Annotated in this window: 26 protein-coding genes and 1 tRNA gene; 21 read left to right on the top strand and 6 right to left on the bottom strand. The window is 43.4% G+C overall.

From position 1 onward, the window contains the following. Nucleotides 1-301 precede the first annotated feature (301 nt). Nucleotides 302-1,051: a nucleoside phosphorylase gene (locus tag AC5GD6_RS03965; RefSeq protein ID WP_303870745.1), complete on the top strand. Its 750-nt coding sequence runs from the start codon at nt 302-304 to the stop codon at nt 1,049-1,051. A 202-nt stretch (nt 1,052-1,253) separates the two neighbouring features. Here AC5GD6_RS03965 and rlmKL read toward each other — a convergent pair whose 3' ends face one another. Beyond that, a complete protein-coding gene (rlmKL, locus tag AC5GD6_RS03960) occupies nt 1,254-3,749 on the bottom strand; it encodes a bifunctional 23S rRNA (guanine(2069)-N(7))-methyltransferase RlmK/23S rRNA (guanine(2445)-N(2))-methyltransferase RlmL (protein WP_491846281.1) in 2,496 nt (831 codons plus the stop codon). Nucleotides 3,750-4,188: 439 nt separating this feature from the next. On the opposite strand from rlmKL, the gene AC5GD6_RS03955 reads away from it, so the two are divergent. Both AC5GD6_RS03955 and AC5GD6_RS03950 read left to right on the top strand, forming a co-directional pair. After that, nucleotides 4,189-5,913 carry a phospho-sugar mutase gene (locus AC5GD6_RS03955; protein WP_303870749.1) on the top strand — a complete coding sequence of 575 codons (1,725 nt, stop codon included), beginning with the start codon at nt 4,189-4,191 and terminating at the stop codon, nt 5,911-5,913. Between the two features lie 145 nt (nt 5,914-6,058). Continuing rightward, nucleotides 6,059-7,108 (top strand): virulence RhuM family protein, encoded by a 1,050-nt coding sequence (locus tag AC5GD6_RS03950; RefSeq protein WP_491846280.1) that lies wholly within the window; start codon nt 6,059-6,061, stop codon nt 7,106-7,108. A 198-nt stretch (nt 7,109-7,306) separates the two neighbouring features. Here AC5GD6_RS03950 and AC5GD6_RS03945 read toward each other — a convergent pair whose 3' ends face one another. Continuing rightward, nucleotides 7,307-7,750, bottom strand: coding sequence for an arginine repressor (locus AC5GD6_RS03945; protein WP_006303142.1), 444 nt, complete (start codon nt 7,748-7,750; stop codon nt 7,307-7,309). Nucleotides 7,751-8,105: 355 nt separating this feature from the next. On the opposite strand from AC5GD6_RS03945, the gene AC5GD6_RS03940 reads away from it, so the two are divergent. Both AC5GD6_RS03940 and deoC read left to right on the top strand, forming a co-directional pair. Continuing rightward, entirely contained in the window at nt 8,106-9,209 is a 1,104-nt protein-coding gene (locus AC5GD6_RS03940; protein ID WP_491846279.1) for a hypothetical protein, read from the top strand. A 239-nt stretch (nt 9,210-9,448) separates the two neighbouring features. Then, entirely contained in the window at nt 9,449-10,090 is a 642-nt protein-coding gene (deoC, locus tag AC5GD6_RS03935) for a deoxyribose-phosphate aldolase (RefSeq protein ID WP_464360998.1), read from the top strand. Between the two features lie 133 nt (nt 10,091-10,223). On the opposite strand, the gene AC5GD6_RS03930 is transcribed toward deoC, so the two are convergent. Next, on the bottom strand, nt 10,224-12,437 hold the full coding sequence (locus AC5GD6_RS03930; protein ID WP_491846278.1) for a transglycosylase domain-containing protein: 2,214 nt from the start codon (nt 12,435-12,437) through the stop codon (nt 10,224-10,226). A 266-nt stretch (nt 12,438-12,703) separates the two neighbouring features. Here AC5GD6_RS03930 and tyrS point away from each other — a divergent pair, with 266 nt between their 5' ends. The 5 genes from tyrS (at nt 12,704) to lgt (ending at nt 20,143) form a co-directional block, all read left to right on the top strand. Next, complete coding sequence (gene tyrS / locus AC5GD6_RS03925; RefSeq protein ID WP_491846277.1) at nt 12,704-13,936, top strand: tyrosine--tRNA ligase; 1,233 nt, start codon at nt 12,704-12,706, stop codon at nt 13,934-13,936. Between the two features lie 51 nt (nt 13,937-13,987). Continuing rightward, nucleotides 13,988-15,892, top strand: a complete 1,905-nt coding sequence (locus AC5GD6_RS03920; protein ID WP_303870762.1) for a glycosyltransferase family protein — start codon at nt 13,988-13,990, stop codon at nt 15,890-15,892. 80 nt (nt 15,893-15,972) lie between these two features. Then, entirely contained in the window at nt 15,973-18,570 is a 2,598-nt protein-coding gene (locus AC5GD6_RS03915; protein WP_491846276.1) for a U32 family peptidase, read from the top strand. A gap of 509 nt (nt 18,571-19,079) precedes the next feature. Continuing rightward, nucleotides 19,080-19,313 carry a NifU family protein gene (locus tag AC5GD6_RS03910; protein WP_029575192.1) on the top strand — a complete coding sequence of 78 codons (234 nt, stop codon included), beginning with the start codon at nt 19,080-19,082 and terminating at the stop codon, nt 19,311-19,313. A 5-nt stretch (nt 19,314-19,318) separates the two neighbouring features. Beyond that, nucleotides 19,319-20,143 (top strand): prolipoprotein diacylglyceryl transferase, encoded by an 825-nt coding sequence (gene lgt, locus AC5GD6_RS03905; protein WP_303870768.1) that lies wholly within the window; start codon nt 19,319-19,321, stop codon nt 20,141-20,143. 165 nt (nt 20,144-20,308) lie between these two features. Here the strand turns inward: lgt and AC5GD6_RS03900 are convergent, their stop codons facing one another. Beyond that, nucleotides 20,309-21,181: an aldo/keto reductase family protein gene (locus tag AC5GD6_RS03900; RefSeq protein ID WP_303870770.1), complete on the bottom strand. Its 873-nt coding sequence runs from the start codon at nt 21,179-21,181 to the stop codon at nt 20,309-20,311. A 412-nt stretch (nt 21,182-21,593) separates the two neighbouring features. Between AC5GD6_RS03900 and glmS the strand changes: the two genes are divergently transcribed. From glmS to AC5GD6_RS03865, 7 genes are all read left to right on the top strand, one after another. Then, the gene (glmS, locus tag AC5GD6_RS03895) at nt 21,594-23,441 is read left to right on the top strand and encodes a glutamine--fructose-6-phosphate transaminase (isomerizing) (RefSeq protein ID WP_061102679.1); all 1,848 of its coding nucleotides are present in this window, start codon (nt 21,594-21,596) and stop codon (nt 23,439-23,441) included. Nucleotides 23,442-23,554: 113 nt separating this feature from the next. Continuing rightward, nucleotides 23,555-24,109 carry a holo-ACP synthase gene (gene acpS, locus AC5GD6_RS03890; protein WP_061102678.1) on the top strand — a complete coding sequence of 185 codons (555 nt, stop codon included), beginning with the start codon at nt 23,555-23,557 and terminating at the stop codon, nt 24,107-24,109. A gap of 157 nt (nt 24,110-24,266) precedes the next feature. Further along, the gene (locus AC5GD6_RS03885) at nt 24,267-25,862 is read left to right on the top strand and encodes an NAD(P)H-hydrate dehydratase (protein ID WP_491846275.1); all 1,596 of its coding nucleotides are present in this window, start codon (nt 24,267-24,269) and stop codon (nt 25,860-25,862) included. Nucleotides 25,863-26,055: 193 nt separating this feature from the next. Then, a complete protein-coding gene (alr, locus tag AC5GD6_RS03880) occupies nt 26,056-27,213 on the top strand; it encodes an alanine racemase (RefSeq protein WP_416428517.1) in 1,158 nt (385 codons plus the stop codon). A gap of 71 nt (nt 27,214-27,284) precedes the next feature. Further along, complete coding sequence (gene tsaE, locus AC5GD6_RS03875) at nt 27,285-27,815, top strand: tRNA (adenosine(37)-N6)-threonylcarbamoyltransferase complex ATPase subunit type 1 TsaE (protein WP_061102675.1); 531 nt, start codon at nt 27,285-27,287, stop codon at nt 27,813-27,815. 12 nt (nt 27,816-27,827) lie between these two features. Continuing rightward, nucleotides 27,828-30,371: a tRNA (adenosine(37)-N6)-threonylcarbamoyltransferase complex transferase subunit TsaD gene (gene tsaD, locus AC5GD6_RS03870; RefSeq protein WP_491846274.1), complete on the top strand. Its 2,544-nt coding sequence runs from the start codon at nt 27,828-27,830 to the stop codon at nt 30,369-30,371. 1 nt (nt 30,372) lies between these two features. Next, nucleotides 30,373-32,316: an NAD(+) synthase gene (locus AC5GD6_RS03865; RefSeq protein WP_491846273.1), complete on the top strand. Its 1,944-nt coding sequence runs from the start codon at nt 30,373-30,375 to the stop codon at nt 32,314-32,316. A 191-nt stretch (nt 32,317-32,507) separates the two neighbouring features. On the opposite strand, the gene AC5GD6_RS03860 is transcribed toward AC5GD6_RS03865, so the two are convergent. Further along, nucleotides 32,508-33,896, bottom strand: coding sequence for an exonuclease/endonuclease/phosphatase family protein (locus tag AC5GD6_RS03860; RefSeq protein WP_491846272.1), 1,389 nt, complete (start codon nt 33,894-33,896; stop codon nt 32,508-32,510). Nucleotides 33,897-34,188: 292 nt separating this feature from the next. On the opposite strand from AC5GD6_RS03860, the gene AC5GD6_RS03855 reads away from it, so the two are divergent. From AC5GD6_RS03855 to AC5GD6_RS03845, 3 genes are all read left to right on the top strand, one after another. Continuing rightward, complete coding sequence (locus AC5GD6_RS03855) at nt 34,189-35,670, top strand: branched-chain amino acid transport system II carrier protein (protein WP_276777196.1); 1,482 nt, start codon at nt 34,189-34,191, stop codon at nt 35,668-35,670. Nucleotides 35,671-35,823: 153 nt separating this feature from the next. Further along, entirely contained in the window at nt 35,824-37,035 is a 1,212-nt protein-coding gene (locus AC5GD6_RS03850; protein ID WP_491846271.1) for an FprA family A-type flavoprotein, read from the top strand. Between the two features lie 232 nt (nt 37,036-37,267). Continuing rightward, nucleotides 37,268-38,827 (top strand): aminotransferase class I/II-fold pyridoxal phosphate-dependent enzyme, encoded by a 1,560-nt coding sequence (locus AC5GD6_RS03845; RefSeq protein ID WP_491846270.1) that lies wholly within the window; start codon nt 37,268-37,270, stop codon nt 38,825-38,827. 190 nt (nt 38,828-39,017) lie between these two features. Here the strand turns inward: AC5GD6_RS03845 and AC5GD6_RS03840 are convergent, their stop codons facing one another. After that, nucleotides 39,018-39,806: a gamma-glutamyl-gamma-aminobutyrate hydrolase family protein gene (locus AC5GD6_RS03840; RefSeq protein WP_420027825.1), complete on the bottom strand. Its 789-nt coding sequence runs from the start codon at nt 39,804-39,806 to the stop codon at nt 39,018-39,020. A 410-nt stretch (nt 39,807-40,216) separates the two neighbouring features. Between AC5GD6_RS03840 and AC5GD6_RS03835 the strand changes: the two genes are divergently transcribed. Continuing rightward, nucleotides 40,217-40,293 (top strand) — tRNA-Met (locus tag AC5GD6_RS03835). The last annotated feature ends 243 nt before the right edge of the window (nt 40,294-40,536 follow it).

Genomic DNA, 40,536 nt, shown 5'->3' with positions numbered 1-40,536 from the left:
CCTGTTAAAATATCTGCTCACCACGTATAATCAAAACAAGGAACCCAGTAACAAGGTAGGCAGTAAAGTGGCAAACAATAAAAAGTTTGTAGCACACACAAAAGATGTTAGTTTAACTGTGAGAACAGCTGATTATTTTAGATGCAGAAAGAGACAGACTTTTGGGAGTTGTAGATATGAGATACTATCTGAATGAGTTGCTTTTGAAAAATGGTGGAGTATTTGAAAATGAGTTTATCAATTTGAATAGTAAGACCATGCAAAGGTATTGGATAGATACTAGAAATTAAGGCGTTACATTATGATAATAGATAGTTATGATAACAATACAGAGCCTGTTATAAGCCTAAAAGACTTTTACAAAGAAAGAAAATATTTGACAGAAAAATGTTTGATAATATTTTCAAAAATTATAATCGATTATTTACTTGATCACTTTGAATGCCAAAAAATTGGTACTATAGAATCCGTTAGTGGTTCAAGACCCATATATAAAAGCACTTTTGAAGGTCAGGAATTCGCCTTCTACCTTTCTATGATGGGGTCAGCTCTTGCTTCAACAGATTGCGTAGAAGTTAATTGGATTACTGGTGCACATAAATTTATTATGTTTGGATCTTGCGGAAGCCTCGATAAAGAAAAGACCTTTGGCAAGTACATCATACCTACAGAAGCTTATAGAGGTGAAGGAACATCTTATTATTATGCAGGTCCTTCGGATTACCTTGAAATTAAAAACCATGATAAGGTAGAAAAGTTTTTTATCAAAGAAAACGCTCCTTATACTAAAGGAAAGGTATGGACTACAGATGTTATAATACGTGAGACTCGTGGACTCGTCGCAAAGAGAAAAGCTGATGGATGTATAGCCGTAGAGATGGAGCTTGCTGGTGTTCAAGCAGCTTGTTCTTTTTATGGGCTTGAACTTTATAATTTTCTTGAAGCGGGAGATGTCTTAAATGAGAGTTCTTATGAAGTTAAAGGACTTCATAGTGCCAACCATGATCTTGGCAAGTTGTATTTAGCTTTAAAATTTTTAAAAGAAATATAACATTATAAATAAAGAGATTATTAACTTTTACTTAAGTAGCGAATATATGAAGATCATTTATAGCAGCTTACTTTCGACAATCGAGCTATAAAACATCTGAATTGTTGAAGATGGAGAAATTCCAAGTTGTTTCAAAATATCTATCAGATGTTCTATGGCTGTTCTTCTCTCACAACTATTGATTACGACCTTGGTCGCAACTTTAACCGCGAGTTACGATATACGCATGGTGTACATTTTGCGTACGCGCAAAATCAAAAGGAATGGTATCTGCGGTAATATCGCGTATGGCAACGCCTGCTTTGCCAAGCGCTTCTTTGTTGAGTGTAAAGTGCTTAAGATTGCAGCAAAACAGGGCTTTTCCATCTCGCGTTAAGAGACGAGAAAGTGTAATAATTAACTCAACATGATCACGTGCAACATCCCATGTTTTTCCATGCATTTTATTTGAATTTGAAAACGTTGGAACGTCACATAAAATAAGATCCCACCTGTTTTTGCTATGACGCATGTCTTGTATCCACGTAAGTACATCCGCACGAATGTATTCATGCTGATTGCCTTTAAATCCGTTTCGTTCCATGTTACGCTGTGCCCATTGAAGTGTTGGCGCGCTCATGTCAACTGTTGTGGTATAGTTTGCGCCTCCATCGGCAGCATAGCAGGTAGATGTTGCAGTATAGGCAAACAGATTCAAAAAGCGTTTGGAACCTTTCATTGCTTTTGCCATCTCGCGCACGCGGTTTCTTACTTCTCTAAAGTCAAGAAAAATTCCGCAGTCATGGCGTGCGGTAAAATTAACTTCAAAAATCAGGCCGCCTTCTTCGATAAGATGAGATCCTTCGGGCATGCCTGATTTGCGCAAAGGCGATGAGCTTGCATTGCGTACAGCCGACGTGTTTGCATTACGCAAAGCCGTCGTACTTGTATCGCGCGTATGTGCGGTTTTACGAATATTGCTTGTCTGTGGCGTATAATATTGTGATCCACCTTTTGCCTGCATTCTGGTGTGAACGAATACATCTTCGGGTTTGGTTTGAAGAATCAGCGATGCAATATGCAACGTATCATAGAGTCTAAGCTTGGCTTTTACCGGATCGATAACTTTTGGTGCTTTATATTCAGAAATATTAAGCCAACGCTGCGCCGATCCATCTTGCGCTGTGGTCTTTGTGGTGCGCGGTTGATACGTATTAAACACATCTATTGAACAGGCAAAATCGGGGAGATCTGCATCATAGACGCGGTAGCAACTGACATCTTCGCGTTTTGCCCAAGACTCGCGCTGCTTGAGCGTTTTCTTAAGACGCGCAGCAAATTGAGCCGCACCTTTATCAAATATCGTAATGTCTTGCATGCGCCCTTGCGACCAAGCACCGCCAAGCTCACAAGAAAACAACTCACGTGCGGCAGGACGTAGATTACCAAACAGCACGGTTTGCGTACCCAGACGCGTGGTGCATGTTTGTGCAAGGAGAGCATTGCCAGCTTCGTGTGCTAACTCTTCGGGAATACTTACTGTTAAACTGCGTTTAAGCGTCTCAGAAGAATCTTTAGACGGCTCATGCTCCTTACAAGTTGTTTGTGCTGCTTGAATAAGTTTACTTACTCTATCAGCACATATGGCAGTTGAGCTTACATCGGTTTGGCTTGCGTTGAATATAAATGCAGTCGCAGATGTGTTGCTTGCAACGTGAGGCGCGTTTGAATTATTGGCAATGGTTTGACCTTGCGAGAACTTTGCATATCGTTGTATGAATTCGTCAAAATCAACGGTTTCAAAATTTACGCGTGCAGCCGATATATGAGCACGCGAGAGCATATAGCGTATAGTTTGCATACTTTTGCGTTGAGCGGCCATGTCATCGTATAAAACCAGAGTGCAGGTATGATTTTGATAGCGTTGTTCGTCGTTTTTTGATTGGTCGATAACGTTTTCCCATATATCGGGCTGGTGACCTTTCCACTTTAAAAATCCCCAATGTATACGATTACGGCCACATGCAAGATGTAGCGCTTGTTCTACAGCTTCAATGCACAGCGTTCCACTTTGAGGATATGCACATACCAGTGTTGCATGTTCATGTCGAACACAACTGTACCAGCTGCTTTGACTTAACAGAGCGGCTGCATAATCAGGACGCAAAAATGCAAGATGGCGTTGCGTGTTCTTTTGAGCTTCCCAGCCGCGCTTAAAAAGCGGCTCGCCACTTAAATCAATGCCGAGTGTTGCGCGGTTTTTTGCAATGCGTAACGAAATTATTACGTCGGGGTGATGTGTGTCAATTGATGGACGCCAGCCTTGCGTTTTTATACATGCATCGCATAGAGCGTCTTTTACCTTTTGCGCACTAAATATAGAATTGCTGAGGTTTTCATTGGTACCATGAGCGTCAATTGCACAGGTTGTACCACGATCTATATGCTCCCACCAGGGAATTTCTGCTGCTTGTTGGTAAAGTGTTTGTGCGTCTGTTGCGTCGATATGTTTGATCACATACACAATGCGTGACGCTAAGCGCGTATAAAGACATATGGTATATGCATCTTTAAGCGTCGAAAAAAACTGTACACGTCCTTGCAGTGGACGTGTTTTTACTGGAGCAATGCTTCTCAATTCGCGACTTAACAGCTGTTCAAATCCCAAGGGACAGCTTGCAAAGAACTCCATTTGATCTGCAATTGGCTGATTACTCATGGGTTAGATCGCTCCTTTGAACACTTTGTTAGGCTACGTAGATGACGCACAGTTTACTATGACGTGGTGCTTATAAATTTTTGCTTAGTAATATATAACGCTTCTATCTAGCATAGAGGATATTTGCTTGTACGCGCGTCATAACTTGTTGTAATACGCTTTATACATCCTAAAAATATAACGCTGCCAATCTTGTAAAAGACATCTACGGGCATCCGCATGACTAAAAATTTAGCGGTAGACGATAATTTGTAGCTATCTGCGTAGTACACACATAAAGCTTATTCGTTGTAGTACATGCATGTATACCCAGTTCAAACGGTCTATAACCTTCACGTAATATGAAAGCGTTTGTTTTCGTCTTTACATCTGTCGTAATGTTACCTATGATGGTTTTGTGTGTAATTTTTTTCTTTCAACTAAAACCAAGGAGATTTTGATGGATTCACAAACTCAAGAGCGCATTGAGCTGTGGCGTAAACATGTAGAAGACGAAGATTTACGTCAAGAGCTTCAAAGCCTTTTAGAGGCAGATTCCCAAGAAAAACTCAACGATGCGTTTTATCGTTGTCTTGAATTTGGTACTGCTGGTTTGCGCGGAACGCTTGGTGTTGGTACCAATCGTATGAATGTTTATGTAGTAGCTCAGGCAACACAGGGAGTTGCAGATTATCTCAACGCTCATTTTGATAATCCCAGTGTGGCAATTGGTCGCGATTCTCGTTTAAAGGGCGAGGATTTCCAAAACATTGCAGCACGCGTTTTGGCAGCTAACGGTATTCATGTGTATGTTTACCCGCGCATCGAGCCAGTACCTGCGCTTTCGTTTGCTGTTCGTCATCTTCACACGTCGGCTGGTATTGTTATTACCGCTTCTCATAATCCAGCAATTTATAACGGCTATAAAGTGTATAACGATAATGGCGGTCAAATTGCCAATGAATGTGCTGCCGAGATTTCGGCATCTATTGCAAAAACTCCCGTATTTGGCGGAGCAAAACTTATCAGCTTTGATGAAGGCCTTGAGCGTGGACTTATTGAGTGGACGCCCGAAGAAGTGCTTGATTCGTTTATCGAAAACGTTATGAAAACTTCTGTTGAGGGCTTTAAGGCTTCTGATGGTTATAAAGTTGTGTATACACCGCTTAATGGTACTGGTAGAGAATGTGTTACCCGTATCTTAAAGAGGCTTGGCGTAGAAGATGTAACCATTGTTCCCGAGCAGGAATTTCCAGACGGTAATTTCCCAACTTGCACCTATCCTAACCCCGAATTTAGAAAGACTTGGAATTTAGGTTTACAATTAGCCGATAAAGTTAAGCCAAATCTGTTGGTTGCAACCGACCCCGATGCCGATCGTATGGGTACCGCCATTCCTCACAACGGTGATTACGTGCTGCTGTCTGGTAACGAAATGGGCGTTTTGCTTATGGATTGGCGTGCTCGTATGGCGCGCGAGCAAGGCGAGGATGTTGCCTCTAAAGTATGCGTGTCATCTATCGTTTCTTCTGATATGAGCTGCGCGCTTGCAGAAAAATGGGGCTTTGAGCTCAGACGCGTGTTAACCGGTTTTAAATACATAGGCGAGCAGGTAGATCAGTTAACCGATAAAGGCGAACAAGATCGTTTCTTGTTTGGTTTTGAGGAATCATACGGCTATCTTGCAGGAACTCATGCGCGCGATAAAGACGCTATTACTGCCACGATGCTCTGTGTTGAAATGGCAAGCTATTATGCTGAGCTGGGATTAGACTTATACGAAGCTATGGATAAACTTTATCAACGCTATGGCTATTACCTTAACAAAACGGTGAGTGCCGCATTTATGGGCGAAGCTGGAGCTCAAAAGATCGTTGCTCTTATGAATAAGCTTCGTACGGCAGCTCCTTGTGAGTTTGGCGGTCTGCGCGTAGAGTCTATGGTAGATTACCTTACCGATTGTGAAATGCAGCGCATTTCTGGGTTGCAGAAAGAGCCAAGTCAGCTGTTGCCACATGCAAATGTTCTTGAGTTTAACCTGGAAGGCAAAAATAAGCTTATTATTCGTCCTTCTGGTACCGAGCCAAAGATCAAAGCATACATCTTTACCTATGGTTCTACGCGCGAGGATGCGCTACGCCTGCAAGACGAGCTGTCTTCTACGATTGACGAGCTGTTTGCGTAAAATGTTCGTATTGTAAGGCGTGTTTTAATGGTTTAGTTCTTTAGAATCTATCGGCGTAATCGGTAGCGATACTGGTTACGCCGATTCTTATGAACGATTAGCAGTGCAGATAGAGGATAAGCGACGTAGCGAAGGATGAAAAATAATGTCAAAAGTTAAAACTTCTGATAAAACCATAAATACAGACAGTATTTTTATAAATAATCATACATCTCTCGTTATGTATACCACACAGGATGGTCAGACAAAAATACAAGCAACTTTTAACAATGACACCGTATGGTTAAGCATCGATCAAATGGCAGCTCTCTTCCAACGAGATAAGTCAACCATATCGCGTCATATCAAAAATATTTTTACCGAGGGAGAACTTACAGAACATTCAGTTGTTGCAAATTTTGCAACAACTGCCGCTGATGGTAAAACATACCAGGTAGATTACTATAATCTTGATGTAATCATCTCGGTTGGTTACCGAGTAAAGTCTCTGCGTGGGACTCAGTTTAGAATTTGGGCGTTGCAAATTTTGAAAGAATATTTGCAAAAAGGTTTTGCACTTGATGATGAAAGACTTAAAGAACTCGGTGGCGGAAACTATTTTGATGAGCTTTTAGCAAGAATTCGTGATATCCGATCAAGTGAAAAAGTATTTTGGCGAAAAGTATTAGAAATATATGCCACGAGTATTGATTATGACCCTCGCTCGAACAACTCAACGATATTCTTTAAAGAAATTCAAAACAAGATGCATTGGGCTGCCCATAAGCATACTGCTGCAGAAATCATTTATGAACGAGCAGACTCAAATAGGCAAAATATGGGATTAACAAGCTGGACGGGAAAAACAATAAAGAAATCAGATGTAGAGATTGCAAAAAACTATCTGAGCGCAGATGAACTTGACGCACTGAATAAAATTGTCACAGCCTATCTTGATATTGCTGAGGTAAGAGCACTTAATCACGAGCCCATGTATATGAAAGATTGGCTTGAAACTATCAATGACTATCTTAAGATGACCAGACGGGAAATCCTTAAAACGGCAGGACGCATTTCTCATAATGCGGCAATTGAAAAAGCGCATACAGAATTTGAAAAATACCAGCATAAACAGCAAACTCAATTATCAGCCGTAGAAAAGCATTTTCTTAAAAGTATTGATATCCTAGAAGCCGTTGAAAATATAGATGAGTAGCTATAGAAGTGCTGATCAATTATAATGAATACTATTCACTTTTCCAAATAATGAGCTATCGATTACGCACCGTGTATTACGTTTTGTGTATCACGCATTGCACACAAATATTTTGTGTGATTGATCTCTTGTACTTCACCTAATAGGTCTACAAAAATACTCGTAAATGTCTGAAAACGTCTACTTTGCGGATACACTTTATTTCATAAGGGTAGAATTGCGCAGCTTATTGATGAGCGAAACAAAATCTTCGGCTGCTTCCATGTCATCTGCTACCACTAATACGGTGTCATTACCTGCAACAGAGCCTTTAATTTCGGGAAGCGATGCCGCGTCAACTGCAGCAGCAACACCGGGTGCAGTGCCTGGTTGTGAATGGATAACTATCAAGTTACCAGCTTGATCAATATTGGTAACAAATTCCGACACCATGCGTTGTAAATGGAGATCTTCGGCAAGGACGTAAATACCTTCTTGAAGCTTACGCAAGCCCATATCGGCAATATCACGAGAAACCGTTGCTTGTGTGCAATTAAAACCAAGCGCCTGCAGCTGATCTACCAGAGCTTTTTGTGTACGAATCGACTGGCCACGAACAACATCACGTATGGCGTCTTGTCGATTGTTACGCCGCTTGACCATGTAACCCTCCGAACATGTTGAGCATTCCTTTAATTACTCACCATATCCTTTTTCACACATACTTCGGCTCTCTCATGCCGTGGATACTATCAAAAGTGGTATGCATAAACTCTTTTATAGATGAAGTGAGTATTTACCTCCTTAAAAATACGAAACAATGACTAAAATGTCAATAATTGTTACCTTTTGTTAATATTGGAGGGTAAAATGTACTACGATATTTTTTCGATGCGTTTGCGCACGTATTCCTCAAGGTACTATTTGATATTACTTTTAAATACGCTAAACTAAAGCTATATGGTGCTCCAACTATGATTGCTGACTGTCTGAAATAACGTACGAGGAGGCATTGCTTATGGCATTTTTACAAGGTTCTCGCACACGAGGCAACGGTTCTTCTCGTCGTGGGAAAATGCTTGCTCGCGCGGGTTCTACCTCGCATTCTGATCGCGGTAACAAAATGAGTGAGCCGGGCAAGCGTCAGCGTTTTTCTCCGTATAAAAGCCATCGTAATTATCGTACCATTCGAGGTACAGATGCTGGTCTCACTTTACGCCATTTTGATCACTCTCGACGCAAGTATAGACTTTTTGGTGCACTTTCCGATGACACAGTTGCATATCTTCTCATTGGGGTCTCGGGAGTTATTTGTGTTGTGCTTTTGCTGTGCCTTGCCAATTGTGTAAGTGGATGTATACACGGGTGCACACGCCAAGACACAACGTCTTCTCAAACGAACGAGCTTGATGCTCGTGTTGAGGCGCAAACGTCGCAAAATCTTACACGTCAGTTTACAGGCGTTTTGGATTATGCTGATAATATTACATGGATTGCAGCACATGCCCACTCATACCGTGATGAGCGTTTACCCGAGCTTGCACTGCGCGAACAAGAGTCTGCTCCCTTTGTAAGAAGTATACTAGACAGCAGCATAACTGCACCTGCTTCAGACATTTCACCAGAACAAGGTAGTATGCCTACCTGTTACACCTGGGATGGTTTGTGGGGAAGCACCTCGTATGGTCAAGGAACTATAGCTACTGATGGCTCGGGTTTGGTATCGTGGTATATGATTCGTGCCATGCTTTTGGGTGATGGGTCGCAAACGCCTGTAGATTTTGCCGAACAAGCACATGAGTATGCAGATGATACTTGTGGTACACGTGGCGAATTTTTTACGCAGCACGCAAAAGAAGCCGGTTTATCAATCAAAGAATATAGTGTTTCGTTAGACAACTTAAAACTCTCTTGTGATGGAGACAAAAAGCTTGCGCTTGTTTGCTTAAAAGAGGGTGCTACATCTCCATACCAACATTGGGCGGTTGTTGCGCGCGTTAATAAGAATTCCACGGTCTCTTTGTATGATCCTGCTAGCAAAAAAGCTACGGATGCTACGTGGGAGCAAAATCAACTTGTTGATAAAATTTCAAAGCTGTATACCGTAAGTGCCTTGTCGTAGAGGCTGTGAATGTCTCATAGCTAAGTCTCACGTATTGAACGTGCGCAAACATAGGCTTTATGTGTACGCATACGCGCAACTGATATGCTTGTTGATGTGCTTCCGTTGATATATTCCAATAGTTTGCTACCTCACAACAAAACGTTGAGAGCACCTATGCAGTCAGTTGCATGTAGTAATACTGTGCGGATAAATATCTACATGGACATATGTATCAATTTTTATACGAAAGGCATGCTATGAAACTTAACCGCTTTATTGACCACACTTGTTTGGCTCCCAATGCTACAAAGCGCGACATTGAACGATTATGCACCGAAGCGGTAAGTTATTCGTTTAAGACGGTTGCAATTAATGGTTGCTGGGTCTCATATGCAGCACAGCTCTTGCAGGGGAGTAACGTTGGAATTAGTGCATGCATAGGTTTTCCTTTGGGCGCTATGACTTCTCAGGCAAAAGCATATGAAGCTCGCGAAGCAGCACATAATGGTGCAACCGAGATCGATATGGTTATTAATATTGGGTTGCTTAAAGATAAAGCCTACGACGAATGTATAGCAGATATTAAAGCGGTTGTAGACGCTGCCCAGTTACCTGTTAAGGTGATTTTAGAATGCTGTCTTTTAACGTCGGACGAAATTGTACAAGGTTGCATATGTGCACGTAATGCGGGTGCTGCGTTTGTTAAAACGAGCACGGGCTTTTCTACCTATGGCGCACGAGTCGCCGATGTAGCGTTGATGAAGAAAACGGTTGGGGACGCACTTGAAGTGAAAGCTGCTGGCGGTATCCATTCGGCAGATGAGGCGCGCGCCATGATAGAAGCAGGTGCTTCCCGCATTGGTGCATCGGCATCATGTAAGATTTGTTCTAAAGACTAACTATTCAGCGCTTGTTATAACGCCTGTGGTTTCTCTTGTATCAATACTTTACATCGTTAAAGATCATGCCTTTTGAATACGAATACCCCCTTGCATATATAAATATGCAAGGGGGTATGTTGTAGATGCAAAGTTAATGTTCGTTGGGGCTTTGGCCACCATTATGTCCACCTGGATTGCCTCCACCGCCTGGATTAGGATTTTGCGGATTAGGACTTGGACTTGGATTTGGACGAGGCCTTGGTTGGTTGGGATTTTCGTTTCCTGGTTGGTTAGGGTTTTCACCACCTGAATTATGCTCGTGAGTGTTTGCATTTTGATTGTGATTTTCGTGCTGGGTTTGGGTTTGCTGTTCTTGAGTTTCTTCAGTTTCAAGTGTTTCAAGTGTATCTGTTTGTGCTGTATTTGCATCGGCAGAGGTAAACTTAAAGGTCCATGAGTCATTAGGCTTAAAGTTTATAGTTCCCGTTGCATCTGGAAAATCGGCGACTCCTGCATCTCCGAGAGCTAGATTTATAAAATCACCAAATAAAGGAACAGCAGTATTGTAGGGGTGACCTAATCCACCGCCTACACGTACGGGTACTTCTTCGATATACCCAAACCAAATAGCAACCGATAAATTAGGGGTAATTCCGCAGAACCACAAATCACGACATTCTTGGGAGGTTCCTGTTTTCCCTGCAATAGGTTGTTTGATTCTTACGCTACCAGCAAGTTGACTTGCAGTTCCGCCCGCTTTACAAACGCCTTTCATTACATCAATGGTTGCACGTGCAACTTCGGGAGAAATTACCTGGCTGGGCGCATCTTTGTGTTCATATACGGTATTGCCATTTCTGTCCTCGATTTTTGTAATTGCAATGGCATCGCGATGTTGACCTCCAGCTGCAATTGTTGCATATGCCTCAGCCATTTGAATAACTGGTACACCATCTACACCAAGGGTCATAGAATCGTATGCATCGAGTTTTGCGTGAACTCCTAAATTATGTGCCATGTCTGCAACGTTATTATTTCCCAGTGTTTGAGCCACTTGAACAAAGCCCGTGTTAGAAGAGACTGCAAAAGCATGCTCTATGCTAATAGTTCCAAAACTTTGGTTGCCAAAGTTACCCAGTGTCCACAAGGGAGATATCTGAATTGGCGAATTACAGTTGACGCGTGTTTGTGGACTCATACCATTATTAATGGCACATGCAAGCGTAAATGTTTTGAACGAAGAACCGGTTTGTCGATATGCTTGTGTTGCGAGATTAAACTGATTGGTATTGTAATCTTTTCCACCGATCATAGCTTTAATATGACCAGTTTGAGGCTCAACAGCTACAAGCGCTGCTTCGAGTCGTTTATTACCAATTAACTTAAGTCTTTTATCTGTTGCCTGTTGTGCTTTATCTTGAATAGCAGGGTCAAGTGTTGTATAAACCTTTAAACCGCCTTGCATAACAGTATTTTTATCAAAATCGGCAAGGAGAAGCTGCTTGATATAATCAGAGAAATAAGGATAGCGACCTTTACTATCGCTGAACTTACCAGCATTTACTTGTAGTGGCTCTGCTGTTGCTGCGTCACATTCATCTTGGGTAATATCGCCTGATGTAAGCATACGCTGTAATACGATGTTTCTACGCGCAACGGCATTATCGGGATTAACCAGTGGATCATAAGAGGATGGAGCTTGCGGCAATCCTGCAAGTGTTGCACTTTCTGCGAGTGTTAAATCTTTAGCATCTTTATTAAAGTATGTAATAGCGGCTGCTTGAATGCCATAGGCACCATGACCAAAATAGATGGTATTTAAGTACATATTAAGAATTTGGTCTTTGGTGTACATTTTTTCCATCTGAATGGAAATGTATGCTTCACGAACTTTACGGCGTATGGTTTGTTCAAACTGCTCTTTTGATAAAACCGTATTACGGACAAGCTGTTGAGTGATGGTTGACGCGCCTTCAGATCCACCACGAGCGGTTTTTATAACAGCACGAACAATACCTTGAGGGTCAACACCATTGTGTTTATAAAAACGGCTATCTTCGGTATCTACAATAGCTTTGAGCACGTAAGGAGAAATTTGATCTTTATTAACGCTTCTTCTGTTTTGTAAATAAAATTCTGCAATCACCGAATGATCTGCCGCATAAACAGTAGTAGGTTCACCTACTACATAGGCATCTGCGGAAGCATAATCGGGAAGGTCTTGAAGCCATGAAGAAATAAGAGAGCTTAACGAAAATGCAAGTGCAATACCAAATAATGCCATAAAACCAAAGGCACCGGCTATTCCAAATTTAACAGCATGAGTTTTACTGTGTTGTCGTGCTCTACGGGTTCTTACGCCCATGTATCCTCCTTACAGAGTCAGTAATACAACCATTATAATTGATATGTAGCTTAAATTGACTAATTCTTGGGTCTTTACCAAGAATAACAAATAGTTTACGAACATGTGTACTATATAGATTTTCTTATACCATGTGCTTCACCTGTGTAAAACATGATACAGTGTAAAGAAATACCTTGTATGTGTCTTATTATTTACAGCTGCATCATAGAGGTACTACGTAAGCTCCACAACTAGCGGTGCTCAACATATAATCTAACGTATACATGGAGGACAGAGCGTTGGTGTCAGTAGAAGAACAGCTTAAGGTTATTACTTCGGGTACTATGCAAATTGTTCCCGTTGATGAGCTTAAAGCAAAACTCAGTCGTCAAGAACCTTTAACCGTTAAACTTGGTGTAGATCCCACATCTCCCGATCTTCATTTAGGCCATGCTGTACCTTTGCGTAAAATGCGACAGTTTCAGGATTTAGGCCACAATGTGGTTCTTATTATTGGAAACGGTACAGCTCTTATTGGCGATCCTTCGGGTAGAGATTCTACGCGTCCTCCTCTTACCGAAGAGGCAGTTGAAAAAAATGCAGCTACCTATGTAGAACAAGCTATGAAGATCTTAGATCCTCAAAAGACAAAAATTGTTCATAACGGTGAATGGCTTAAGCCTTTAGACCTTAGCAAAATGCTTGGGCTGATGAGCAAGTTTAATGTAGCGCGTATATTAGAGCGCGAAGATTTTCACAATCGTTATGCCAATAATCAGTCAATTTCGCTCCATGAGTTTATCTATCCTGTTTTGCAAGCATACGATTCAGTTGTTGTTCATGCCGATGTAGAAATGGGCGGCAATGATCAAATTTTCAACCTTTTGGCAGGTAGAGATCTTATGCGTGCTGAAGGTATGGAGCCGCAGGTTGCACTTACCATGCCACTGTTGGTTGGTACCGATGGCACTAAAAAGATGTCTAAAAGCTATGGCAACTACGTTGGTCTTACCGATTCTGCAGACGATATGTTTGGTAAGCTCATGTCTATCCCCGACGAGCTTATTGCATCGTACTATCGTTTATGCTCAACATTTTCTTTGGAAGAAATTGATGCTGTAGATGAGCAGTTTAAGAATAAAACAGCCGATCCGTATGCGTTAAAGCGCGCTTTGGCCGTAAACATCGTAACGCTTTATCACGGAGAAGGTGCAGGACTAGCTGCACAAAATCAGTTTGATGCTCAGTTTAAACATCATGAGGTCCCCGATGATATTCCTGAGTTTTCTACCTCTCTTATAGATGTTAGTGACGATGGAATGGTGTATTTAGCAAAGCTTATGGTTGATTGCAATCTTGCACCTACGGCAAGCGAAGCACGCAGACGTATTGATGGTGGTGGCGTAAAGATCGATGGAAAAGCTGTTGCGCCTAAGTCGTATAACATTTCTCATGAGCGCTTACATACGGGTACAGTTTTGCAATTTGGTAAGCGTAGCTGGGCAAAGCTCATATAGCTTTTTGTTGGGTGTTAATTATTGAGTATTGATTGTTGATTGGAAGATTCTATGCAGAATTGCACGCTTGCACACGTTATATTCGAAAATTCGCAGCGTTTTTATCAGTTTCCCACGCTTTACTGTTTCTCAACGGCGTCTTTGCAGCCTGTTGACATGTATCAAGCAAAGCTGTTGGGCGACGCAACATATGATTTTACATCGTTTATGAACGCATGTTCTGTGCAAAAGTGGGCCACCTATACCTATGCTCAGCAATTTTTCTTACACGTAGAATTTTTGGGCGCTCCTGCAAAAATTCAGCTTACCTACGCAAAAGCTTATGACGATCATGCCCAAACGTATCAGACATCTTATGAAATTGGCGGTACAACCGATGAATGGCAGACGCAAGACATTGCATATGAACTTGATAAAGATGTAGTGGTATGTGGATTTAAAATAACAACAACTTCTGATGCCATGATTCGTAACTGTTATTACTATACATCAGTTGCGCCTGAGCATGTTTGTACTCCTGAACTTGCTTTATGTACAACAACGTTCAAAAAAGAATCCTTTATCATAAAAAATGCGCATATGGTGCGTGATTACATTCTGGCTTCATCAGAGTCTATCGCCAAGCACTTTTCTATGCACATTGTTGATAATGGACGCACGCTTAAAGCAAGCGATGTTGAATCCGCAGGTATTGTTCTTCATCCTAATCCTAATGCAGGTGGTTCTGGCGGATATGCACGAGGTATGATCGAGGCAATGCGTCAAGAAATGCCAGCCACTCATGTGCTGCTTATGGATGATGATGTGAGCGTTTGCCCCGAAAGCATTATGCGTACCTATGCAGTGCTTTCTTTGGTGCGCGATACCTATCGTGATGCGTTTATCAGTGGTGCTATGATGTGTTTGGATGCCATGGACACGCGTTGGGAAGATGTAGGTCACATGACCGAAGTAGGTCAATGTCTTTCGCTTAAAAGCCCTGTTTCTATGGCGTATTTTCAAAATATTGTACGTAATGATTTATTGTGTTCGCACGAAGAAATTAAGCAGATTGCTGATAACAAGCATTGTTATGCTGGTTGGTGGTACTGTGTAATCCCTGCGTCTACCATCAAGCGTTTTGGTTTGCCGTTGCCGCTGTTTGTTCGATTTGACGATATTGAATATTCTTTGCGCGTTCGTCCAAAGTTTATCAGTATGAATGGTATTGCTGTTTGGCATATGGGATTCAATGCAAAATATAACGCAGCAGTAGAGCGCTATCAAACTACTCGAAATTCCTTTATTACGCAGTGTACAACTCATATTGCTTCTAGACATTCGTTAGTTGCTCGTTTTAGAGATCTTGCTTTTGGGCTTGATCTTAGAAAATTTAATTATGCAGATGCGCGTTTAGCACTTGAAGGTTTTGAAGACTTTCTTAAAGGTCCGCGCTATATTATGAAACCTGGTACCGTAGAAGAACGCTTTATGTATGCGCATAAAGCAGCCGAGCACTTGCTGCCTGCTGAAGAGTTTAAAGCGCAGCTTAAAGATAAGCTTGATTTCACACTTTCCAATGTTTATGCGTCGTCGTACGTATCATCTTTTGAAAATGAGTACGACATTTCTCGTTCATTTAAGCAAAAGTTGATTGATCTTATCACGTTTAACGGACATCGTTTTACCTGGTTGGCACATTCAAATCCCGAACCAGCCATTATTGATGTTGCAGGGTGGACATATCCCTCAGGTGTTATTTCTCAACGAGAAAAACTACTAGTTATTAACCGCTTTGATGGATCAGGAACTATTCGTACCCGTGACGTCCATGCTTTTCGTGAGTTGTACCATAGGTTTAAGCGTGATATGAAGTTTTATAATGATCACAAAGATCAGCTTGAGCGAGCTTATCAAGAAGCTATGCCAGAAATGACTTCTGTTGAGTTTTGGAAAAATTATCTAGGTATTAAGTAATACGCATAACAGTGACAGCTAACGTGCCAGTTGGGTATAGTTGCATGTGATTTACACGTTGCTTATAAGAAAGGGTTTCGTTGCACGTTTGTTCACCTCACAGCTCACAAGCTAAGTTTCCTTTAGAACTTTTAGCTCCTGCAGGAAGTCCCGCTGCTTTTTATGCAGCTTTATACGCTGGAGCAGACGCTATATATTGTGCCCTTGGTTGCGATTTTAATGCGCGCCGCAGTGCAGATAATTTTTCGGACGAAGATTTTCAGCAGGCGTGTAAAGACGCACATGTTTTAGGCGTACATGTGTACGTACCTATTAACATTGAGATGCGAACCGAGGAGATTCCGCGCGTATTAGCTTTGGTTGAACGTGCGTGGACGCTTGGCGCCGATGCTTTTATTATTCAGGACTGGGGCGTTTTGTTTGAAGTACGCAGGCGCTTTCCGCATATCGAGTGTCATATTTCTACTCAGTCAAACATACATGATTGCCGCGGCATTGCATTTTGTCGTGCGTGTGGTGCCCAACGCGTTACGCTTTCGCGTGAGCTTAGTTTGTCTGAGTTGACCAAGCTCTCAAAAGAGGGTGTTGATTTGGAGTGCTTTGGGCACGGTGCCTTGTGTTTTTGTTATTCAGGCTTGTGTATGCTCAGCTCGCTTAACGGTGATCGTTCTGCAAACCGCGGGCTTTGTGCTCAGCCGTGTAGATTGCATTATCGTATGTACGATGACGAAGGTCATGTGTACACGCTCAAGAAAAACGATCATTTGCTTTGTCCCAAAGATTATTGCGTTCAAGATAAATTACAGGATATGGCTCAAGCAGGAGTTTTCTCGCTCAAAATTGAGGGGAGAATGAAAAGTCCTGCGTATGTTTATGCCGTTGTTCGTGCGTATCGTCTGCGCATGCAAGCACTTTTGGAACACAGAGATCTAAGCTCCGAAGAAGAACAGACCATTCACAACTTGCTGCAACGAAGTTTTAACCGCGGTTTTACTCATGCGTATTTGGATGGAACTTCGGGAAATGAAATGATGAGCTTTGATCGTTCAAATAATCGCGGTCAGTTGGTTGGAAGTGTTGTTTCATCTCGCGATTTAGGCGTTTTTAAGCGTCCTCGCCCCGATAAACCAGGTCGTTTTCGCTATAAGCCAACGGCAGAAATTACGGTGTTATTGTCTTGTGAAGTTCACAAAGACGATTTATTAGAATTGCGCGAAGATGGCCACAGCGACTTTTTAACCTCGCGTGTTACTCATGATGCACAAGCTGGCGATACAATCATCTGCCAAACCGCGCGGCCTCTTCCGCAGGGCTGTCCTGTTCGTATGATACGTTCTCAAGAATTGATGGATATAGCCGATAAGGCTGCTCGTCATGTGCTTGTACGTCGTGTGCCTGTTGTGTTTTCTATATATGCACACCTGAACGAAAAATTTATCATCACCGCTCAAACTGCAGATGGTCGCGCTGCGGCCACGCTTGCAGGCGATCCGCCGCAGGTGGCAAAAACACGTGCGCTTACTAAAGAAGATATTATTGCGCATGTAGGACGTGTGGGAACTTCTCCTTTTGAGGTAGAATCCTTTTCTATTGATATGGACGAAGGACTTGGCATGGCGTTCTCAACGCTTCATCATCTGCGCCAACAGGTACTTGAGGATCTTCAAGATACCTTGTTGGAGCCCACGTCACAACGTGCGCGCACTGAGGCGCTTCGTCGTATGCGCAAGGGGTTACCGTTTACTCAAAAGCCCACTATGGACACAGTTGCAACTGAGCTGGCGTATGGACGTCAGAAAAATTTGCTCTTGGGTATGCGTGATAGCCGCGTGCATGAGCAATTGTCTTCGCAGCTCTTTTATGGAGCGGCTATCTGTGCGCTGGTGCCTTCGGTAGAAGCTGCATTTACCGCAATTAAAGCTGGTGCAACCAGGCTTTATGCAACCGTTGATACGCTTTTGTACGCAAAACATCATCATCAAGCATGGCCTGCTCACCACGTTCCCATTCCTTTGTTAGACGAGGTTTGTCGCGAACGCGATCACGTGCGCAATGATTCGTTCGTACAGCGCGATAAGTCTTGTGCGGTGGGAAATATGTCCGAGCTTTTGCTTGCTCAACAAAGCGGTGCAATAAGCGAAATCAGACCTTGTGTGCCGGTTTTTAACACCTCAACTATTGAGGCACTTGCGCGATACGGTGCAAGTACTATATGGTTTTCGCCTGAATTAAGCCTGCGCGAGCTTATTGGGCTAAGTAAAGCCTCACCTTTGTGTACGGGTATGCTTGTATTAGGAAGGCCTCGTACGATGACAACTGAACACTGCATTTTGCAAGCGGCAAACCAGTGTATTCATAATTGTCTTAAGTGCAGGTTGCGCCAAAGGCGCATGTGGCTTGAGTCTGAGCGTGGCAATAAACATGCCTTTACCGTTGATTTAGAAGGAAGAAGTAGGTTGTATTCGGCGCATCCGCTTGATGCAACGCCCCATATTCCAGCACTTATGGAAGCAGGCATGAATATGTTTATGGTGGATTGCACGCTTTTATCAACTGAACAAATTGTACAATACATCCATCATGTACAACATGCCGTGCTTGCTGGGTATAATCATAAACAGCCAAAGCCGCGCATGGTTGGTTTTTCGGCAGGCAGACTTTTTGACGAAGTAGGGTAGAAGAAGTAGGGTATACAAAGACGTAAAATACGTATGTACCATGTGACAGAGCTTACGTTTGTAGATGTACGCTATCGGTATTTGCGTGTTGAAACCTTAAAGTGCACAAGCTCAATATAGGTGATAGGGGTACGGTTGTGGAAGAAACATACGATTCGCAATTTTCGTCGTACACGGAAGGCTTTAAGAGCGATGATTTCAAAGATTTAGAGCAATCTTCAGATAACGAGTATAACGTAGCTGCAGATGCTGCTGCGCGCACTCGTGCACTTGCGGCAGATGAAGCCGCTGCGCGTGCGTGTGATACTGTCGTTAAAGATGGTGCTTCTGAGCACACTCATGATACCCAAGCGGCTGAGGATACCCCAGTTGCCGCGGACGCCCAAGCATCTGCAGAGACCCAAGCGGCCGCCGCAGATTCATCTCCTGATATTTCGCCTGAGGCGCAGCATGAGCTTGATAATTTTCAAGCGCACGAAACATCCAGCGAAAAGCCGGCTCATGTTCCTATTAATCGCGAAATCCTTGAAGCAACGCTCGACGTTATTCGAGAAAGCTTGCAGGCTGATGGCGGTGATATTGTGCTCGTTAACGTGTCAGATGATGGCGTAGTAACGCTTGATATGGTTGGCGCGTGTGCAGGGTGCCCGATGTCTGCTTACGACATGAGCGAAGGTGTAGAGCGTATCTTAAAAGAGCATGTTCCTGGTGTTGTTAAAGTTGAACCTTCGATGATGTGGTAGATGTTATGTGGCTGAATGATTTTTACCAAACGCTTAATCCTATTGCTTTGCAAATAGGCCCTTTTATTATCAGATGGTATGCGCTCGCTTATATTGCTGGTTTTATATCTGCTGGTATTGTGATGTATAAAACGTCGCAAGCATGGAAGATTCCTTTGGGTATTGATCGCGTAATGGGGCTGGTGAACGCAAGCATTATCGGTGTTATTGTGGGTGCTCGTTTAGTGTATGTGCTGTTTTATGGCTTTTCATATTACAGTGAACATCCGCTTGAGGTGTTTTTTCTCAGTCAAGGCGGTATGAGTTTTCACGGTGGACTTTTGGGCGCGCTTATAGCTGGATATATTATGTGTCGCTTTGTATATAAAATTTCATTTGTAACCGTGTGCGATTTGGCTGTTATTGGTACCTGCCTGGGTCTCTTTTTTGGCCGTTGCGCTAACTTCATTAACGGTGAATTATGGGGAAAGGCTTGCGATCTTCCCTGGGGAGTTATGTTTGCCCATACTGGCGGCGGATTTGTGTATCGTCATCCTTCACAGTTATACGAAGCCGTGCTTGAAGGCTTGGTTATCTTTGCCGTGCTGTTTACGCTGGCACACTCTAAGAAGCGCAGGTATGAAGGGGAGTTTATCGGCATTTTTCTGGTGATGTATGGTGCATTTCGCTTTTTGATCGAGTTTGTGCGCCTACCCGATGCACAACTTGGATACCTATGCGGAACTGATTGGCTTACGATGGGACAATGTCTTTCGCTGCCACTTATTGTGCTGGGTGCGTTTGTTCTTTTTTGGGCGTTTACGCGCAAAATTGAGCACCATTTGTCTTAAAGCCCAGTTGTCATAGAGGCGATACGTTGCCTGTTTGCATTTTCGCACGTAAAACAATAAACTCCGTACCCGACAAAACGGATACGGAGTTTTTTTAGTGTGCTAATTTATTTCTCGTGTGCGTTATTGGCTGTGTGCGCCCTAACTTGCAATGCTATAAGAATGCTATAAGGGCGTATTCACGCACTTCGCAAGCCAGTCTTCATCGGTCATTGGATGAGATATTTTTCCATCCGCTCTTCCAAGTGAGGTAATGCCTTTGACCTCGTCTTCGGTGAGCTTAAAATCAAAGACATCTAAATTTTCGGGCAGACGCACTTCGTGTACAGTTTTAGGAATCACCGCAACGCCGCGATCCAGCTGCCAGCGTAGCACCACCTGTACCGGAGTTTTGTGGTACTTTTGAGCACAACTTTGAACGATATCGCTTTGCATAACTTGAGGATTTGCGCGTGCAATGGGGCAGTATGCAACTGGCTGAATATTGTGTTTATGCAGGTAACGTACTAAAGCTTCTTCGGGCCATAACGGATGAATTTCAATTTGATCACAACTTGGCATAACGCGCGCGTGCTGCATAAGATCATTAAGCATAACTTCATTAAAATTGCTTACACTAATGCTTTTGATAATGCCTTGGTCGTGATAATCTTCTAACACATGCCACGTTTCTAAAGCATTTTTACTCCACCAATGCAGATACATCATATCAAGGTAATCTACCTGTAGATCTTTAAGAGAGCGATCAATGGAGCGTTTTGCCAGTTCTTCGCCGTAATAGTTGGGCCATATTTTGGTTGCAACAAAGAGATCCTCACGCTTTACATCGGTGTGAGCAATTGCTTGGCCTACTTCTGCTTCGTTTTGGTACATCCATGCCGTATCAAGTGCGCGGTATCCAAGATCAAGTGCTTTAAGCATCAAATCGATCGTGTTATGTGCTTTATACGTGCCTAATCCAATTAAGGGCATAGCATGTCCGCTGTTTAATGTGGTGCTATGTTCCATACGTTTATTTTTGTTGGTATTGTCTCCCATAAAATTTCTTCTTTCTAAACGCAATGCATAAACAAATCATAAGACGTGTGTTGGGATATGCATATTGTCATTCGACGTGTGTGTAAGAATATAGGTCCTTTTTACATAGTATAAAGGAGCGAAATATCTAAAATCTAGTGTTAAACACAATCTTCCAAACAAGCGTTAATTGCGAAGTAGATACATCACAAGCAAATTTCTACGCACATAACATACAACCAATAAACTAAGAACCAACATACAAAATTCTATGTAATGCCTTGTGCCGTATGGATGATATGCACCAAAATGCTTTATACTGTAGTTCATGCTAGGATAGGTAATCACAAGTCACAAAGACCAACATACGGTGCACTCTTACGCACCGCATGCGGTGTATAAAACCCGCGTGAATGACTATTTCGGAGGATGTATGTGCGGAATTGTTGGATTTACTGGAAAAAAGCAAGCAAAACATTTTTTGTTACAAGGCCTTGAGGCACTTGAATATCGTGGTTATGATTCCGCAGGTATTGCGGTTGTTTCCGACGACAAAGAGCTCCACAGCGTAAAATGCGCAGGCCGTGTGCAAACGCTCATAGAGCGCAGTGAGCTTGCCAATCTCAATGGATTTACAGGCATTGCGCATACACGCTGGGCAACACATGGTGCTCCTACCGACAAAAACTCGCATCCTCATTTAGACGATAGTGGAAGAATTGCCATTGTCCATAACGGTATTATAGAAAACTTCCGCCAGCTAAGAGCATATCTTGCACAAATAGGTCATACGCTTAGAAGCGAAACAGATTCTGAAGTTATTGCTCACTTGGTAAGCGACGCATATAATGGTCCAGCACAAGGCAATCTGCTCACAGCCGTTAGATATGCATGTGAGCGTTTGCAAGGTACTTGGGCTATAGCTGTTGCATGTGCCGATTTACCAGACGAAGTGGTTGTTGCTCGCAAAGGATCACCACTTGTTCTTGCCTCTACACCTCAAGGTGCCTATGCCGCAAGCGATATTACACCTATGGCATCGGTTGCCTCGCATGTTATACAGCTTCAAGACAATCAGTTTGCGCGTCTTAACTCAACAGGTGAAATTACGGTATTTGATGATAACGGCATAGAAATTGCTCATCCTACTACGCTTGATATCGATTGGGATGCTTCAGCAGCAACGCTTGGTGGTTATGCCGACTTTATGGCAAAAGAGATTGCCGAGCAACCCGAGGCGCTTGAGCGTTTGCTTAAAGGTCGTCTGACGCCTGATGGAATTAAGCTCGATGAACTTGCAATGACGAGCGATGAGCTTGCATCCGTAGACAGAATTTATATGATTGCCTGCGGTACTTCATATCACGTAAGTTTAATTGCTCGTCAATACATCGAATCATGGGCAAAAATTCCCGTTTGCTGTGAATTTGCTTCAGAGTTTATCTATAAAGAACCACTTATTACTGATCACACCCTCTGCATTATCATTACACAGTCGGGTGAAACGGCAGATACGCTTTGCGCAGCAAGAAGAATGAAGGCGCTGGGATGTAAAGTTATAGCCATTACCAATGTGCTGGGTTCATCGGCTGCGCGCGAGGCAGATGGTGTTGTATACGTTCAAGCAGGTCCTGAGATTTGCGTTGCTTCAACAAAAGCATATACGGCACAAATTGTTGCTTGTGCGCTTGTTGCGCTTCAACTTGCATATGTTCGTAAAACTCTGGAATATAGCGATGTTAAAGCCCATTTTGAGCATCTTTTAGCATTGAGCGACCTTATTCGTGAGGTTATTTCTCGCAGATGGCAAGACAAACAAATTGCTCCTTTATTTAGAAATGCTCATTCCGCGTTATTCTTGGGTCGCGGTACAAATTCAACAACGGCGTTTGAAGGTGCGCTTAAACTCAAAGAGCTTAGCTACCTTCATGCCGAGGCCTATCCTGCGGGTGAAATGAAACATGGTCCTATCGCACTTTTGGAGCCTGGCTTTTTGGTTGTTACAATTGTTCCACAAGACCATGTACACGATAAAACCGTTTCAAATATTCAAGAAGTTATTGCACGTGGTGCAACATGTATTGCGGTTGCAACAGATGGCGATGAATCGGTTGCTGCTCAATGTGAGCATACGCTTTGGATTCCCGCTTGTCCCGAAGAGGATCTTGTGCCTATCGTGGCTATTATTCATCTACAGCTTTTGGCGCGTTATGTGGCACGTCTGCGTGGTTGTGATGTTGATAAGCCGCGCAATCTTGCAAAGTCGGTCACGGTTGAATAGTTTGCGTTAATTAGCAGGTATTGATTACAGCTTGTACGATAACGTGCGATAACGCACAATAACGTACAAGAACGAGCAAGAACACATGTTTGGATAAAAGGAGTGCACGCAGGATGGAACATCAGAGCATGATGCAATCAGGCATTGGTGTTGATATGTTCGAAATCGAACGCATGAAGCGTGCACTCACGTTACACCCAAATCTTAAAACACGCGTATTTACCGCTGATGAGATTAGCTATGCTGACGCCTGCGCTCGTCCTGCCGAACATTTTGCTGCATTTTTTGCCGCCCGCGAAGCCGTGGTTAAAGCGTTAGGCACGGGTTTTGCTTGTGGCATTGGATATGCTGATATAAGTGTTGCCCACGATGCGTATGGAAAGCCCTATCCAGTTTTATCGCCAGCTGCTCAAGCAATTGCGAATCAAGCTGGTATTATTAAAATTGCTTTGACGCTGAGCCATACGCATACGGTTGCCGTTGCCAATGCTTTAGCATTAACGCAGGATATGATAGCGTCTGATGACGTCAAACCTTCGCCCAAAGAGAAGTTAGCGTATTCGTTTAAGCAGGCACGCGGCCTTATTGATGAGCTTGAGCGGCTTGATTATGCAGAGCTTATGCATTACGAAACACATGCACAAAAGAATTCTTCATCAACAAATTAGACATGTGTTATCCGTATAATGTAGCCTATAAAATTATATAAAAACGTATAATAATTCTAACGGATTGTAGTCGTCTTGCGCATGGGGCTTACCAAAAGCCCAATACGTATGACGTGGTAAAACGTATAAGTACAGGCATGTTTTATAGGAGTGTTTCATGCAACCGGTTCTCAATGTTGAGGATATAAAAAAAGTCGAGCACCATTTAGCTGATGTAGGCGTAAGTATTTCTGAACTTATGCACCGTGCAGGCTTGGCTGTAGGAAGAGAAGTTGTTGAGCTTAAAGAAGTTTCAACCGTTACCGTTATGTGTGGCTTTGGTAATAACGCTGGAGATGGCTGGGTAGCTGCTGGTTATCTACATAAAAAAGGTTGTACCGTTACTGTTGTAACTCCAGTGGAAACCGATGAGCTACAAGCAGACCTCATTCGTGTGTGTGCAAAGTCAGCAGAGGCTCAAGGAGTTGCAGTGGTTGTTGCTCCTCCTCGCGAAGAGCTGGAAGAGCTGCTCTTTAAAAGCGATGTTGTTATCGACGCTATGTTTGGTACGGGCTTTCGCGGTTTTGCTCACGAGCCGTTTTCTATTTGGATCGACTGTGTTAACGAATCTGCTGCACGCGTTGTTGCTGTTGATGTTCCAAGCGGGCTTTCAGCGCAAACAGGGCTTAAACAGGGCAATTGTATTATTGCCGATTTAACGGTTACGATGATTGCGCTTAAACCAGGACTTTTATGCGATGATGCCCGTGATGTAGTAGGCGCTATTGTAGTTGCTCCTTTAGCAGAACAAAGCGATTATCTTGTGCGCGAAGCCGACCCTGTTGCATGGCGTGTTGATTTTGATGATTATGCCGATGTTATTCCACAGCCCTCCAAGGCACACGATAAATATTCACGTGGTACGGTATTGGTTGTTGCAGGTTCTACCCGTTTTCCGGGAGCGGCTATTATGGCTGCTTCTGCGTGTGCACGTGCTGGTGCTGGATATGTAACGCTTGCAGTGCCAGAATCTATAGCCGCACTTGCTCAATCTCATCTATTAGATATTCCTGTTCTTGCACTTCCTGCTTCCCCTGAAGGAACTTTTGGGGCTGCTGCATGTGAAGCAGTTGCACAACTTGCGCCTAAATTTGACGCGTGTCTTATAGGGCCGGGCATGCGAGTAAATGCGCACACGGTAAGCATTGTATCGGCTTTGTTAACGTCAAATGTTCCGCTTGTAGTTGACGCAGATGGCCTTAACTGTATTGCTCGCCTTACGGGCAACAAGCTTGATAAATTCCCCGAGCTGATACGCCGTAATGCTCCTTTGATTTTAACGCCACATAGAAAAGAACTTGCTCGCTTGGTAGGTCTTGAAAAAGAGCCTCTTTCTACGCTGAGTGCAACGCTAGAAGCTGCACGCCGTATTGTGTGGTCTGATGGCGGATCCGAGCTGGTAGTTATGGCAAAATCGTCTGCAACAGCATGTGTATCAACCGATGTTGCGCTTTTGCCAAAGCCAGGTCCTGCCTGTCTTGCAACAGCTGGTACGGGTGATGTTTTGGCAGGTATAACCGCGTCGCTTTTGGCTCAATCACATGTCACTAACGAAGAGTTGGTGTTGCTTGCTTCGTATGCATGCGAGTTGCACGGCGCTTCCGCCCTATTAGCACAAAAGAAATTTGGTGAAACCGCAGTTATGGCACATGATTTACTGAACTATATTGGGCTTGCTGCACAAGATTTTGGTGATTCTTTTTCGCAGGTTTAAGTTTTGATACGTTTATAGATCTTATATGACGTATATGAAAACGTACGTTATCTGTTCATACAAAGCATACACGCAAGCTCATGTGTTTTTGCTCAATGAGCACAATGTGGGTTTTCACACGAATTTCATGCTGTGCCGCGATATTACAACGTATATTGCAAGATTTTGGCAAAGGATAGTAAAAGGATAGTAAATGCAGGAGATAGGTCCTAAAAACAGATGGTCATGGGTGGAGATCAACCTTTCCGCGCTTCGTCGTAACGTTCGTACATTTAAGAAATTGCTTAACCCATCAGTAAGGCTTATGTGCGTCGTTAAGGCTGATGCATACGGTCATGGAGCCGCCGCGTGTGCGCGCGCTATGAGCTCGGCTGGTGCAAATCAATTTGCGGTGGCAACGGTTGACGAGGGGATTGCGCTTAGAAAATCTGGTATCACTCAGCCAATTGTTCTGCTCAGCGAGCCTCCCGAAACGGCAATTGATGACCTTATTGAGTATTCGCTTATTCCTACTATCTATACCACAGAATTTGTCCTTGCATATGGCGAACGCTGTGTTGCGCATAATACCGTTGGAAAATATCACATGGCTCTTGACACGGGAATGACACGCGTTGGGGTTGCTGCAAGCGATGCGGTAGAATTTCGTCACACTATAGATTTTCATCGAGGAATTAGTTGTATTGGAACTTCAACACATTTTGCTACAGCTGATATCGAAGGCGACTGGGATTTTAGACGTCAGTATCAGGTGTTTTCAGATGCAATACGTGAGTTACATGCAGCCGGATTTTATACGGGTCTTATTCATTGCAATAGTACCGCGGCAACTATTTTACATCCCGAACTACAGTTTGATATGTGTCGTGTAGGCATTGGTCTCTACGGTCTTCATCCTAGCGAAGCTACGGTTTCTCGTCTTGAGCTTTCGCCTGTTATGTCGGTAAAAGCGCGTGTTGTGCGTGCGATTGAGCCTCGTATTGGCGACGGTGTCAGTTATGGCATGACCTATCGTGTAAGCGATCCTCACCTACAAATTGCAACCATTCCACTTGGCTATGCTGATGGTCTTTCGCGCAGCTTGTCTAACAAAATGGATGTGTTAGTTAAAGGACAGCGTGTTCATCAGGTTGGTCGTATCTGTATGGATCAGTGTATGTTTGCGTATCCGCTTCAAACGCTTGCCCATCCCCAAGGCTTTGAGCCCATTGAGCGCGGTGATGTGGTTACCGTATTAGGCGAGGATGGCGCAGAATACATCAGTGCCGATGAACTCGCAGCTTTGCGTAACACCATCAATTACGAAGTTCTTTGTGATTTCTCCTTACGCTTAGAGCGAGTCTACCTCTAAGAATGGCTATAATTGTTACATAGTTTATACCGTGTAACTTTTATGCTCATATATCCCGGGGAGGGATCTCAATGGATAAGAACATCTGTTCGTCTATACATATGACATCGCCAGGAACGTTTATTACGGTGTCCACAGAGCAAACGCAAGCCTTGGGTACGTTGCTTGGAACGCTTCTTTCTGCAGGTGATGTTCTTATTTTAACGGGTGATTTGGGCGCGGGAAAAACTCAGCTGACAAAAGGCATCGCTGCAGGTATGCAGATTACTGACGATGTTACCAGCCCAACATTTACCATTGAAATGGTGTACGAAGGTGCACATATGCCTTTGTATCACTTTGATCTGTATCGTCTGAGCACCCCCGAACAACTAGAAGATACTGGTTTGTACGATGTTTTGGATTCAGACGGCCCATGCGTTATCGAGTGGGGCGAACAATTTGTTGATGAAATTGGTCCAGATCGTATGGACGTTGTAATTACACGCTTATCCCAAGACGGCCACACTATGGAAGAACCGCCTCGTCAAATTAGCTTTATTGCACATAATGACCATATGCACCACCTTGTCGACCAGATAAGTTCGCATTTTTGTGCGTAAGGAGTGAACTCTATGAATTTTGCTACTCAAAAATCGTGCCATGTAGTTGCTTTTGATACATCTACCGATATGCTTGCCTGCGCAACCGCGCGTGTTGTTTTGGATTCACCCGCTTCAATTAATGCAGAAAAGGAAAGCTCTCTTCCGCAGAACGCATCTTTTAAGGTAGTTGATGTTCACGCGCAAGACCACCTATGCCGTCGTCGTGCAAATGTAGAGCTTGTTAATACCATGCTTAGCTGCTTGGATAGTGCGCATACATCGCTTGACGCTGTTGACGCAGTTATAGTTGGACGAGGCCCTGGCTCATTTACGGGCGTGAGAATTGGCATTGCTACCGCAAAGGGTCTTTCTTGCGGTATGGGCAAAAAATTGTACGGTGTATCAACGCTTGATAGTGTTGCATGGAATATGTGGCTTAAAGGGGTAAGAGGTCGCGTTGCTGTGGTAGCCGATGCCATGAGAAAAGAAGTTTACCCCGGAATTTATGATTTATGCGAAGAAGGCGCTTTGCGCACGTTTGCGCTTGAGCGCGTTGTAAAAGCCGATGTCGCCGTCCAAGAATTTTGCGCGCGCGCCGATAAAGATGAACTTCTCTTCTCGGGAGATGCGTTTACTAAGTACTTAGATCTCTTTAAAGGTGCAGGTCTTACTCGTATTGCGGATGAGTCTTTGTGGCATCCAAGTGGAAGCGGTCTTATACAAGCCTATGTTTATGCGCTTGCTCACAACCAGCTTAAAAGCGGAGATCCTGCTTTGGTGCTTCCTGTGTACACACGTCTTTCCGATGCCGAAGAGCACGAGCGTCAAAGGCTTGGCATGAAAGAGCCTGCTCAGGTACAAACAACAGGTGTAAACGATGAACTAGCAGGTCTTCATTGTCAGTTGCGTCCTATGTCGGTAAACGATGTACAAAGTGTCTCCGCGCTCGAAAAGGCTTGTCATGCTCAAACACATCATACGCCCTGGACCGAGCAGATGTTTGCAGACGAGTTAAGCCAGCCCAATCGTTCGTGGTGGGTTGCTCATGACGAAGCAGATATTATTGGATTTGCAGGAGCAGTTCTATCGGGTGACGAGTTTCAAATCAGCGATATTGCCGTTGCCAAAGCGCGCAGAAGAAACCATATTGGCGAGCGCCTGCTTGAGCGTGTAGCCTACGACGGCCAAATGTATGGTTGTACGTCGGTTTCGCTTGAGGTAGAAGCAGATAATGCGCCTGCTTGTGCACTGTATAACAAACTTGGATTTACACGCATTGCAACGCGAAAAGATTATTACGGAAAAGGTCACGATGCACTTGTGCTTCGTGCAGCTTTGCCTCTTGACACCACGTCCCTTCACAAAAAAGAACAGGCACGTCCTGCCGCTTCTGTGCGCCCGTGGCCCATATGTGCTGCAGCGCGCTCGCAAGCGGGCCTAGACGCGCTTAAGCATGCTGGTGATCTTATCTTAGCTATTGAATCTTCCTGCGATGAAACAGGTCTTGCTATCATTGATTCCCATGGTGAAGTACTTGCGAATGTAGTTGCAACTTCGCTTGATTTTCATTCACGTTTTGGTGGTGTTGTTCCCGAAATTGCTTCACGTAAGCATGTAGAAGCTATTGTTGGTGTATTTGAAGAAGTTATGCAACAAGCTGGTGAAAAGCTCGGTCTTGATACTTTGGTTCCGCAGGATCTTTCAGCTGTAGGAGTAACGGCAGGCCCTGGTCTTGTTGGCGCGTTGGTTGTTGGTGTCGCTTTTGCAAAAGGCTTGGCAGCAGGTGCTCATCTTAAACTTATTGCAGTAAACCACCTCGAAGGGCATATGCTTGCAAATCTGTACGAAACAAACGACCTTAAGCCGCCGTTTATTGCATCGTTGGTGTCGGGTGGAAATACGTTGCTCGTTCATGTTAAAGCATGGGGCGTCTACGAAATTTTAGGAGCAACGATTGACGACGCAGTAGGGGAGGCTTTTGACAAGGTTTCAAAAGCTTTGGGCTTAGGCTATCCAGGTGGTCCTATTATTTCTAAACTCGCCGCTAAAGGTAATAAACGAGCAATTCATTTTCCGCGTGCAATGCTTCATTCGCACGATTATAGTTTTTCGCTTTCAGGCTTAAAAACTTCGGTTATTACCTATATTGAGCACGAAAATCAAGCAGGTAGACCCATCAATTTACCCGATCTTGCGGCTTCGTTTGAGGCAGCTATCATAGATGTTCAAGTTGCAAAAGCCTACGAAGCACTTAAGCAAACGGGTGCGCGCGATTTTTGCGTGGGCGGCGGAGTTGCTGCTAATAAAGAGCTACGCGATGCTTATATCGAGGCGTTTACCAAAAAAGGCATACGTGTAACTGTTCCACCGATGGTTGTTTGCGGTGATAACGGCGCCATGATTGCCCTGGTTGCACTAAGGAATTGGCGCGCAGGCATCTTTGCCGACTTTTCACTAGACGCAAATCCTAATTCTAAGTTTGGTGATTGGTCTTGTTTGGCACAGCCTTGCGTATCGCCTAACTGGCCTCCTAAACGTTTTCCTCACGGCACAGGTAAAGGAGCCTCACACTAGTATGAAAGACGGTTTTATAAAGGTTGCTACACGCTCGCCGCATGTACAGGTGGGATGTGTTTCAGAAAATGTTGCAGCATGCTATGAAGAAATTTTAAGTGCTTACCGCGACGATGAGGCACGCCTTATTGTGTTGCCTGAGCTAAGCATAACAGGATATACCTGCGAAGATTTGTTCTGGCAAGCACAACTTATCACCGAGGCTCAACAAGGCGTAGAACGCTTAATACAAGCCTGCGCTGACCTCGATGCCCTTATCGTAGTGGGTGCACCTGTTTCGGTGAGATCTAACCTTTATAACTGTGCAATTGTTTTTCATCATGGGCGTCTTTTGGGTATTGTTCCAAAACACGCGCTTCCAACCTATAACGAGTTTTACGAGCTGCGCCATTTTACACCGGGTGAGCACGAGGTAGTGTATATCAATTTTGCATCGTTTTCTCATGTTCCTTTTGGCATGAATCAACTTTTTACCTGCAGTTCTGTACCTCAGTTAGCGGTTGCTGTAGAAATTTGCGAAGATCTTTGGACACCTTGTCCGCCCTCTATTGCTCATGCTTTAGCTGGTGCAACGATTATCTGCAATTTGTCCGCATCAGATGCACAAATTGGCAAGTGCGCATATCGTCGTAATTTAGTTACCAATCAAAGCGCTCATTTGATAGCAGGATATGTATATGCCTGTGCTGGGTGGACGGAGTCAACTCAAGATTTGGTGTTTTCTTCGCATAATCTTATTGCCGAAAACGGCACGCTCCTGGCTGAAAGTAAGCCATTTTCACATGCAGGTGTTTCTACCGAGATAGATGTAGACATGCTTGATCAGGAACGTCGTCGTACGTCTACGTTTACCAGCACTATTGCCGCCATAAAAACGTATGTGATCACCTCATTTGACCTGCAGGTGCGCCCCTGTACGCTTACACGTTTTATTGATCCGCACCCCTTTGTACCTGCTCAAACTGCCGAGCTCTCCGCCCGTGCCGAAGATGTACTTTCTATTCAGGCTCACGGCCTTGCCAAGCGGCTTTTACATACGCATGCAAAAACTGTTGTGCTTGGTGTATCGGGCGGCCTTGATTCAACGCTTGCGCTTCTGGTATGTGCGCGCGCCTTTGATATGATAGGGCTTGATCGCGCAGGTATTATAGCGGTTACCATGCCAGGTTTTGGTACTACCGAAAGAACTCATGGTAATGCAGCTGTTTTAGCTGATGTCCTTCATGCAACGCTCAAAGAAATTCCCATTTCTGCAGCTGTTTTACAGCATTTTGAAGATATTGCCCACGATGTTCACGACAAAGATGTTGTGTACGAAAATTCTCAAGCGCGTGAACGCACACAGATTCTTATGGACATTGCCAATCAGGAAGGTGCGCTGGTAATTGGTACTGGTGATTTGTCCGAGCTTGCGCTTGGTTGGGCAACCTACAATGGTGACCACATGTCGATGTATGCTGTTAATGTTGGCGTTCCTAAAACACTTGTTCGTCACGTAGTTGCGCACGTTGTCCATAGCTGTTCTACGTCTTTTGATGAATCACAAGATTTACAAGATGTATTACTTGATATTTTGGCTACGCCGGTGTCGCCCGAGCTTTTACCAGCACATGATGATGGTACCATCGCACAAAAGACCGAGGATTTAGTTGGTCCATATGAGCTTCATGACTTTTTCTTGTATCAAGTCTTAAGACGTGGTTTTAGGCCTTCAAAGGTCTTTCGCTTGGCGCAGGTAGCTTTTGCAGATAGCTACGATAAAAAAACGATCCTTATGTGGCTTAAAACGTTTTATCGCAGGTTCTTTAGTCAACAGTTTAAGCGTAGCTGTTTACCCGATGGACCCAAAGTTGGATCGTGCGCCCTTTCTCCGCGCGGCGACTTTAGAATGCCTTCTGATGCACTTTGTACCGATTGGCTTCGCGAATTGCAATCTTTTGAATAGTGTTCACAAGACGTACAACACGTTAAAACACATATTTAATTCGCGTGCCAAGCGACAACGCGCAGGTGTGTAAAGCTATCCATACAAAACAAATAAGCGCTCAAGCTTTGTGCTTGAGCGCTTTTTGTATACGCATTAACTAACGTACTCATGGAGTACTTCTAAGGCGATTTAAGCACCTTTATCCTAGCTTACGCACCAGCTTTGAGCTTAAACGTTAGAAGAACGGGATTATGGTCACTGGTTGCAAACCCCGTATCTATATTATGCGCTTGTGCTTCAACATTATTTGAAACAATAAAACCGTCTACGGTTGTGGTATACGTTACACCTTTTTCGTAGGCAATATCATCGCCTCTACACGTGGGAACTTCCGATAAATTATCCGCTGCCACGCAGGTAAAGCCTTGTGGAAGGTCACTTGCATTAAGCGGTTTCACCCAATCGGGAATACCTTGCTCGCTTGGATAAAGCTCCAGAGAATCGCACAGAGCGTGATTCCAATCACCGCCTGCAATCACATAATTGCCCTTTGCATACTCGCTGACAAGTGTGTCGGTAAGCATCTTAAGCTGTGCTGCTCTAAATTTTCCGCCCTTATCGTAGGCCGACATATGCGAATTGATGAGCACCAGCGAATGTTTATCGGGAAGCGTATAGCGTGTAATTTGAAAACATCTATCTAAATCAAAGTATTTATCAGGGAAATCAGTGGTAACAGAATAGCTTCTGCGAATAGAATTTATCATGTTAACGCGCGACAACGTAAGAATTCCCGAATTAACTTTTCCGTGCATATCGTGTAAGGGGTAGGCAAGAAAGCCCGAATGGAAATTAGACGCAAAACTCGACTCGTAGGTAGAAAACGTATCTTTAACCGCCTTTACTTGGTTAACGTGATAACTTCTATCGGAATCGGTGTCGATCTCTTGAAAGAACATAAAGTCGGGCGCGGAGCCATTTGCCGCTTGAGCAATCGTTGCAATGGATCCTTGAGTTGCGGCTTCTACGCTTTCTAGGCTTACTGCCTTGCCATGAGTCCCTTGTTTAGGCGTGCCATCCTTCATAACGCCTTTATCCATAAAGAAGGTATAATCGGGCGTATATGCACCAAAACCTACGTTATACGTAGTAAGTGTATAGGTGGTGTCATAGGACACTTGTTGAGGCTGATCACCTTGCAAATCCGTGCGTGGACTTTCAATTTTAAGCATTTTATTATCGGCGATGCGCGAATAATGACTTTCAAGATAGGCGGCATACCCAGCAAATGCAAGCGCTACAAGGACAACAACAAGTATTACTAGATATACAACTGCCTTAACGATCGAAAAAGCTTTATGATGCTTATAATTCTTGTGGTGTGTCTTTTCTTTGGTTTGTTCAGCAAGATTTTTGAAAACACTTTTATGCAAAAGCGAAGTACTTGTTATATGAGCTGAACTTTCTGCATGAGACATGCTTATCTCTTGCATTGCTTGTTCAGTTGAAGCTTCTGGCTGTTGTTCGAGAGAATTATCTTCTTCAGAAGCGCCTACACGCGTATCAGAATCGTCTCGATTATATGTTTGGTCTTTCATACTTGCTCCTTTATGTCCAAAACACAGAGATGAGCACATTTGTTGTAGCACCATAACAACTATTATAAATAATTAGTTTTACGATACAATTACTTTCGCATTATTGTAGCGTACTTTTGCACGTTGGTAGAGCAGCTCAATCATGCACTTATGTGTAGTAAGCGCCTTCGCGAGTGTTCACTGCAAAATTGGGAATAACACTATTACTCGCTTAAAGTAATGAGGTATAGTCTGCGCTTAGTTTGTATATGTATCAATGATTTTATTTGTAGGTAAAGAGTAGGGTAGGGTTTTGAACTTTTCATTTCGTGATGTACGGAGAACATTTGTAATAGCAACAGCTTTGTTTGCTATGTATTTTGGTGCTGGAAATCTTATTCTTGCACCTTATATAGGAGCTAACGCAGGTCGTGATGTCCTATGGGTACTTGCTGGTTTTTTCATTTCGGGTGTTGGATTGCCAATGCTGGCACTTATTGCGTTATGTTTGGTGGGATCTCCTGCTACAATCTCAATGCATATTTCACCTCTTTTTAGCAAAATTTTTACGCTTTTAGTATTTTTAACATTAGGTCCTTGCATGATAGTGCCGCGTACCGCCGCATGTGCATATGAAATGACTAAACCATTGATGCAGGGGCTTGTAGCTCCCTTATCTGTCGTGTGTACAGCTGCGTGTTCATTAGTTGGTCAGGCTCAGGTAGCTGCTACACATATAGATGTACTTGTGAGTGCATTCATGTTGATATTGTTTTCCGCGCTGTTCTTTGCTATTGCTTACAGCTGTGCAGTTCATCCAGGCAGTTTAACAAATATCATGGGAAAAATTTCGGGACCATGCTTATTGATTCTTATGCTTACACTTATTGGTTCGTTTTTCTTTCAGCGTCCAAGTACACCACCTCAGATTGTTAATTCTTTTTCAGCCTTTTCACAGCAGCATGTTATTGTTGAACATTCAAACGCTTTAGAATCAGGGCTTTATTCGTTTGCGCAAGGTTTTATTTGTGGCTATCAAACCATGGATGTTTTTGGAGCATTTATCTTTGGCTCTATTTTAATTCCTTACATTAAAGAGCAAGGTATTACCAAGCAAGAAGCTGTTGTTCGTCAAGTTATAAAATCAGGCTGCATAGCTGGTGCACTTATGATGTGCATATATGCAGGTTTTGCCTTTGTTGGTAGGTGTATGTCGGGAACAACTCAACACTTCGATCAAGGCGCTTCCATTATTGCATCTGCTGCAGCATTTCAATTTGGTTCATGGGGTTCCTTAATTGTAGCTGCAATTTTTACTATTGCGTGTCTAAACGTATGTATGACACTTTCGTGTGCGGCAGGTGAATATTTTGCCAAGACAAGTGAAGGTCCACGCTTTCGCTGGGCTCTACGTGCGGTATGTTTTGTTTCGTTTGTTTTGGCTAATGTTGGATTATCTGCAATATTAAATTATTCTGTACAAATTTTAACGATTATGTACCCGTTGGCGGTTTGTATCATCGCAATGGCTCTCATTACCTCCTACACTAAGAGAAAACGCGCCACGCTGCCTCCTGATACCTGGTTACCTTATCAAATTGCCTGTTTAGTATGTGCGCTCGAGACAAGTATCGTGGTAATTCGCGATATGTTCTTTACAACATTTACACTTCCATTTGATTTTGTACCACTCGCCGATTTGCATCTTGAATGGACGATCATTACTTTGCTGGCATTTATCTGTACATATGTATTCCAACAAGCTCGCGCTTATGTTCGGCGTTCAACGCTGTAATTTCTAAAACTTGCTTTTATGGTTATATAATTGCTATATGCAATGCGGTTGAAAGCTGGAGAGGGTTTTTAAGCGCACTGATACTTTGTCTTATTCAACTCACACCATTCTGTGTCGCCTCTTGTTGCGCAGGTGGTATAAGGGAGGATACGTATGTATAACGTGCGTAAGGTGGTAGATGATATTTGGTGGACAGGTGCGCAAGATCGTCGTCTTGAACTTTTTGAAAACACCTATCGTGTACCTGCAGGAATGTCGTATAACAATTATGTCATCATGGACAATAAAACCTGTCTTATGGACGGCATTGATGCAGCGGTAGAGCATCAGTTTCACGACAATCTAGATCATGTATTAAACGGTAGACCCCTTGATTATATGGTAGTTGATCATATGGAGCCCGATCACTGTGCGGCTATTCCGTATTTAGCCGAAAAATTTCCTGATATGAAAATTGTTGCCACGCAAAAGGCATTTCGTATGATGGAACAGTTTTACGATTTTGACGTTCAAAGTCGAGCGGTTGTGGTTAAAGAAGGTGACACATTGTCGCTTGGCAAACACGTTTTGCGCTTCATTATGGCTCCTATGGTTCATTGGCCAGAAGTAATGGTAACCTATGACACAACTGATCATGTGCTTTTTGCTGCCGATGCGTTTGGTGCATATGGTGCTATGCACGGTAGCCTTTTTGCCGATGAAGTAAACTGGGAAAAGGATTGGTCAGATGAAACGCGCAGGTACTACACCAATATTGTGGGGAAATACGGTCCACAAACACATGCACTGTTAAAGAAAGCCTCTCGTTTAGATATTTCATATATTTGTCCTTTGCACGGCTTTGTGTGGAGACAAGATTTTAATATGCTTATTGATCGTTATGAAAAATGGTCTACGTATACACCCGAAACCAATTCAGTTGCTATATTTTACGGTTCTGTGTATAGCGGAACCGAAAATGCGGCGGATATTCTGTCGGTAAAGCTTTCAGAAAAAGGCATAAGAAACGTACGTGTGTTTGATGTATCAAAAACCGATTTATCCGAAATGCTTTCCCGTGCTTTTGAGTATTCTACATGGGTATTTGCTGCGGCAACGTATAATTTAGGGGTTTTTGATCGCATGCATTTTTTGCTACACGATATCAAAACGCATAATTTGCGTAATCGCTGTGTTGGTCTTATCGAAAATGGTACCTGGGGTCCTTTGTCAGGCTCATTGATGGCTAAAGAGCTTGAAAGTCTTAAAAACATCACGATTCTAGAACCGCGCGTAACGATTCATTCTGCGCCCAAAGAAGATACCCTCACTGAGCTGGAGAAACTTGCCGATGCGCTTGTATTAGCGGTGAATGAGCACGCCTAGCCTTTGGTGCATGGTGCATACAAGTTCAATAAAAGTTCATTTTAGATGGTTATAAATTGAACCTTGTAGTACAATAGACCCTGAGTTCAATTTGAGCTCAGGGTTTTTGTATGGCGTTGTATGATGCACCGTTGTGTAAGCTTAATGTTCGTTGTCTCTGCACAAAGGCTGTACGACACCTTAGAGTCTTGTAGGTAAGGTGCTGTGTTGCACCTATGAGGGGAGCACTACCATGAATACATCTCTCGTTACGCCAGTATTTACGCAACAATTGGTACATTTTATGAAACAATCAGGTTTTCGCCAAGTTGATCTCATTGAACGTGCACGTCAAAGGGATGTTAAGCTTGGAAAAAGTCAGCTGAGCCAGTATGTAAGTGGCAAGTCGCTTCCTCGCTATGATATGGTTCAAACGCTTGCTCAGTTGCTTAACTGTACTGCCGATGATCTTTTAAACGCGCCTTCACCCAAAGCTTCCAACATGCAAGATAGCTTGCATACGGCACAGAGTAGCTCTCATGTAGGGCATTCCCATGCCGCTGCAACTTCCATTCATACACCGAAACCTAAAAAACCTCGCCGTAGCTTTAAGAAATCGTCCAAGCTCGATAACGTTTTGTATGATGTGCGCGGCCCTGTGGTAGATGAAGCATATCGTATGGAAGCAAGCGGTGTTCACGTACTTAAGCTTAATATCGGAAACCCTGCGCCGTTTGGATTTAGAGCGCCTGATGAAGTTATTTACGATATGCGTCAGCAATTAACCGATTGCGAAGGCTACTCTGATAGTCGTGGACTTTTTTCTGCACGTAAAGCCATCATGCAATACGATCAGCTCCGTGGCATTCCCAACGTTTCGATGGAAGATATTTACACGGGAAATGGTGTATCCGAGCTTATTAACCTTTCTATGCAGGCATTATTGGACACCGGCGACGAAATTTTGGTTCCTAGTCCCGATTATCCATTGTGGACCGCGTGTGCAACGCTTGCTGGTGGTACTGCAGTTCATTATCTGTGCGACGAACAGGCTCATTGGTATCCTGATATTAACGATATGCGCTCTAAAATTACGCCTCGTACCAAGGCTCTTGTTATTATCAACCCCAATAATCCTACCGGCGTTCTGTATTCACGCGAAGTACTGGAAGATATTGTTGAACTTGCGCGTGAGTTCAATTTGATGATCTTCTCTGATGAAATTTATGACCGACTTGTTATGGACAATAAAAAGCATATTTCAATTGCCTCGCTTGCGCCCGATTTGTTCTGTGTTACGTTTAGCGGCCTTTCAAAATCGCATATGATTGCAGGATATCGTATTGGATGGATGACGCTTTCGGGAAATAAATCAATCGCACGCGACTACATTATGGGCATTAACATGCTTTCAAACATGCGCCTGTGTTCAAACGTTCCTGCACAGTCTATTGTTCAAACAGCTTTGGGTGGATATCAAAGCGTAGAAAATTATATTGCCCCAGGTGGACGTGTTTACGAACAGCGCGAATTTACATATAACGCTCTTTGCAACATGGAAGGTGTTTCGGTAGTAAAACCCGACGCCGCGTTTTATATGTTTGCTCACCTCGATAAGAAAAAGTTTAATATCAGCGATGATGAACAATTTGCGCTTGACTTGTTGCGCGAGAAACGCGTGCTTATCGTGCACGGAAAAGGTTTCAACTGGGAAACTCCAGGTTATTTTAGAATTGTATATTTGCCACGTTTGCAAACACTTTCCGACGCTCTTGGCAAAATTGCCGACTTTTTAACTTCGTATCATCAATAAATATATCGCTGTAAGCGCGTTTACGCTCAAATAACGTACGTACTAACGATAACGCGGGATATCGCTCAACAAAAAACCGGGCCTTGAGCCCGGTTTTGTTGGTTAGTTTGGGTTTATGCGTCTGTATGTGCGACTGCATGTTTGCACGCCTATACGCGTGTCTGCTGCCTTGTCGTTTGCGCCTAAGCGCCTATACATCCATATGATCTCGCGCGGCATTTACAAAGTTTTGGATAAGCTGCATATGTTCTGGATACTCAAAGCACATAAGTTCAGGGTGCCACTGAACAGCCTGAACAAAGGTTTTATCAGGCATATACACTGCTTCGATAAGATTATCATCAGAAAACGCCATGGGAACAAAGCCTGTACCTAAATCCTTAAGCGCTTGATGATGTCTACTATTTACACCAACATGGTTATGCGTAAGCAAGATTTGCTCTTCCCAAAGCTTTGCCAAAGGAGTGGTTTGTACAATTGATACGGTGTGCCACGGCTTAAAATAAGGCGGGCGCATACTGTGTGTATGAGCGTTAGGCAATTGCGTGGGAATATCCTGATACAGTGTTCCTCCAAACACGCAGTTCATAATCTGAATACCGCGACAAATTCCAAAGACGCACTTATCAAGTTCAACTGCTTTAGAAATAAGCAAAACTTCGTAGGTATCAAGGTCGTCGTGGGGCAGTTGCGTTTGCGCAAGTGCTTCTTCATGATAGAGCGCAGGATTAACATCGTCGCCTCCTGTAATGAGTATGGCGTCAACGGCTTCAAGGTATGCGTCTATCACAGCAGCATCACTTGTTACTGGTAAAAGCATGGGTGCCGCACCACATGCACTAATAGCACGAATATAAACGCCCAGCGCTGCGTATTCATCTGTTGCGCAAAGGTTTCTGGTAGTAATGCCTATACGAGGCATACGCTCATGAGCGCATGTTGAGATAGGGGAGTGGTTTGTCTCTTTATGGTATTGCATGACGTATAGCTTCCTTATAATAATAGTTTCCTTATACTATGAACTTGAACTTATTCTAATAAGTATATAAATGAAAATACTTCCCCATAAAAAATTTGTTATTTTGAAATATATTGGTTATAGTTCATTAGAAATTCGTAAGAGTTTATAGAGGGTCTATCTTGCGCACACGCGAATAAAAATCATCAGTAATTCACGATGGGAGCATGTTAGCACGTATGTATGTTTGTGCGTATTGTAGTATCTAAGTGAATAGATGTCCCGTATATGCACGGTGCATACATGAAATGTAGGAGTTATATGGTGAAGTGTGTTGTGCTTTAGTAAGTGTTGACATGTTCTATAAAAGAACGTATATTTATATCTTGCGCATGGGAACCTATCATAACTTTAAGGTTCTTATCATATAGTGCGGGGTGGAGCAGTTTGGTAGCTCGCCGGGCTCATAACCCGGAGGTCGTTGGTTCAAGTCCAGCCCCCGCGACCATTTGATTTCAAGCCACCCTTACGGGTGGTTTTTTTATTATATTTTGAACACCTTTCATAAAACGTATCTCATCATTCTCAACTACTTTTCGTAATGTGTGCACACGAACTCGAGCAATAAATTCATAAAGTATTCACAAAACAATATATAAAAGCTTGACAAATAATGCGGGGGGGGGGGGGGCGGCCTCTTGTTAATTTGGTTTGGCCAACCCAAATTTTTTAACATTTTTGTTTTTTCTTG

Source organism: Fannyhessea sp., assembly GCF_986145555.1.
Note: the sequence above shows the minus strand (reverse complement) of the source record. Positions and strands in the feature narration are given on the sequence as shown.

What these genes read in the sequence shown, in the direction of transcription:
- AC5GD6_RS03965 (WP_303870745.1), top strand. Translation starts at nt 302, where the DNA reads ATGATAATAGATAGTTATGATAACAATACAGAGCCTGTTATAAGCCTA.
- alr (WP_416428517.1), top strand. Translation starts at nt 26,056, where the DNA reads ATGCAGGAGATAGGTCCTAAAAACAGATGGTCATGGGTGGAGATCAAC.
- glmS (WP_061102679.1), top strand. Translation starts at nt 21,594, where the DNA reads ATGTGCGGAATTGTTGGATTTACTGGAAAAAAGCAAGCAAAACATTTT.
- tsaD (WP_491846274.1), top strand. Translation starts at nt 27,828, where the DNA reads ATGAATTTTGCTACTCAAAAATCGTGCCATGTAGTTGCTTTTGATACA.
- AC5GD6_RS03840 (WP_420027825.1), bottom strand. Translation starts at nt 39,806, where the DNA reads ATGCAATACCATAAAGAGACAAACCACTCCCCTATCTCAACATGCGCT.
- rlmKL (WP_491846281.1), bottom strand. Translation starts at nt 3,749, where the DNA reads ATGAGTAATCAGCCAATTGCAGATCAAATGGAGTTCTTTGCAAGCTGT.
- AC5GD6_RS03955 (WP_303870749.1), top strand. Translation starts at nt 4,189, where the DNA reads ATGGATTCACAAACTCAAGAGCGCATTGAGCTGTGGCGTAAACATGTA.
- AC5GD6_RS03900 (WP_303870770.1), bottom strand. Translation starts at nt 21,181, where the DNA reads ATGGGAGACAATACCAACAAAAATAAACGTATGGAACATAGCACCACA.
- AC5GD6_RS03950 (WP_491846280.1), top strand. Translation starts at nt 6,059, where the DNA reads ATGTCAAAAGTTAAAACTTCTGATAAAACCATAAATACAGACAGTATT.
- AC5GD6_RS03920 (WP_303870762.1), top strand. Translation starts at nt 13,988, where the DNA reads ATGCAGAATTGCACGCTTGCACACGTTATATTCGAAAATTCGCAGCGT.
- tsaE (WP_061102675.1), top strand. Translation starts at nt 27,285, where the DNA reads ATGGATAAGAACATCTGTTCGTCTATACATATGACATCGCCAGGAACG.
- AC5GD6_RS03860 (WP_491846272.1), bottom strand. Translation starts at nt 33,896, where the DNA reads ATGAAAGACCAAACATATAATCGAGACGATTCTGATACGCGTGTAGGC.
- AC5GD6_RS03850 (WP_491846271.1), top strand. Translation starts at nt 35,824, where the DNA reads ATGTATAACGTGCGTAAGGTGGTAGATGATATTTGGTGGACAGGTGCG.
- AC5GD6_RS03940 (WP_491846279.1), top strand. Translation starts at nt 8,106, where the DNA reads ATGGCATTTTTACAAGGTTCTCGCACACGAGGCAACGGTTCTTCTCGT.
- AC5GD6_RS03930 (WP_491846278.1), bottom strand. Translation starts at nt 12,437, where the DNA reads ATGGGCGTAAGAACCCGTAGAGCACGACAACACAGTAAAACTCATGCT.
- tyrS (WP_491846277.1), top strand. Translation starts at nt 12,704, where the DNA reads ATGGAGGACAGAGCGTTGGTGTCAGTAGAAGAACAGCTTAAGGTTATT.
- AC5GD6_RS03885 (WP_491846275.1), top strand. Translation starts at nt 24,267, where the DNA reads ATGCAACCGGTTCTCAATGTTGAGGATATAAAAAAAGTCGAGCACCAT.
- AC5GD6_RS03865 (WP_491846273.1), top strand. Translation starts at nt 30,373, where the DNA reads ATGAAAGACGGTTTTATAAAGGTTGCTACACGCTCGCCGCATGTACAG.
- acpS (WP_061102678.1), top strand. Translation starts at nt 23,555, where the DNA reads ATGGAACATCAGAGCATGATGCAATCAGGCATTGGTGTTGATATGTTC.
- AC5GD6_RS03845 (WP_491846270.1), top strand. Translation starts at nt 37,268, where the DNA reads ATGAATACATCTCTCGTTACGCCAGTATTTACGCAACAATTGGTACAT.
- deoC (WP_464360998.1), top strand. Translation starts at nt 9,449, where the DNA reads ATGAAACTTAACCGCTTTATTGACCACACTTGTTTGGCTCCCAATGCT.
- AC5GD6_RS03945 (WP_006303142.1), bottom strand. Translation starts at nt 7,750, where the DNA reads ATGGTCAAGCGGCGTAACAATCGACAAGACGCCATACGTGATGTTGTT.
- lgt (WP_303870768.1), top strand. Translation starts at nt 19,319, where the DNA reads ATGTGGCTGAATGATTTTTACCAAACGCTTAATCCTATTGCTTTGCAA.